This window comes from Limimaricola cinnabarinus LL-001 (assembly GCF_000466965.1).
GTDB classification, from domain to species: domain Bacteria; phylum Pseudomonadota; class Alphaproteobacteria; order Rhodobacterales; family Rhodobacteraceae; genus Limimaricola; species Limimaricola cinnabarinus.
In genome coordinates this window covers 53,952-107,890 of sequence record NZ_BATB01000002.1, presented here as the reverse complement: position 1 = coordinate 107,890, position 53,939 = coordinate 53,952, and the positions used below count along the sequence as shown (strand labels likewise).

Genomic DNA, 53,939 nt, shown 5'->3' with positions numbered 1-53,939 from the left:
GTCGCATAGACCCCGCCAAAGGCATAGACCGCCGCCAGCGCGTCCCGGTAGAGCATCGAGGCGCCGAGAAACGCCGCGAGGCTGGGGCGGCGGGCCACATCGCGCAGCGACCTCCACAGGCGCGCCGCGACCACGCGCGGCGTCACCGGCACGCACGCCACCGGGCCCGCGTCGCGCACCCAGACAAAGAACGGCACGATGAACACCGCGTACCACAGCGCGATCACAGGCCCGACAGCGCGCGTGCCCTCGCGCGTTTCGGGGTCGAGCCCGAAGGCGGGCGGCCTGCCCAAAAGGGTCAGGCCCGCGTCATTCTCGGCCAGAAACAGCAGCATCAGGATCAGCGACACCACCCCGCCCCAATAGCCCAGCGCCGCGCCCGAGCCGGAGATCCGGCCGATCATCGGCCCCGTGGCGAGCGAGGGCAGCAGAGCGTTGTTGACGTTGGTGGCCGATTCGGCGGCGACGAAGCCCGCGAAGAACAGCACCAGCGCCGGGATCAGCATCTCGCCATCGGGTTCGAGGATCCACAACCCGGCGGCGCAGATCACGGCGATCGCCGAGAACGCCGCGATCCATGGCATCCGGCGGCCCGACGCGTCCGCCAGAGCTCCCAGCACCGGCGCGGTGAAGGCGATGAACAGCCCCGCCACCGTCTGCCCCGAGGCCCAGAGCGACTGGGCGCGCGCGTCGGCCAGCGCCTCCGGCAGCCCTTGGGCCGCGAAATGCGCGGTGGCGACGGCGGCGAAATAGGGGCCGAAGATGAAGGTGAGCCCCAGCGTCGCATAGGGCTGCTGCGCCAGATCGAAGATCATCCAGCCCCAGATCCGTCTCATCGTCGCCATGCCGGTCCCCTCGTCCTGTCGTGGCGGATCTGACAGGCAGGCAGGGGCCGGGGCAAGCGCCGATGCGGATGGGGGTCCGTTCGCTCCGCCCATGCTGCCGGGTCGCCGCCGGATCGCTGCGTCGTGACGCGTGGATGCACCGGAACCGCTTGCGGGAGCGGCCATGCACGGCGTAGATTTGAGCCGTGCATCGGTGCGAGACGTGAGTCTCTCCCGCGCATCCTGCCAGGATCACCGCCCTGACCGATCGGTCAGGCAACCTTGATTTGCATCGGGACCATCCGTCCGGCGTGTCGCCGGGCGGTCCTTTCAGCATGTGAGATCGTGATGGGAAAAGGCGACAACAAGCGCGGCAACCGCGAGGCGAAGAAGCCCAAGCAGGAAAAGCCGAAGGTGCTGGCCACCGCCAACTCGGGCGCGGCCAAGCCGCTTTCGCTCGGAGAGAAGAAGGGCCGCTGAGCGGGCCGAAGCGAGCGGGCGGGCAGTGTCCGCCCACCGCCGTTCAGGCGGCCCTGGTTTCGGACGCGGCCCGGGCATCCGCCATCGGGGGCCAGGGCCGCTCGGCCTCGGCACGCACCCAACCGGCGATCCAGTCGGGCATCGGCGGCGAGGCGGGGTCCTGACCCAGCGCTTCCATCAGCCGCGCCGGGTTCACCACGCCGCCTTGTCTGCGGTCGGTGATGGCCAGCCGCACCAACGCATGGCTCGTGCATTCGCCATCCGCCCGGAACATGCCCTGCTCGGTATAGACGTAGCGATCGTCCCAGCAGACCGCGCGCGACCGCATGGTCAGCCGGGCGAACCCCTGCACCCGGCGGCGATAGCGCACCGAGACACCCGCCACGGCCATGCCCCAGCCATTCGCGCGCAGCCCATCGATCACGCCGATCCGCTTCGACAGCGGCATCCGCCCGAGGTCGAACAGCGTCAGCGTGCGACCGTTGTTCAATTCGTTCCACATGTCGAGATCCCACGGCATCACGATGTGGCGGCTCTCATGCGTGCCGGTGACGGGCAGGGGCGCGTCGGCGCGGTGGCGCCAGAACTGCCAGAACATTCGGATGAAGGGATACATGCGCAAACTCCGGGACCGGGGGGCTCGCCGCGCAGGTTGCGTGGGGCTGACGGGCACGTCAACGGGTGACGCGAGGGCCCTTGGTCGCAGCCTTGGCCTTCGGGATTGCCCTCGGGGGCTCGGCTCCTTACCTGTCGTTGCGACCCAAAGCCCCGGACGGACCGCCAATGACCTCGCTCTTTCAGATCCTGATGCTCATCCTCGACATCGCGACCTTCTTCATCTTCGCGCATTTCATCATGAGCTGGCTGGTCAGCTTTCAGGTGCTGAACCTGCGCCAGCCGCTGGTGGCACAGATCTGGGACGGTCTGACCCGGCTGCTGGAGCCACTCTATGCCCCGGTGCGCCGCATCCTGCCGCAGATGGGCGGGCTCGACCTTGCGCCGCTGGTGGTCCTCGTCGGCATCTATGCCATCGAGATCGTGCTCAGGAACAACGCGGCTCTCTTCTACTAAGGGCAATGTCCCGGCCCGGCGTCGGGATCGTGAGTATTTCAAGAACAAAGTAACCCCTGTCGCGCCTCATCGGAGGCTTCCGCCAGACCTGGACGAGGACCGACATGAGCCCGGCGACCCATCTGCGCGACGTGTTCGGTTTCGACGCCTTCCGCCCCGGGCAGGAGGAAATCGTCGATGCGGTCGCGGCGGGGCACGACGTGCTGGCGATCATGCCGACAGGGGGCGGCAAGTCTCTGTGCTACCAGCTGCCGGCGCTGGTGCGTGACGGCGTGACGGTGGTGATCTCACCGCTGATCGCGTTGATGCGCGATCAGGTGCGCGGCCTGCGCGAGGCGGGCGTCGAGGCAGGCGCACTGACCTCGGGCAACACGCCCGAAGAAACCGACGCGGTGCTGGCGGCCCTGCGCGAGGGACGGCTCAAGCTCCTTTACATGGCGCCCGAGCGGCTCGCCTCGGGGGCAACGGTGCCGCTTTTGAAACGCGCGGGCGCCTCTCTCATCGCGGTGGATGAGGCGCATTGCGTCAGCCAATGGGGCCACGACTTCCGTCCCGACTACTTGCGGATCGGCGATCTCAAGCGTCAACTGGACGTGCCGCTCGCGGCCTTCACGGCGACGGCGGATGCCGAAACGCGCGAGGAGATCGTCCAGAAACTCTTCGCGGGCAAGCAACCCGAGACCTTCCTGCGCGGCTTCGATCGGCCCAACATCCACCTCGCCTTCGCGGTCAAGGATAGCCCGCGACGGCAGATCCTCGATTTCGCCGCCGCCCGGCGGGGGCAATCGGGCATCGTCTATTGCGGCACCCGCGCCAAGACCGAAGCTTTGGCAGGCGCGCTGCGCGAGGCGGGGCATTCGGCGCTCCATTACCATGGCGGCATGGAGGCGGGCGACCGGCGCGAGGCCGAGACCCGGTTTCAGCGCGAGGACGGGTTGATCGTCGCGGCGACCGTCGCCTTCGGCATGGGGATCGACAAGCCCGACATCCGCTGGGTCGCCCATGCCGACCTGCCGAAATCCATCGAGGCCTATTATCAGGAAATCGGCCGGGCCGGGCGCGACGGCGCACCCGCCGAAACGCTGACGCTCTATGGACCCGACGACATCCGCTACCGCCGCCAGCAGATCGACGAGGGCCTCGCCCCGCCAGAGCGTCGTGCCGCCGATCACGGGCGGCTCAATGCGCTTCTGGGGCTGGCCGAGGCGTTGGAGTGCCGCCGAACCGTGCTCTTGGGCTATTTCGGCGAGGCGCCCGGCGCGCCCTGCGGCCATTGCGATCTGTGCGACAAGCCGCCGGAGACCTTCGACGCGACCCAGCCGGTGCGCATGGCGCTTTCCGCCGCGCTCAGGACCGATGAGCGGTTCGGCGCGGGTCACCTGATCGACATCGTCATGGGCAATGCCACCGACAAGGTGAAACAACGCGGCCACGAGGACCTGCCGACCTTCGGTGTGGGCAAGGATCATTCCAAGGCACAGTGGCAGGCGATCTTCCGGCAGATCATGGGCCGCGACCTGATGCGCCCCGACCCCGAACGCCACGGCGCACTACGCATGACCGAGGCCGCACGCCCGATCCTGCGGGGTGAGGAGAGCATCACGCTGCGCCGCGACACGATCAAATCCGCACGCTCTGGGCCGAAGGTGCGCGAGATGGTGTCAGAAGAGGACGCTCCGCTGCTCTCGGCGCTCAAGGCCAAGCGGCGCGCTTTGGCCGAGGCGGCGAGCCTGCCCGCCTATATCATCTTCACCGACCGGACCCTGATCGAGATGGCCGAGACCAAACCCGCAACCCTCGACGCCATGGCGCGGATCGGCGGTGTCGGCGCCAAGAAGCTTGAAAGCTACGGACGCGAGTTTCTTGCGGTCGTCACCGGCGCCTCCGAAGACGTCCACCCGGCGCGGCGCAAGCTTGCCACCCGGGGGGCGGGATCGCTTTATGACCGGCTGATGGCCGCGCAAGCCGATCTGCTGCGCGGTGCGGACGGGCATGACAAACCGATGTCCTGCTCGGCCAAGGAGTTGGCACGGGTGGCCAGCGCCCGGCCGCGCGACATGGAGGCGATGGAACGCCTGCTCGGGGCGCGCCACGCCGAACGCTTCGGGGCGGCCTTCCTGCGGATCTTCGAGGATGATTCCGAGACCTCCTGAAGGCGGGAGCTTGGGCGTGGGCTGAGCGGCCAACCCCCCAGAATCGTGGACAGGATGGCGCCGGTCGTGCCACGATCCGCCGAAATCGACCGAAGAGGCGCGCGATGACCGGCACAACCGTGGCCAGCGTGATCTGGCACAGGCTCGACCGCGATGGCACCGATCGATGCCGTCTCGCCCGGCTCGATACGGGCTGGTTGATCATGGGGCACGCGCGCTGGGACGAGGCGGGCGAAGCGGTGGCGCTCGATTACGCCCTGCGCTGCGACACAGGCTGGCATTGCACCTCGGCGGATGTGACCGGGCTGCGCGGCGAGAGGCCGGTGGCCTTTCGCATGACGCGTGAAGGCGCGGGCTTCGCGCTCGAAGGCCGAGCCCCGGTGCCTGCCACGGATCTCGATCTCGGCTTTACTCCGGCCTGGATGGTGGTGCCCCTGAACCGTCTCGACCTGCCCGAGGCTCGGCCCTATCCGGTAGAGACGGCGCGGCTGCGCGCCAGCGATGACGGGCGGCTGGAGCCGCTGGGCCACAGCTTTGCCCGGCTGCGCGATGGCATGGACCATGCGATCCCGGCGCTGGGCCGCGACGCGCGCCTCGCGCTGCACGAGACCGGCTTCGTCACCGAGGACCCGGGGTTGTGGCATGGAGCGGTCACTCTGGGGAGTTGATACGGGGGAACCTCGCTTGGCCGTGTCGGTTGAGACCGACTGTCCGGCCGACGAAGGATGCCTCTCATGCAGTTCAATCTCGACATCAACGGAGAGCGGCATGCGCTCGACGTCGATACCCGCACCACTCTTCTCGACGCGCTCCGCGATCATCTGGGGCTGACAGGCTCCAAGAAGGGCTGCGACCATGGCCAGTGCGGGGCCTGCACGGTTATCGTCAACGGGCGGCGCATCAACTCCTGCTTGACGTTGGCCTGCATGCATGACGGCGACGAGATCACCACTGTCGAGGGCCTCGGCGCCCCCGAGGACCTGTCGCCCTTGCAGCTCGCCTTCGTGGAGCATGACGGCTATCAGTGCGGCTATTGCACCCCCGGACAGATCTGCTCGGCCACCGCGATGCTCGACGAGATCAAGGCGGGCTGGCCCAGCAACGTGACAGGCGATCTGGAAGCGCAGGTCGATGCCTCGATCGAGGAGATTTCCGAGCGGATGAGCGGCAATTTGTGCCGCTGTTCGTGCTACCCCGGCATCGTCGACGCGATCCGGCAGGTGGCCAGAGAGGAGGCCGGGGCATGAGAAGCTTCGACTATGTGCGTGCCGGCGATACGGCACAGGCGGTGCGCGAGGCCGGAAGCGAAGAGACGCGCTTCATCGCGGGCGGCACCAACCTGCTCGATCTGATGAAGCTCGAGGTGATGGCGCCGGGTAAGCTCGTCGACATCACGCGGCTCGATCTCGGCGGCATCGAAGAAACGGCTGATGGCGGGCTCAGGATCGGCGCGCTCGTTACCAATTCCGATCTCGCCGCCGATGCGCGGGTGCGTCGCGGCTGGCCGGTGCTGAGCAGGGCACTGCTCGCCGGTGCCAGCGGCCAACTGCGCAACAAGGCCACCACGGGCGGCAACCTGCTGCAGCGCACGCGCTGCTACTACTTCTATGACCGGGGCGAGCCTTGCAACAAGCGCGAGCCCGGCTCGGGCTGCGCGGCAAAGGACGGCGTGAACCGTATTCTCGCGATCCTCGGCACCTCCGAGCATTGCATCGCCACGCATCCCTCCGACATGGCCGTGGCCATGCGGGCCTTGGACGCACGAGTGGAGATCGAGGGCGCGGAGGGCCGCCGCGAGGTGGCGCTGGGCGAGTTCTATCGCCTGCCGGGCGACACTCCGCAGATCGAGACCGTTCTGAAGCCCGACGATTTGATCACCGCGGTGCTTCTGCCCGCCCCCGCAGGTGGCCGCCAGATCTATCGCAAAGTGCGCGACCGCTCCTCCTATGCCTTCGCGCTGGTTTCCGTGGCCGCCGTGATCGAAGTCGAGGATGGCGTGATTTCCAAGGCGCAGCTGGCCTTCGGCGGTCTTGGCCCGATGCCGTGGCGCGACGCGGACGTCGAAGCCGCCCTCGTGGGTGCGGCACCCTCGGCCGCCCTGTTCGACCGCGCCGCCGATATCCTTCTCGCCGAGGCGAAGGGATATGGTGGCAATGATTTCAAGATCCCGCTGACGCGGCGCACCCTTGCCGCCGTTCTGACGCAGGCGACGGAGGCTTCGGCATGACACTCGAAACTATACGCCACCTCAAACACGACACCCCCGACCACGACCGCCGCCTCGACGGCATGGCCCAAGGGGTTCTCGGCACCGACATGGACCGGCCCGAAGGCCCGCTCAAGGTGTCGGGCCGCGCCACTTATGCCGCGGAAACTGCCCCCGAAGGCATGGCCCACGGCTATCTCGTGCGCGCCGCCACGATCGGCCGGATCACTGGCTCCAATGCCGAGGCGGTCCAGGCGATGCCGGGCGTGCTCCATGTGCTCGAGGATGAGCGGATGATCCGCAACGCCGCCCAAGGCATGGCCGGGAAATCCCCGGTCCAGAAGCAGGGTCAGGCTTGGTATGTGGGCCAGCCCGTGGCCTGCGTCGTGGCCGAGAGCTTCGAGCAGGCGCGCCATGCGGCGCAGGCGATGATGGTCACGATCGAACCCGACGGCACCCATGCCTTCGATGCCGAAAGCCGCGAGGCCCAAGTTGAGACGCCCGAGAAAAAGCAGCTCGTGCAGGGCGATTTCGACGGCGCGATGTCGGGCGCGGCCTTCTCGATCGACAACGACTACCGTACGTCCTCGATGTCGAGCGCCGCGATGGAGCCGCATGCCTCGATCGCCCAGTGGGACGAGGATGGCGCGGTGACGCTGCGCGGCTCCTACCAGCTGTTGCGCTTCAACAAGAACGAGCTTGCCGACGTGCTGGGCGTGGCGCCCGAAAAGGTGCGCATCCTGTCGCCCTATGTCGGCGGCGGCTTCGGCTCCAAGCTGGGCCTCGCCCCCGAGGCGGTGGCCGCGGCGCTCTCGGCGCAGGTGCTGGGGCGGCCCGTGCGCGTGGTGCTGCACCGCCGGCAGGTGTTCGAGACCGTCACCCGCCGCTCGGAGACCAAACAGCGCATCCGGCTGGCCTGCGACGCGCAAGGCAAGCTCACCGCCATCGGTCACGAAAACCTCGTGAGCCAGCTCCCCGAGGAGGTCTTTTCCGAGCCGGTGGCGCAGGGCACGCATTTCCAATATGCCGCGCCGAACCGGCTGGTCGGGCATCATATCGCCCGTATCCGCCGCCCCGCCGCCGGATCGGTGCGCGCGCCGGGCGAGGCGGTGGGCGTCACCGCCTTCGAGATCGCCGTGGACGAGCTGGCCAAGGCCGCCGGGATCGACCCGCTGGAATTCCGACTGCGCAACGTGCCCGAGAAGCACCCCGAGAACGGCAAGCCCTTCTCCTCCTCGACCATGGAGGCGACGCTGCGCGAGGGGGCCAAGCGGTTCGGCTGGGAGCACACGGCCCCGCGTCAGCGCCGCGAAGGCGAATGGTGGATCGGCACCGGCATGGCGGGCTGCGTGCGCGTCAACATGATGATCGAGGCCCATGCCCGTGTCGTGCTGACCGGGCAAGGGGTGCGGGTCGAATGCGACATGACCGACATCGGCACCGGCTCCTACGCGATCCTGACGCAGGTGGCGGCCGAGATGCTGGGCTTTGCGCCCTCGCAGGTCGAAACGGTGCTCGGCGACACCGATCTGCCGCCCGCCTCCGGCTCGGGGGGCAGCTTTGGCGCGGCCTCGACTTCGACGGCGGTCTATCTTGCCTGCATGGAACTGCGCGAGCGGTTGGCGGCGAAGATCGGCGTCAAGGAGACCGAGCTGACGCTCAAGGACGGTCACGCGATCCACGACAACCGTCAGACCAAGCTCTCTGAGCTTTTGGGCGAAGAGGAATGGCGTGCGCTGGGCCATCTGGAGCCGGGCAAGGCGGGTCAGGACGTGCGGCAGGCGACATGGGGCGCCGTCTTCGCCGAGGTCGCGGTGTCGGACGTGACCGGCGAGACGCGGGTGCGGCGCATGGAGGGCACGTTTGCCTGTGGCCGCATTCTCAACCTCAAGACCGCGCGCTCGCAGTGCCATGGTGGCATGATCTGGGGCCTCGGCCTCGCGTTGACCGAGGCGCTGGAGCACGATCCGCGTGATGGTCACATGGTCAACCGCGACCTTGCGGAATACCACCTGCCGGTGAACCTCGATGTGCCGCAGCTCGGCGTGCATTTCCTCGAAGAGCGCGACGACTGGGCCAACCCGCTGCAGGCCAAGGGCATCGGGGAGCTGGCGATCTGCGGATCGGGTTCAGCGGTGATCAACGCCATTGAGAACGCTTGCGGCGTGCGGGTGCGCCAGCTGCCCGCGACGCTCGACCGGGTGATGGAAGGTCTGGCCGCCCACGATTGATCCCGTCCCACCGCGACACGGTGACGTGTCGCGGTGGGGATTGGATGCCCTGCCCGGAGCATATATCTGCTAGGATGACTGGGGCATCGGTCACTTACGGGTTCAAGGAGATCTCGATGAATTTGCTGTCACGAAGCGCCGCGCTGGCCTTGGCCGGGCTGGGGCTTTGGTCGGCCCCGGCCTTGTCGCAGGACATCGCCAATGGCGAGATGCAGTTCGGCCGGCAATGCGTGTCGTGCCATGTGGTGCAGGACCCCGATGGCCGGGTGCTTGCCGGTCGCAACGCCCGCACTGGACCCAACCTGTATGCGCTCGACGGGCGGGTGATCGGGTCGGTCGAGGGCTTCCGCTACGGCGAGGCCATGGAGGAAATGAAGGCGCGTGGCGTCGAATGGACCCAAGAGCGGTTCACGGGATACGTCCAGGACCCGACCGCTTGGCTGCGCGCGGCGTTGGACGACCGGCGGGCACGCGGCAAGATGGCCTACAGGGTGCGTGATCCGCAGAACGCGACCGATATCTTCGCCTATCTGGCGTCGCTGCCTTCCGGTGACGCTGGCGACAAGTGAGCCACGCTTATAGCGTCAGGCCGGTCTCGGCCAGATAGATGGCGAGCCAAGGCGTGTAACGCTCGGGGCACGCGGCGATATCGATGCGCAGCGCCTCGAGCGTGACCCAGTCCGTGTCCTGAACCTCCAGCGGGTCGGGCACGGGCCGGGGTTCGCGCAAAGGTTCCGCCAGATACACCTCGACCAGCTCGTGCTCTATCAACTCCTTGCCCACGGCGGCACGGTATTCGACCTGTCCCATGTGCCGAAGCGGCAGATCGACGAGCCCCAGTTCCTCTCCGAGCCTGCGCTTGGCGCAATCCTCGGCGGCCTCGCCCCAAAGCGGGTGGGTGCAGCAGCTGTTGGTCCACAGCCCGGGCGTATGGTACTTGGCCGCCGCGCGCTGCTGCAGGAGCGTGCGGCCCTGCCACATCACGAAGACGCTCACCGCCGGGTGGCGCAGCCCGCGTCGATGCACCTCGATCTTGTCGACCGGCACCAGCCGATCGCCTTCCCAGGCGGGAATCGCGATCTCGTCGCGGCGATCCTCCATCATGCTCCCCCTTCGGTCCGGCCCCTGGCGCATTCGCAGGCGCGTGGCCCCGCGCGCCATCCGGCGGCGCGGGGCCTGCGCCTCACTTCCGTCTCAGAAGCTCGCGGTGGCCTCGACCGGTACGGCGCCGGCCTCGATCGGGGCGGGGCGCGTCTGCACCACCATCCGGGCGGTGGTGGCGTCGCAGGTCACGGTGACGATCTCGCCCTCGTCACGAAACCGCACGATGCGGCTGTCGGAGGTCTCGGCGAGGATGGCGGGCGTCTGGCCGATCCGTGTCGCCGTCTCGTCGATCCGCGACAGGCAGGCGGAGAAGGCCATGGGCACGGCCTGATCGGCAGGGGCCGCCGTCGGTACCGCCTCGCAGCCCGCCAGAACCGCCAGCCCCGTCAGCACGGTCAAGCCGCGCCATTTCGATCCGACCATGCCTTCGTCTCCCGCTTCATGATACCGGCGGCAGACTGCCCCGCCGGGACGACGAGGTCCAGACCGGTTCGGCATCAGCCTGATCCTCACCGCGTAGAAGCAGTGTGAAACTCGTCTGCACGCTGCGCTTCGTGTAAGGTTTCTTGAGGATCACCGCGTCGGGATAGCTCTCGGCGATGCCGTCTGTCGCGCCGTAACCCGTCGCCAGAAGGAAGGGCACACCGCGCGCCCGCAGCGCATCGGCCACCGGCATCGAGGTTTCGTGCCCGAGATTCACGTCGAGCAGCGCGATGTCGAAATGCCCCGTCTCGATCAGCCGCAGCGCCTCGCCGACGCCACTTGCCGTCGCGACCTCCTCGCAGCCGAGCTCGGACAGGATGTCGGCCCCGTCCATCGCGATGATCATGTTGTCCTCGACGATCAGGCGCGCCCCGAAAGCCGCGCCGGCGGCACTTCGGGCATAGCCGCACCGCCCGGGGTCTGCACCGGGGCCGGGCGCTTGGGCGCGGTCGATACGAAGCGCGCCGGTACCGAGAATGTCGCCTCCGTGCCGGTAAGCGCGAAACGCAGCTCCGCCGTGCCCCCCAGTTCGAACGGGATCGAGCGTTCGATCACCGTTGTGCCGAATCCGCGCCCTCCGGGGGTTTCACCGCCGCGCCGCCGCGCTCGCGCCATTCGATTTTGAGGCCGTCGTCTCCGCGCCGGGTCAGGGTGATGTTCACCGTGCCGTGTTCATGCTTGAGCGCGCCGTATTTCGCGGCGTTGGTCACCAGTTCGTGCACCACCAGAGCCAGCGTCGAAAAGGCCTCTGGCGCCAGCAGTACGTCGTCGCCGGTGATCCGCACCCGGTCGCGGCGCTCGGCCACGAAGGCGGTGACTTCGGTTTCGATCAGCTCCCTGAGCGAGGCCGCCTCCCAGTCCGAGTTGGTGAGCTGGTCATGCGCGCGGGCCAGCGCGTCAATCCGGTCGTCGAGGATGCGGGTGTATTCGCTCACCGAGGTGACGCCCGAGCGGCTTTGCGACACGAGACTCCGGATCAGGTTGAGGATGTTGCGCACCCGGTGGTTCAGCTCGGCGATGAGCAGCTCCTGCCGCTCCTGCGCGCGTTTGCGCTCGGCGATGGAATCATCGGCGATCTTGAGCACCACCTCGAGCAGGGTGATGCGGATTGTCTCGGCGGCGGCGATTTCGCTCTCGGTCCATGGCGCGCTCTGGTGGCGCACCGTCTCGGTCCACGCCTCGAAGCTCTTGCGCGGGGTGAGCCGCAGGCCGTTGGGCCCCGGCTGCGCGGGCTTGGCCGGATCGCCCGCCCATGTGACCTGTTGCACCTGTTCGCGGCGGAACAGCACGATGTAGTCGCGCGGGCCCCGGCTGATCGGCAGCGACAGCAGCCCCGCCGCGCGCTCGACGAAACCATCGGCGGCCAGGTAGCGGTCCATCAGCCGGTCGGTCGCATGGACCCGGCCCGCCGCCACGCCGTGCAGGTGGCGCAAGAGCCCCATGAACTCCTCGCGCGTGGGGGCGGAGCCCAGCGCATGGAAACGGTCGTTGATCCAGATGGTGATGCCGTCGAAGGGGATCACCTCGCCGATGGCGCGGGCGATATGCTCGAAGTTCTCGCCGATGGCGTTGGGGTTGGTCATGTGCTCGACCAGCCCCGTATGCAGCATCCGCGCCTGCAGGCTCTGCTGGCGCTCGGCGTCGGTCTCGACCGCGGCGACCTCGTAGGAGAAGAGCTGCGTGAACAACTCCACCGCCGAGCGTTTCTCGTAATCGACGTAATGCGGCGTGTCGTGGTGGCAGGCGATGAGTCCCCAAAGCCGCCCCTCGCGCAGGATCGAGACCGACATCGACGCGGCCACGCCCATGTTGCGCAGGTATTCCAGATGGATCGGCGACACCGCCCGCGTCACCGACATCGACAGGTCGAGCGGCGCGCCCTCGGGGCCGGACGCGGGCAGGATCGGCTGCGGTTCCGCGTCCACATCCATGATGAGCCGGATCGGGCTGCGGACATAGAGCTCGCGTGCCTGACGCGGGATGTCGCTGGCGGGAAATCGCAGCCCGAGGAACGGCGTCATGCCGGGACGGGCGGCCTCGGCGATGACGGTTCCGCTGTCGTCGCGCTGGAACTGGTAGATCATGACCCGGTCGAACCCGGTCAGTGCCTTCATCGCGCGCGCCGCCTCGCGCGCCATCGCGGGGATCTCGCGGCGGCGCCGCACGCGGGCCATCAGCGGCTGCACGAGCGACATCTCATCGCGCATCGCCTGCTGGGTCTTGGGTTCGAACTCGAACAGGTAGCTCGATCCCGAGGCATGCACCGAGACGTCGAAATAGCGCCCGTCCTCGAACAGATCGACCCCGTAGACCCGCGCTGCGCCCGAATCCTGACTGAGGATCTGGATCCGCCCGCGCAGGTGATGGACCACCTCGCGCGGAAACAGGTCGAGAAACCGCGCGCCGATCGCGGTCTCGGGGTCGAGGCCGAGCATGTCGTCGATATTGGCCGAGACGTGCTGAACCACCCAGTCGCCGCTGATGGCGATCAGGCAGCCATAAGGCTGCACATGGCCCAGAAACTGGATCTGCTCGCGATCGCAATTGCTGAGCTCTACGGTGGCGTCGGTCGCGATGTCGGTCATTCAGGCGGTCCGTTCGCTCACTAGAGGGGCAGCGTCGCGGCATGCAGCATGGCCCGCCGCCAGAAAGAGTTCAAACAACTGTCGCGATTGCGTCAGCGTGGCGTCCGCTTGCGTACCATCGGCCGGCGATGCCCCCGCCGCATCGCAGAACGCGCGCCAACGGTCGGTCAGCGGCGGCAGCGACAGATAGGCCCCCGCGCCCTGCACGCGCGGGTCGGTCGCCGCCTGCCAGCGCCGCCGCAGCACCTGACTGCCGAGCCGGGAGCCGAGCAGGACGTAATCCTGCGCATCCGCATGGGTCAGCGTCAGGGAGGTCAGGCGGGGCGGCGGAGCCGTGCCCAGATGCCGCAGGTCCGCGTCGATCGCCGCGATCATCGTGTCGAGCAGGGGCTGGCCTGTGCGTCCGCCCGGCGCAGGCCGGATCGTGGCAAAGGCGGCGCGATGCGCGCGCAGGAATAGCAACAGACCGGGCGGGGTGGCCAGGTCGATGTCGGAAAAGAAGCGGTCGAGCCGATCGTGGCAGGGCGCGAGATCCGATCTCAACCTCTGGCGCAGGCTCATATGGGGGGTCAAATCGGTGCGTATCCTCGAATCCGGGCGGTCTTTCGATGCCCGGCATCGATGGGCCTTGTCCAAAAAGCCCAATTTTTCGCCCTTTCGCAAGGGGGGCGGGCGAGACGTGCGACGTTACGTCCGCAATCCGCCGGACCGGAAGACCCCCTACCTGAGACATCGCGGGTGTTTCCCGCCCTGCCGAATGGCCTAGCTTCGCCTGATGCTGTTGAAACTCAGAGATATCCGCAAAAGCTTTCCGGGCGCCGACGCGCCGGTGCCGGTGTTGCGCGGCATCGACCTCGATCTCGACGAGGGCGAGAGCATGGCGCTGACCGGTGAGAGCGGGTCGGGCAAATCGACGCTGCTGCATCTCGTGGGCGGGCTGGACCGGCCCGATGCGGGGCGCCTCGATCTGGACGGGGTGGAGGTCACGGCGCTCGACGATTCCGGCCGCGCGGCGCTCAGGCGCGGCACGGTGGGAATGGTGTTCCAGCAGTTCAACCTGATCCCCTCGCTCAATGTCGGCGACAACATCGCGTTTCAGGCGCGTCTCGCGGGGCGGCACGACGCCGCGGCGACAGCCGCGCTGGCCGAGCGTCTCGGTCTCGGCCCGCATCTGGCGAAATACCCCGAGCAGCTTTCGGGCGGCCAGCAGCAGCGCACCGCCATCGCGCGCACCCTTGCGGCGCGGCCGCGCCTCGTGCTGGCCGACGAGCCCACCGGCAATCTCGACGAGGCCACCGCCGAGGCGGTGCTGGACACGATGCTCGAACTGGTCGCCGAAACCGGCGCGGCGCTGTTGATGGTCACGCACTCGACGCATCACGCGGCCCGGATGGGGCGGCGGCTGCATCTGCGCGCGGGGCGCATCGCGTGACCCGCACGGTGCTCTGGGCGCTGCTGTCGCATTGGCGGCGCGCGCTGTTGCAGCTCTTTACCCTGATCGCCGGCCTGGCCTTGGCGACGGGGCTGTGGTCGGGGGTGCAGGCGATCAACGCCGAGGCGCGCGCAAGCTACGACGTCGCCGCCGCGACGCTGGGCGAGGGGCGATACGCGCGGATCGAAGCGGCCTCGGGCGGCGAGATCGCGCTTGCGGACTACGTGGCGCTGCGCCGCGCGGGCTGGCAGGTGAGCCCGGTGGTGCAGGGGCGTCTGGGCGAGGTCCGGCTCGTCGGGATCGAACCGCTGACCGCACCGGGCGGCATCGGGCCGGGGGCCGAGGACGCCGATATCGCGGCGTTTCTGAGCGGCGTAGGGCAGCTCTTCGGCCGCGCCGAGGCGCTTGACGCGCTGCCCGCGCTCGACGCCGAGCGGGTGGTCGCGCCGGACGTGGCGCCGGGCACGGTCCTCACGGACATCTCGGTGGCGCAGCGGCTGCTGGAGCGCGACGGGGTCGATGCGCTTCTGGTCGCGCCGGAGCAGCCTCTGGGCCGCGCCGATCTGGCCGAGATCGCCCCAGACCTCGCGCTGCGCTTGGCGCAGGACGGCTCCGAAATCGGCAGGCTCACCGACAGCTTTCATCTCAACCTCACCGCCTTCGGCCTTCTGTGCTTCGCGGTGGGTATCTTCATCGTGCATGGCGCGGTGGGCCTTGCCTTTGAACAGCGCCGCCCGGTGCTGCGCACGATGCGGGCGCTGGGCGTGCCGCTGGGGCGGCTGGTGGCGCTGATGGTGGCTGAACTGACCGGGATCGCGCTCGTGGCGGGCACGATCGGCGTCGGCTTGGGCTGGCTGCTGGCGGCGAGCCTTCTGCCCGACGTGGCGGCGACGCTGCGCGGCCTCTACGGGGCCGAGGTGGCGGGCGGGCTGACCTTCCGCCCGGTCTGGTGGCTGTCGGGGCTGGGCATCGCGGTGCTGGGCACGGCGCTGGCGGCGGGGGCGGCGCTGTGGCGCATCGCGACGATGCCGCTGCTGGCGGCGGGTGGCAGACGGGCTTGGGCGATGGCGGATGCGCGCAGCGCCCGCTGGCAGGGCGCGCTGGCGCTGGGGCTGATCGGCGTCGCGTCCGCGCTGGCGCTTTGGGGCGACGGGCTGGTCGCGGGCTTCGGCACCTTGGGCGCGGGCCTCGTCGGTGCGGCGCTGGCGCTGCCCTTGCTCTTGGGGGCGGTGCTGGCGGCGGCGGCGCGGCTGGCGCGCGGCGCGTTGGCGCAGTGGTTCTGGGCCGACACGCGCCAGCAGCTTCCGGGCTTGTCACTGGCGCTCATGGCACTGTTGCTGGCGATGGCCGCCAATATCGGCGTCTCGACCATGGTGGGCTCCTTCCGCCAGACCTTCACCGGCTTTCTCGACCAGCGCCTCGCGCCCGAACTCTATATCGAGACAGCGGATGATGCGCAGGCCCGCACGGTCGAGGCATTTCTAGCGCCGCGCGTGCGCTCGGTGCTGCCGCTGGCCTCGGTGGAGATCGAGGTCGCCGGGCTGCCCGCCGAGCTGAACCTCGCGCGGCCCGATCCGACCTATCCCGAGAACTGGCGCTTCCTGCAGTCGGTCGAGACGCCGTGGGTGCGCCTCGCCGCGCGCGAAGGCGTGCTCATCAACGAGCAACTTTCCCGCCGTGCCGGTCTGGGCTTGGGCGATGCGGTGTCGCTCGGCCCCCGAGCCGAGCTGCCGGTGCTGGGCATCTATGGCGACTACGGCAACCCGGTGGGGCAGGTGATCGTCACCGAGGCGCTGTTCGCGGAGCTGCATCCCGAAATCGTGCCGCGCCGCTTTGGTCTGCGGCTCGATCCGGACGAAGTGCCTCGCATCCGCGCCGCTCTCATCGCCGAGGGCGTGGCCGAAGCCGCGATCACCGATCAGGCGGCGCTCAAGCGGTTTTCACTGCAGGTGTTCGAGCGCACCTTCGCGGTGACGGCGGCGCTCAACGTGCTGACGCTGGCGGTGGCGGGCTTCGCGATCCTGATGTCGCTCCTGACGCTGGCGGCGCTCAGGCTGCCGCAGCTGGCTCCGGTCTGGGCACTGGGGCTGACGCGCCGCCGCCTCGCGGCGCTGGAGATGCTGCGCGCGGTGCTTCTGGCGGCGCTGACGACGCTGGTGGCGCTGCCCGTGGGGCTGGCGCTGGCTTGGGTGCTTTTGTCGGTGGTCAACGTCGCGGCTTTCGGCTGGCGGCTGCCGATGGCCCTGTTTCCGGCGGCCTATGCGCAGCTCGGCCTCTTTGCGCTGCTCGCCGCAGCGCTTGCGGCGTTGTGGCCCGCGATCCGGCTGGCGCGCACCCCGCCCGCCGCCCTTCTGGGAGTGTTTGCCAGTGAACGCTAGGATCCTGCTGTTGTTGTCGTGCCTGCCCGGCCTCGCGCAGGCGCAGGGCTTTGCCGGTCTGGGGGGCGAGGCGGACGGGTTCGGCCTGCCCGCGCGGGGGCATGTCCTGACCTTTCCCGCCGATCACGGCGCGCATCCCGATTTTCGCATCGAATGGTGGTATGTCACTGCCAACCTCACCGGCCCCGACGGCACGCCCTACGGGCTGCAATGGACGCTGTTCCGCTCGGCGCTCGCCCCGCGCGAGGCGGCGGGATGGGACAGCCCGCAGATATGGCTCGGCCACGCCGCCGTCACCACGCCCGATGATCACCTGTTCACCCAGCGCCTCGCGCGGGGCGGCATCGGGCAGGCGGGGGTGACGCCCACCCCCTTCGCGGCATGGATCGATGACTGGCGCATGGCGGGGCCGGATTTCGACGCGCTGGAGCTTGCCGCCTCCGGCCCGGCCTTCGCCTACGACATGACCCTCACCGCGCAGGGGCCGCTGGTGCGGCATGGCGAGGACGGGTTCTCGGTCAAGTCGGGCGAGGGGCAGGCGAGCTATTACTATTCGCAGCCCTTCTTCGATGTCGCCGGTCGCCTGACGCTGCCCGAGGGGCCGGTCGAGGTCACGGGCACGGCATGGTTCGACCATGAATGGTCCTCGCAGCCGCTCTCGGACCGGCAGACCGGTTGGGACTGGTTTTCGCTCTCCTTCGAGGACGGTACCAAGCTGATGGGCTTCCAGCTTCGCGAAAACGACGCGGCGGGTTACAGTTACGCCAGCTGGATCGCGGCCGACGGGACGACGACGCCCTATGTCGGCGCGTTCGAGGCCGAGCCGCTGGAGACGGCGCGGACCGACGGGGCGCAGGTGCCGGTGCGCTGGGCGGTGCGGCTGCCCGAGGAGAGCGTCTCGGTCGAGGTCGAGGCGTTGAACGCGGCCGCGTGGAACGCGCTGTCGCCGCCCTATTGGGAAGGGCCGGTGACGGTCTCGGGAAGCCATGAGGGCAAAGGGTATCTGGAGATAACGGGTTATGAGTGACATCACGACGCTTGCGGGGCTGCTGGATCTGGTGCGCGTGCGCATCATGGCGGGGCTGACGGACAAGGACGCGGCGTCGCGGCTGCCGGTGCTGGCCACGCGCGACGCCCAAGGCTGGCCCTCGGCGCGCAGCATGGTGCTGCGCGGCTTCGACGCCGGGGACTGGACGCTCGACGTGCATTCCGACGCCGACGCGGCCAAGGTGCTGCAGCTTACCGACGGGCCGCGCGCCATGCTGCAGTTCTGGGATGCGGAGGCGTCGCTTCAGGTGCGGATGCGCGCGCATGTGATCCGCCTGCCGCATGAGCAGGAAAAGGCGCTGTGGGAGCAGGTCCCGGAAGCCGCGCGCAGCCAATACGGCACGGTGCCGCCGCCCGGCACGCCGATCGCCGCCGCCGATGCATGGCATCCCAATCCACGCCCGGCGCGCTTTGCCGTGCTGCGCGCGCGGATCCTGCGGATCGAGGCGCTGCATATCGGTGACATCCATCGTCGCGCGCGGTTCGAGCGAGAGGAGGGCTGGCAGGGCAGTTGGCTGGTGCCGTGACCGTGGCTTCCACTGGCACGGCGCGCGGCGCCGCGATAGGTCTGCGCGCATGACGCCTCTCATCCCCCTGACCCGCGACCTCGTGCTCATCGGCGGCGGTCACTCCCACGCGCTGGTGCTGAAGCGCTGGGGCATGAATCCACTGCCCGGCGTGCGTGTCACGCTGATCGATCCCGGCCCGCTCACCGCCTATTCGGGGATGCTGCCGGGCCATGTCGCTGGCCATTACGACGCCGACATCCTGCAGATCGACCTCGTGCGGCTGGCGCGCTTTGCCGGTGCGCGGCTGATCCTCGGGCGGGCGGAGGCGATCGACCTTGCGCTGCGCGAGGTAATCGTGGGCGCGCGGCGCATCGGCTTCGACGCGGCCTCGCTCGATGTCGGCGTGACCAGCCGGATGCCGCAGGTCGAGGGTTTTGCCGAACACGGCGTCCCGGCCAAGCCGCTGGGCCTGCTCGCCCGCGCCTGGGGGGAATTCCGCGCGGGCGAAGGCCCGGCGCGCGTCGCGGTGATCGGCGGCGGCGTGGCGGGGGCCGAGCTGGCGATGGCGGCGGCGCATGGGCTGCGCCACCGCGCCGCGACCGTGACGGTGATCGACAAGGACAGGCTGTTGGCCGGGGCCTCGGACAGCGCCCGCCGGATCGTCCGGACCCGGATGAGCGCGCTCGGGGTCACGGCGATCGAAGCGGCCGGGGTGGCGCGGATCGAGGCCGACCGCGTGCTGCTCGACGACGGGCGCGAGGTGGCTTCGGACTTCACCATCGGCGCGGCGGGGGCGCGGCCGCAGGTCTGGCTCGCCGATACCGGGCTGGCGACCACGGATGGCTTCGTCGATGTCGCGCCGACGCTGGAAACCAGCGCGCGGCACGTCTTCGCGGTGGGCGATTGCGCCCACATGACCGAGACGCCCCGCTCCAAGGCCGGGGTCTTCGCGGTACGGCAGGCGCCGGTGCTCTTCGACAATCTGCGCGCGGCGCTGTCGGGTGGCGCGATGCGCGACTATTGCCCGCAGGAGGATTACCTCAAGCTCGTCTCGCTGGGCGGCAAATCGGCCATGGCCGAGAAATGGGGCCGCGCGGTGGCCCATCCGCTTTTGTGGCGCTGGAAGGACCGAATCGACCGGCGCTTCATGGGCAAGCTCTCGGATCTGCCCGAGATGGCGACGCCCAAGCTGCCCGAGCCGTTGGCCGAGGGCGTGGTCGAAGCGCTGGGGGACAAGCCGATGTGCGGCGGTTGCGGCGCCAAGGTCGGGCGCGGCGCGCTGGGCGAGGCGCTGGCGGGGCTGCCCACGCGCACCCGTGCCGACGTGCTGCCACTGCCCGGCGACGACGCCGGCCTCATCGTCACCGGCGGCCTGCGGCAGGTGATCTCGACCGACCATCTGCGCAGCTTCGTCGAGGACCCCGACCTGATGACCCGCATCGCGGCGATCCACGCGCTTGGCGATATCTGGGCCATGGGCGCCAAGCCGCAGGCCGCGACGGTGAGCCTGATCCTGCCGCGCATGAGCGCCGAGATGCAGCGCCGGACCATGGTCGAGATCATGGGCGCGGCGCGCGAGGTGATGGACGCGGCGGGTGCGCATATCCTTGGCGGTCACAGCTCGCTCGGCTCCGAACTGACGGTGGGCTTCACCGTGACGGGGATCTGCGAGGATGATCCCGTGACGCTCGGCGGGGCCAGGCCCGGCGCGGTGCTGATCCTCACCAAGCCGATCGGCTCGGGCACGATCATGGCCGCCGAGATGGCGCGCGCGGCGCCGGGCCGGGCCGTGGCGGAGGCTTGGGACGCGATGCGGCAGGACCAGGGACGCGCCTCTGCGATCCTGAAGGGCGCGCAAGCGATGACCGACGTGACCGGCTTCGGCCTCGCGGGGCATCTGTCAGGCATCTGCGAGGCGTCGGGCTGCGGCGCCGAGTTGCGTGTGGCCGACGTGCCCTTGATGCCGGGCGCGCTGGACCTGGCCGAGGCGGGCACGCGCTCGACACTGTTTGCCGACAACCTGTCTGGGGCAGGTGCGGTGATCACGGGCGCGGGCGGGCCGCGCACCGATCTGATGTTCGACCCGCAGACGGCGGGTGGGCTGCTCGCCGCTGTTGCCGAACAGGACGCCGAGCGGCTGCTGGCGGAGTTGCGGGCCGCGGGCTACCCGGCGGCGGTGGTCGGGCGGATGGTCAAGGGGGCGGGGCTGCGCCTCATTTAAAGCGATGCGCCGGGCCGCGGCCCCGGAATCAGTATTTTCGGAGAAAAGTAGCCAAGGCCCGTGCCCCGATGGGCGGGTGTCTTGCGCCTGCCGGGCTTGCGGCCTAAGCCCTCGCGCCATGTTCACCGTCGCCGCCCTGTATCACTTCGCCCCGCTCGCGGATGCCGACACGCATCGTGCGGCGCTGTTCGATTTCTGCGCCGAGCGCGGGATTCGCGGCACGCTGATCCTCGCCCACGAGGGGGTCAACGGCACCGTCGCCGCCGAAGACCGCGACGCGATCCTCGATCTCATCGCGCATCTGCGCGGCTGGCCTGGATTCGCCGGGCTGGAATGGAAGGAGAGCACCGCCGAGGCCGCGCCCTTCCGCCGTCTCAAGGTCCGGCTCAAGCGCGAGATCGTCACCATGGGCCAACCCGGCGTCGATCCGTTGGGGCAGGTCGGCACCCATGTCGATCCCGCCGAGTGGAACGCACTGATCTCAGCCCCCGATGTCGCGGTGATCGACACCCGCAACGGCTATGAGGTCGCAGTGGGCAGCTTCGAGGGCGCTGTGGATCCCGGCACCGCGAGCTTTCGTGAGTTTCCCGACTGGTGGGAGGCCAACCGAGAGGCGCTGGCGGGCAAGCGCATCGCCATGTTCTGCACGGGCGGCATCCGCTGCGAGAAATCGACCTCGTTTCTCAAGGCGCAAGGGGTGGAGGATGTCTTTCACCTCAAGGGCGGCATCCTGAAATACCTCGAAGAAGTGCCCGCCGAGCAGAGCCTGTGGCGCGGCGAATGCTTCGTCTTCGACGAGCGGGTCGCGGTGGGGCATGGGTTGGAGCCCGGCTCCCACGTGCTGTGCCGCGCCTGTCGGATGCCGGTCTCGCCGCGGGCGATGCAGGACCCGGCCTATGTGGAGGGCATCTCCTGCCCCGGCTGCATCGACGAGCGGAGCGACGCCGATCGCGCGCGATATGCCGAGCGGCAGCGCCAATTGCACCGCTGATCCCCCTACACCTCCACCCGCCGCGACGTTAAGCAGGCGGTATGGATGATGTCGTCATGTATCTGCGCGGCCTCGTGCCGGGGCGCCGCGCCGTCTTCGCCTTGGTCATCGGTGCGCTGTCGGGCTGGCTCGCCAGCGTCGCGGGCATGCCGCTGCCTTGGATGCTGGGGCCGATGATTGGCAACACGCTGGCGGCGGTACTCGCGCTTCCGGTGCGCGGACCGGACCGGCTTCGCCCGCTGGTGATCCCGGTGATCGGGGTGATGCTCGGCTCGGCGATGCGGCCCGAGATGTTCTCCGCCGCGTCGCGCTACGCCGCGAGCTTCGCGCTTTTGCTGCCGTTCCTCGCCGTGACGGCGCTGGTTTCCTACGCGGTCTATCGCCGGATCGGGCGCTACGACCCGGTCACCGCATTCTTCTCGGCGATGCCGGGCGGGCTCAACGACATGCTGATCCTCGGCGGCGCGGCGGGCGGCAACGAAAAGCGCATCGCGCTGGCCCATGCCGCGCGGGTGCTGCTCGTCATCCTCTTCGTGGTGCTGTTCTATGGCTACGCGCTCGATGTCAGCTCGGGCGAGGTGGCGCGCGGCACCGCGGCCTCGGCGCTGTCGCTGCTCGACTGGACGCTTCTGGGAGCCGCGGCGGTAGCGGGCGTACCGCTGGGCGGCGCGCTGCGCCTGCCCGCGCCGCAGATCACCGGACCGATGCTGCTCAGCGGCGCGCTGCATCTCGCCGGGCTCGTCACCGTGGCGCCGCCGGGGTTTCTGATCGTCGTGGCACAGCTGGTGATCGGCACGGTGATCGGCTGCCGCTTCATCGGGGTCAGCGCCCGGCAGATCGGACGCGACCTGTCGCTCGGCGCGTTGTCGTCGGTGGCGATGATCGCGGTGGCGGTGGCCTTCGCCACAGGTCTTACCGCGATCACCGGCCTGCCGCTATCGCTCAGCTTTCTGGGGTATTCACCCGGCGGGCTCACCGAGATGAGCCTGCTGGCTTTGGCGATGGGGCAGGACGTGGCCTATGTTTCGGTCCTGCATCTGGTGCGGATCATGCTGGTGATCTTTGCCGCGCAACCGGTGTTCCGGCTGACGCGGCCCAGATCGGAAAGAGATCAGACCGGGACGAAATCGCCGCGATCGGAATCGTAGCATTCGAGCCCGCCTGCGCCGATGTCGGTCCAGAGCCCGTGCAGCGTCAGCTTGCCCTCCTCGACCGCCTCCTTCACGTAGGGAAAGCTCATCAGGTTCTCGAGCGAGACCAGCACCGCCTGCTTTTCCAGCGCCGCGACGCGCTCGGCTTCGGTGCCCTCGGGCAGCCGCGCATAGCCGGGGCGCAGTAGGTCCATCCAGCGGCCGACGAAGCTCGACTTCTCCTCGAGCGCCGGGGCGTGGCCCTCGCACATGTCGAAGCAGCCGCGCACGCCGCCGCAGCTCGAATGGCCGATCACGATGAGATGCGGCACCTTGAGCGCGGTCACCGCGTATTCGATCGCCGCCGAGGTGCCGTGCTGATTGCCGTCGGGGGCATAGGGCGGCACGAGGTTGGCGATGTTGCGGTGAATGAAGAATTCGCCCGGATCGGCGCCGAAGATCGAGGTGACATGCACCCGGCTGTCGCAGCACGAGATCACCATGGCGCGCGGATGCTGGCCATCATCGGCAAGCTTGCGGTACCAGGCGCTGTTCTCCGCGTAGGAGGTGGCCTTCCAGCCGTGATAGCGCTTTACGAGATAGTCGGGGAGGGGTCTGGCGATGGTCATGTGGCTCTCCATGCGTCGTCCCGCCGCAGATAAGCGGAATTGTGAGAAGATTCGAGACATATCTCGGTGCGAGCGCAACGGTTTCGGAACCTATCGAGGCGAAAGATGCGGTCATGACCTTTGCTGACACATGCCCCGATCCGCAGGCCATCGTGCCGATGATGCCGCTTCCCGAGCCGCCCGCCGAGGCGTTGCTGCGGGCCCGCCTGCTCACCATGCTGGGCGCGGCGCATCGGCGCGGCGTGCCTCCCTCGGCCGAGCTTTCGGCCCGGCTGACCCGGCTCGAGGCACATCTGTCGGCCTGCGCCTTCGGGCGGCTGCGCGCCGATGCGCGCGGTCTGCGCCGATTGGCCACGCGGCTCGGCTTGTCGGAGATGGCGCGGGTCGCGGCCAGCGTCGAGGATTGCGCCAAGCGTGGCGACGCGGCGGCGCTCGGGGCGACGGTGGCGCGGCTGGGGCGTTGCGGCGCCGGGGCGCTGGGCGCGCTTCGCCGCTCGGGCTGACGCGCGATCCGGGTTGCGGCGGCGGCGGCGGCGGCTAGTCTCGCCCCGATGCGTGCGGAGATCGCCCGCCCCGACGCCCGCCCCGAGGAGCCACAGCCATGCCGACACCCGATTTCGCCGCCCCCGGCACCGATGCCCTAACCTTGCGCCTCGTGACGCCAGACGGCCTCGACGCCGCGCTCGGCGATCTGCCGCAGGTCGCGCAGGCCTGGGCGCGGGCGCAGGGGTTCAGGGCCGGGCCGGGTGCGGTGCTGGCGCTGCCCGACGCCTCCGGCGGGCTTTGGGGCGCGCTGGTGGGCCTGGGCGACGACAAGGCTCGCGCGCGCGGACGTTTCATCGCCGCCTCCGCCGCATCGAAGCTGCCGGAGGGCACCTATGCGCTCGACCCAGCCACTGATCCTGACCTCGCGCACGAGACCGCGCTGGGCTGGCTTCTGGAGAGCTACCGCTTCGACCGCTATGCCAGCCAGAGCACGGCCAAGCGCGGCTGGTGGCGCCGAAGGGCGTCGATGCCGAACGGCTGCGCATCATCGCGGCGGGCGAGGCGCTGACCCGCGACCTGATCAACACGCCGGCCTCCGACATGGGGCCCACCGATCTCGAAGCCGCCGCCGCCGATCTGGCCGAACGTTTTGGCGCGCGCATGACCGTGACGAAGGGAGATGAGCTTCTGGCGGGCAACCTGCCGCTGATCCATACGGTCGGCCGCGCCGCCGCTGCCGACCGCGCGCCGCGTCTCGTCGATCTGCGCTGGGGCGATCAGGGCCCGAGCTGACGCTGGTGGGCAAGGGGGTGTGCTTCGACACCGGCGGGCTCAACCTCAAGCCCGGCGCCTCCATGGGGCTGATGAAGAAGGACATGGGCGGCGCGGCGACGGTGCTGGGGCTGGCGCAGATGATCATGGCGCTGGGGCTGAAGATCCGGCTGCGCGTGCTGATCCCGGCGGTCGAGAACTCGGTTTCGGCCACTGCGTTCCGTCCCGGCGACATCCTCGCCTCCCGCAAGGGGCTCACGGTCGAGAACAACAACACCGACGCCGAAGGCCGGCTGGTGCTGGCCGACGCGCTGGCGCTGGGGGCCGAGGAAAGCCCCGATCTGATGATCTCCATGGCGACGCTCACCGGCGCGGCGCGGGTGGCGGTGGGCCCCGACCTCTCGCCGTTCTACACGGATGCCGATGCCGACGCGGCAGCGATCGGGCGGGCGGCGGCGCGGGTGGCCGACCCGGTCTGGCGCATGCCGTTCCACGCCCCCTACGAGCCGATGATCGAGCCAGGCATCGCCGATCTCGACAACGCGCCATCAGGCGGCATGGCAGGGTCGATCACGGCGGCACTGTTCCTGCGCCGCTTTGCCGAGGGCACGCGCTACGTGCATTTCGACATCTATGGCTGGAACGCCAAACCCGCCCCGGCGCGGCCCAAGGGCGGCGTCGGCATGGGCGCGCGGGCGCTGCTGGAGGCGATGCCCGAGCTGCTGGATCTGGAGTGAGTGCCATGGATCGCCGCCTGACCCCGGCCAATGGCCGCGTCGCCGCGCTGGAGCTGGCGGGCAAGATCACGGCCGAGCGTTACGTGTCGGGCGAAGGCGCGCGGGTGACGCGGTCGGTACTCGACCTGCTGGCTGCGCCGGACGAGGCGCGCGACCGGCAGCTTCTCATGGGCGAGGGCGTCGATTTGTTCGAGCGGCGCGATGGCCGGGCCTTCATCCGCGCCGCGCGCGACGGCTATTGCGGCTATGTCAATGAGGCGGGCCTCGGTGCGCCGCGTGCCGCGACCCACATCGTCGCCACCCCGGCCACCCATCTCTATGCCGAGGAGAGCATCAAGTCGCGCGACCTCGCGCATCTGAGCTTCGGCAGCCGGATCACCGTGCTGCACGAGCTGAAGGCCCTGTTCGAGACGCCCGAGGGTTTCATTCCCAAGAAGCATCTGCGCGAGATCGACCGCCCCTTCTCGGACCCGGTGACGGTGGCGCAGATGTTCTTCGGCACGCCCTATCTGTGGGGGGGCAATTCGCGGCTCGGCATCGATTGCTCCGGGCTGGTGCAGGCGGCGCTGCTGGCCTGCGGCGTGGCCTGTCCGGGCGACAGCGACCTGCAGCAGGGCCTAGGTCGCGATGCCGCGAACGAGCCGCCGCAACGCGGTGACCTGTGGTTCTGGAAGGGGCATGTGGCGATGCTCGTGGACCCCGACACCATCATCCACGCCAACGGGCACGCCATGGCCGTGACCTACGAGGATGCGAAAAAGGCGGTGCTCAGAATCGAGGCGCAGGGCGGCGGGCCGGTGACGCATCGCCGCAGGCTGTGACGCTCACTCGATCACCCTGAAGCGGCGCGCGTCAAAGACCTTGAGCACCTGCGCGAGGTCGTCGCCGCGCCGCAGCACCTGCCCTTCGGGGCCGAATACCGCAAACTGCCCCTGCCGCTGCCGCAGCTTGGGGCGTTTCTCGATGCGATAGAGCGGCGTCTCGGCGGTGCGGCGAAACACCGAGAACACGGCCATGTCGCGCAAGGAGGAGATCGCGTAGTCGCGCCATTCGCCAGCGGCGACCATGCGCCCATAGACCGACAGGATCGGCCCCAACTCTGTGCGATGGAAGGCGACCTGCTCGGGCAGGCGGCCCGGAAACGGCGTGGGGGGCTGAAGCGTCATGTCTTCAGAGTTACGCGCGCGGGGCGGCATTTCAAGGCTCGGGGGCTTTGCCGACGCCCGCGCCACGCGAATGCCGCGAAAACGTCGCCGCATTGGCCGCGCCCGACCGCATCCGCGCCGCGACTCGCTGTCACAATGGGTTCAGCGGCAGGCAACCCGCCTCATCGCGGTGATAAAAGCCCCCACCTGATCCACGACGGGGCGGGGCCTGTTCGCGAACTTCTACGGCCCGGGCGCGGCATGACCGCGTCCGGGCCGGATTCCGTTCGGAATGCCGGTCTGGCCCTATTCGGCCCCCTCCCGGCCCGATGGGATCAGCCGCAATAGATCCGCGCGATCCTCTCCGAAGCGTCGATCTCGAAATTGATCCGATCCTCGCGGAAATCCATCGTCACCAGATCATCGGGGCGGATCACCCGCACCTGTCCAAGGATCAGCTCGCGCTCCAGTGCCGTGACCGGCGCGCCGAGGAGCCGCTGCCGCTCGGCCGCGCCGCAGCGGCCCGGATCGGCGGGGCTGGACGCCGGCGGGGGCGTGGGGCCGGGGGGCTGCGCCAAGGGCGCGCAGGCGGCCAGAAGAAGGGGCAGGATGAGGTATCGCATGATCCGGACCCTGACCCGTCGCGCGCGACGGCACAAGAGGCTGCGCCATTGATCTCCGTGCCGGTTTCCGCGACCCTGCCCGCCAAAGCGCGCCGGAGTGCGGCGCGCCCCAAAACGGAGATCATCCCATGCGCACACGTGCCGCCGTCGCCGTTCAGGCCGGAAAGCCGCTCGAGATCATGGAGGTCAACCTCGAAGGCCCGAAGGCGGGCGAGGTCCTCCTCGAGATCAAGGCCACCGGCATCTGCCACACCGACGAATTCACCCTGTCGGGCGCCGATCCTGAAGGGCTGTTCCCCGCGATCTTGGGCCATGAGGGCGCGGGCGTGGTGGTCGAGGTCGGCGCGGGCGTCACCTCGCTCAAGCCCGGCGATCACGTGATCCCGCTCTACACCCCCGAATGCCGCCAGTGCCCCTCCTGCCTGAGCCAGAAGACCAATCTGTGCACCTCGATTCGGGGCACCCAAGGCCAAGGGCTGATGCCCGACGGCACTTCGCGCTTCTCGACGCTCGATGGCGACCCGATCCTGCATTACATGGGCTGCTCAACCTTCGCCAACCACACGGTCCTGCCCGAGATCGCGCTCGCCAAGGTGCGCGAGGACGCGCCCTTCGACAAGATCTGCTACATCGGCTGCGGCGTCACCACCGGCGTCGGTGCGGTGATCAACACCGCGCAGGTCGAGATCGGCTCCACGGCGGTGGTGTTCGGGCTGGGCGGCATCGGCCTCAACGTGCTCCAGGGGCTCAGGCTTGCGGGTGCCGACATGATCATCGGCGTCGACATCAACAATGACCGCAAGGAATGGGGCGAGCGCTTCGGCATGACCCATTTCGTGAACCCCAAGGAGATCGACGGTGACATCGTCTCGCATCTGGTGAACATGACCAAGCGGCGCGGCGACCTGATCGGCGGCGCGGATTACACCTTCGATTGCACCGGCAATGTCACGGTGATGCGCCAGGCGCTCGAATCGTCGCATCGCGGCTGGGGTGTCTCGGTGGTGATCGGCGTCGCGCCCGCGGGGGCCGAGATCTCGACCCGGCCGTTCCAGCTTGTCACCGGGCGCACCTGGAAGGGCACGGCCTTTGGCGGCGCGCGCGGGCGGACCGACGTGCCCAAGATCGTGGACTGGTACATGGAGGGAAAGATCGAGATCGACCCGATGATCACGCATCAGCTCAAGCTCGACGAGATCAACAAGGGCTTCGACCTCATGCATGCGGGCGAAAGCATCCGTTCGGTGGTGGTCTACTGATCCTTGCCCCCGGGGTCCGGCTTGACGCCGGGCTCCGGGGGCGCGACAGGCGGGGAAACCCGTCGCAGGAGGCCCCGACATGCCCGAGACCCGCCCGCTCTACGCCGTGCTGATCGACGCCGACAACATCCCGGCCCGCTTTGCCAAACCGATCCTCAAGGAGATCACCAGTTTCGGCGAGCCCGCCCTGCGCCGGGTCTATGGCGACTGGTCGGCCGAGCGGCTGCGCGGCTGGGCCGACAACGTGCGCGCCCTCGGCCTCGTGGCGCATCAGGAAACCGCCAACACCAAGGGCAAGAACGCCTCCGACATCGGTCTTGTCATCGATGCGATGGACATCCTGCATACGGGCCGCTTCGACGGCTTCGTGCTGGTCTCGTCCGACAGCGATTTCACCGCGCTGGCCAACCGCATCCGCGAGCAGGGGCTCGACGTGATCGGCATCGGCGAGGCCAAGGCGCCGGAAAGCCTGCGCAACGTCTGCAACCGCTTCGTGATGATCGAGAACATCATGGACGAGCCCGTGTCCACCCCCAAGCCGGACCAACCGCAGGTCGAGGGCGAGGCACCGGCCGCGCCCACGGGCAAGAAGCCCCCGCTTGAGGCGGTGCCGCTGATCCTGCGCGCGATGGACAAGATCGAGCAGGATGACGACGAATGGTACCCCTTGGGGCCGCTCGGTCAGTACATCACCGCCGACAACCCCGATTTCGACGTGCGCAGCTATGGCAAGCGCAAGCTGTCGGACCTCGTGCTCGATCTCAAGCGCTTCGAGACCCGCAAGCAGGGCAACCAGCTTCAGGTGCGGCGCAAGGATTAGGTGCCGTAGCGGGCGAGGAACGTGGCTACCGCGCCATCGGCCACGCGGTCGCATTCCTCGGGGGTGAAGCTTTCGGTGACGCTGAGGATCGCGCGGTAGAACAGGTCGGCGCGGCATAGCTCGTGGAACTGGTCGGCGGCCAGCGCGAGATCCTCGATCTGCAGCTCGCCGCGTTCCATCGCCTGCCCGAAATATTCCATCATCTGGGCGCGGCCCATCTCGGGGCCGCTCTTGTAGAAAGCGCGGCCGACATCGGGAAACCGGGCGCTTTCGGCGACGAAGACCCGGAACATCCGCAGCCCGAAATCCGAGGTGTAGAAGGCGATCTTGCGTCGCGCCGCGCGGCCCAGCACCTCGGCGGGCGGGCCGGAGCTGCGGATCTCGGCCATGGCGTTGTCGGCGTGCCGCCTGCATTCGCTGCGCACCACTTCGAGAAACAGCAGGCGCTTGTCGGGAAAATAGCTGTAGAGCGTGGCCTTGGACACACCCGCTGCACGGGCGATGTCATCGACGCTGGCGCCTTCGAATCCCTCCATGAGAAACACTTCGCGGGCTCCGTCCAGAACCTGGTCGTACTTGCGACCCTTGCGGATCTCCTGCGGTTCGGCGGTCATCTCGTCTCCTGTGGATCGTCGACAGCATAGGCATCTCGCCGAAGGACGGCCAGCCATGTCGTCGCGCCGGGTTGCGTCGCATTGGAAGGGCTATAGATTGGAATCATTCTAAAGAAAGTGCGGTCATGATTCCCGGATTCTCCTCGCGTCGCCGGTTCAACGATCTCAGCGAACAGGAGGTCCTCGCGCTGGCGATCTCCTCGGAGGAGGACGACGCGCGGATCTACCGGCTTTATGCCGAGCGGCTGCGCGAAGGCTATCCGGCCTCGGCGGCGGTGTTCGACGGCATGGCCGAGGAGGAGGACGACCACCGGCGCCAGCTCATCGCGCTGCACCGCGACCGTTTCGGCGAGGTGATCCCGCTTTTGCGCCGCGAGCACGTGGCGGGGTTCCACGCCCGCCGCCCGGTCTGGCTGATCGAAAATCTCGGGCTCGAGACGATCCGCGCGCAGGCGGCGGAAATGGAGCGCGAGGCCGGGGCCTTTTATGCCCGCGCCGCCGCCCATGCGCGCGACGCGGCGACCCGCGCGCTTCTGGGCGACCTCGCCGCCGCCGAGGCCGGGCACCGGGACACGGCACAGGCCCTCGCGGAGGAATATCTGCACGACGAGGCGCGCGACGACGAGGATCACGCTGCGCGGCGGCAATTCGTGCTGACCTATGTGCAGCCGGGGCTGGCGGGGCTGATGGATGGCTCGGTCTCGACGCTGGCGCCGATCTTCGCCACCGCCTTCGCGACGCAGGACACGCATACGACCTTCCTCGTCGGTCTCGCAGCCAGTGTCGGGGCGGGCATCTCCATGGGTTTCACCGAGGCCGCCTCGGATGACGGGCAGCTGTCGGGCCGCGGCTCGCCGATCAAGCGCGGCATCGCCACAGGGATGATGACCACCGTGGGCGGCCTTGGCCACGCGCTACCCTACCTGATCCCGCATTTCTGGGCGGCGACGATCACCGCCATCATCGTGGTCTTCATCGAGCTATGGGCCATCGCCTGGATTCAGAGCCGTTATATGGACACGCCGTTCCTGCGCGCGGCCTTCCAGGTGGTGCTGGGCGGCGCGCTGGTCTTCGCCGCCGGGGTGCTGATCGGCGGCGGCTGAGGCATCACCCTGACCCCTTCACTTTTAGAATACGGGCTTTTTGCGGTCTCCTTGGGGCGCCGCGCCCGACTTGCACCCACCGCCGCCATTGGCGACAGTGCGGGGCAGCAGGCGGGAGGCCACGATGACCACGAGCGAGATCCGTTACCAGCCCCTGCCATTGCCGGACCGGGGCGACATGACGGACGCCGCGATGCAGGCCGCCGCGCTGGCGCATCATGACGCGATGGCGACGCGCCACACGGTGCGCGACTTCTCCGACCGGTCGGTGCCGCGCGCGGTGATCGAGACCGCCATCGCCACCGCTGGGCGCGCACCCTCGGGAGCCAACCAGCAGCCATGGCACTTCGTCGCCATTTCTGACACGCCCATGAAGACCAAGATTCGCGCCGCTGCCGAGGAGGAGGAGCGCGCCTTCTACGAGGGCGGCGCGCCGGATGAGTGGATCGCAGCGTTGGAGCCGATCGGCACCGGCGCGTCCAAGCCGCATCTCGAGATCGCGCCGTGGCTCATCGTCGTCTTCGCGCAACGCTGGGGCACGCGCGAGGACGGCGCGCGCTACAAGCACTACTACGTGCCCGAAAGCGTCGGCCTCGCCACCGGCTTCCTGATCGGGGCGCTGCATCTGTCGGGGCTGTCGGTGCTCACCCACACGCCGAGCCCGATGAAGTTCCTCACCGGGCTCTGCGACCGTCCGGTGGCCGAGAAACCGGTGATGATCCTTGCCGTCGGTCACCCCGCCAAAGACGCCACCGTCCCGGCGGCGGCATTGAACAAGAAACCGCTCGAAGAGATCCTCACCGTGATCTCGGCGGATACGGAGACGACATGAAGACAATCAGCGAAAACACCTGTTTCGGCGGCGTGCAAGGGGTCTATTCGCATGCCAGCGAGGCCACCGGCACCGAGATGACCTTCGGGCTGTTCCTGCCCGTGGAAGCGCAGGAGGGGCCGGTGCCGGTGCTGTGGTTCCTGTCGGGTCTCACCTGCACCCATGAGAACGCGATGACCAAGTCGGGCGCGCAGCGCTGGGCCGCCGAGCAGGGCATCGCGCTGGTGTTTCCAGACACCTCGCCGCGCGGGCCGGGCGTGGCCGATGATGACGGCTTCGACATGGGGCAGGGCGCGGGGTTCTACCTTAACGCGACCGAGGATCCTTGGGCGAAGCATTACCAGATGTGGGACTACGTGGCCGAGGAACTGCCCGCCCTGCTCGAAGGGCAGTTCGCCATCGACGAGGCGCGCCAGGCGATCACCGGTCATTCCATGGGCGGGCACGGCGCGCTGACCATGGCGATGCGGCTGCCGGGACGATACCGAAGTGTCTCGGCCTTCGCGCCGATTTGCCATCCGACGCAGAGCGAATGGGGCCGCCGCCAGTTCGAGGCCTATCTCGGCACAGACGAGGCCACTTGGGCACGCCACGACGCGACGCTCTTGATGACCAAGACCGGCTTCGACGGGCCGCTCCTGATCGACACCGGCACCGCCGACCAGTTCGGCGACAAGCTCGGTACCGAGCATTTCGCCCGCGCCATGGCCGAGCGGCGTCAACCCGGCACGCTGCGCCTTCAGAAGGGCTATGACCACAGCTATTTCTTCGTGTCCTCCTTCATCGAGGACCATGTCGATTTCCACGCCGCAGCGCTCTGGTCATGATCTATGTGGATGCCGATGCCTGCCCCGTTAAGGCCGAATGCGAGACGGTGGGCACCCGCCACAAGGTGAAGGTCGCCATCGTCTCGAATGGAGGACTTCGCCCCTCGCAGAACCCCTATGTGGAGACCATCATCGTCCCCGAGGGGCCAGACGTGGCCGACATGTGGATCGCCGACCGGGCCAGGACGGGCGACGTGGTGATCACCAACGACATCCCGCTCGCCGCGAAATGCGTCGAGGCGGGGGCGCAGGTGCTCAAGCACAATGGCGAGCCTCTGACGCAGGCCAATATCGGCAACGTGCTCGCCACCCGCGACCTGATGGCCGATCTGCGCGCCGCCGATCCGTTCCGTCAGGGCGGCGGCAAGGGCTTCACCAAATCCGACCGCTCGCGCTTTCTCGACGCGCTGGAGCGGGCGCTGCGCAAGGCCAAGACCGAAGGAGCGGGATCATGAGCGTGGATGCAGTGGTGTTCGACATCGGCAACGTGCTGATCGAGTGGAATCCCGAAGGGTTCTATGACGCCGAGATCGGGGCGGAGCGGCGCGCCGCGCTCTTTGCCGCTGTGGAACTGCACGCGATGAACGAGCGGGTCGACATGGGCGAGGCGTTCCACGGGCAGGTCATGGCGCTGGCCGAGGCGCATCCCGACTGGGCCGCCGAGATCGCGCTGTGGCATGATCGCTGGATCGAGATGGCGAGCCCCGAGATACCGCGTTCGGGGCGGCTCCTGCGGGCGTTGAAGGCGCGCGGCGTGCCGGTCTTCGCGCTGTCGAACTTCGGGGTCGAGACCTTCGAGATCGCGCGCGTGCATTATCCCGTATTCGCCGAGTTCGACGCGCTGTTCGTGTCGGGGCACCTGCGCATGGCCAAGCCCGACGCGCCGATCTACGAGCGGCTGGAGCGCGAGACCGGCGTGGCGCCGGAGCGGCTCCTGTTCACCGACGACCGTGCCGACAACATCGCCGCCGCCCGCGCGCGTGGCTGGCAGACGCATCACTTCACCGGCCCCGATGGGCTGGCCGAGAGGCTGGTGGCCGAGGGGCTGCTCAATGAGGCGGAGGCCGCGTGACCGAGATCATTCCCTTCGAGGCCGAGGCGAAGCTCGACTGGATCGCCATGGCCCGTGCGATCGAGGCCGGGCACGATCTGCCGCCCGCGCAAGTGACGGACACGTTTCTCTACCGGGGCGAGGACACGCTTTTGAACCGCTCCGCCTGGATCGAGGGCTTGGGCATCGCGGTGAAGGTCGTGACGGTCTTTCCGGGCAATGACGGCCCCAGCATCAACGGCGCGGTGAACCTCCTGTCGGATACGGACGGGACGCTAGAGGCCGTGGTGGATTTCCATCTCGTCACCAAGTGGAAGACCGCCGCCGACAGCCTGCTCGGCGCGATGAAGCTCGCGCGCCCCGACAGCCACGAGATCCTGATCGTCGGCGCGGGCAACGTCGCGGCATCGCTGCGCGAGGCTTACGGAGCGGCCTTTCCAGAGGCCCGCTTCACCGTCTGGAACCGCTCCCGGGCGGGGGCGGAGCGGCTGAAGGTCCAGCACCCGGATATCGTGATCGCCGAGGATCTGGAGCAGGCGGTGGGCCGCGCCGACATCGTCACCTGCGCGACCATGGCGAAAGCGCCGGTGGTGCGGGGCGACTGGCTGCGCCCCGGCACCCATCTCGACCTGATCGGCGCCTTCACGCCCCATATGCGCGAGGCGGACGACCGGGCGCTGCAACGCGCGCGGATCTTTGTCGATGCGCGCGCCACGACGCTCGACCATATCGGCGAGTTGAAGATCCCGCTGGAGACGGGCGCGATCGCGCGCGAGGACGTGGTGGCGGAGTTCTCGGAGCCGGATCTGTTCCGGCGCGAAAGCGCGGACGAGATCACCCTGTTCAAGAATGGCGGCGGCGCGCATCTCGACTTGATGGTGGCGCGGCACATTCTCGAGCGTTGGCGCGCGGCCTGACGGCCTCGCATCGGGGGCTAGTCCGCCAGCCCCACCTCTTCGAGAAGCGTCCGGCCCGCCCGGTCCTCGACCTCGATCACCCACAGGTCGGGGTCGAAGCGCTTTTGCTTCTCGATGCTTGCGTCGACCTCCGGCTCCGGCCCCTCGGCCAGAACGATCCAGACCCGTGCACCGGTCATCAGGTCGAGGCTGCGCTGGAACAGCCGCGCCTGCCCGTCGAGCGTGTTCGACTTCACCAGCACCGCCCCCGCCGTCTCGTCACCTTTCGAGGTGACGAAGGCGGGGATGTCGGCGAGCCTGAGCCGCGTCAGATAGGCCGAAACCCAGATGCCCGCGGCGAGACGGCTCAAGAATTGCCGTCCTTGAAGTCGAGGCCCATCTCGGAATAGCGCTCTTTCTCCTCGAGCCAGTTCGGCCGAACCTTCACTTGCAGGAACAGGTGCACCTTGCGGCCAAGGAACTCCGACAGCTCCTCGCGCGCGGCCTTGGAGACCGACTTTACCGTCTCGCCCGCCTTGCCCAGCACGATGCCCTTGTGGCCGTCGCGGGCGACATAAATGATCTGGTCGACGCGGGCCGAGCCATCGTCGCGCTCCTGCCAGCTCTCGGTCTCGACCGTGAGCTCGTAGGGCAGCTCCTGATGCAGCCGGAGCGTCAGCTTCTCACGCGTCATCTCGGCGGCGATCATCCGCAGCGGCAGGTCGGCGAGTTGATCCTCGGGATAGAGCCAGAGGCTTCGCGGCATCTGTTCGGCGAGCCATTCCTTGAGATCGGCGCAGCCATGGCCACGCTCGGCCGAGATCATGAATGTCTTCACGAAAGGATGCGCGGCGTTGAGATCTTGCGTGAGTTGCAGGAGCACCTCGGACTTCACCTTGTCGATCTTGTTGATGGCGAGCGCCACCGGCGTGCGTCCGACGCGGTCGCCGAGGTTCTCGAGGATCGACTTCACCCCGTCGGTGATGCCGCGATGCGCCTCGATCAACAGCACCACGACATCGGCGTCGGCGACACCGCCCCATGCCGCCGCGACCATGGCGCGGTCGAGCCTGCGGCGCGGCCGGAACAAGCCCGGTGTGTCGACGAACACGATCTGCGTGCGCCCCTCCATCGCGACGCCGCGGATGCGGGCGCGGGTGGTCTGCACCTTGTGGGTGACGATCGACACCTTGGCACCGACCATGCGGTTCAGCAGCGTCGATTTGCCCGCGTTCGGCTCGCCGATGAGGGCGACATAGCCCGCACCGGTGGGGCCCTTGTCGACGTCCTGATCGCCGCCGATGGGCGCGCCGGGAAGGCCGTCCTCGTGCAGCGCGTCAGCCTGCGGCTCACCCTGAGCGGCCGCCGGGGTCTCGTCGCCTTTCGGCGTCTCGTCGTGCTCGCTCATTCGCTCACCTGTTTCAATAGCGCGGCCGCGGCCGCCTGTTCCGCCTGCCGTTTCGATCCGGCCGTGGCGTTGTGCGACGCGCCCGAGGCCAGCGTCACCTCGATCGTGAAGACCGGCGCATGGTCCGGTCCCTCGCGGCTTGTCTCGGCATAGACGGGCGGCGGCTCTCCGCGCGCCTGCGCCCATTCCTGAAGCGCGGTCTTGGGGTCGCGCGCATCGGTTTCGACTTGGTTGATCCGTTCGCCCCAAAGCCCGCGCACCACGCCGCGCGCCGCCTCGAAGCCCGCGTCGAGATAGACGGCGGCGATCACCGCCTCCATCGCGTCGGCGAGCAGCGCCTCCTTGCGGCGGCCGCCCGATTTCATCTCGGACCGGCCGAGCCGCAGCACCGCACCGATCTCGATCTCGCGCGCCACTTCGGCGCAGGTCTCGCGGCGCACCAGCGCGTTGAAGCGCGGCGCGATCTGGCCCTCGGTGGCACCGCGATCCGCGTCGAGCAGCGCCTCGGCCATCACGAGCCCCAGCACCCGGTCACCCAGGAATTCGAGCCGCTGGTTGTCATCGCGCATCGGCCCGGAGATCGAGCCATGGGTGACGGCGCGCGACAAAAGCTCGGGCCGCGAAAACTCGTGTCCCAGCCGGCCCGCAAAGGCACGCAGTTCGGCCGAAAGCTTCACTCGACTGCCTTGAAGAAGCGGTCCGAGCGCCAGGTCCAGAAGGCCAGCATCGAGCGCCCTGCCGAGGAGAACATGATCCGGTCGGCCCGGCCCACGAGATCCTCGAAGGGCACGAAGCCCACGCCGCGCGCGTTTTGCGGCACCCGGCTGTCGGTGGAGTTGTCGCGGTTGTCGCCCATGAAGAACAGATGCCCCTCGGGAACGGTATAGACGCCGGTATTGTCGGACGACTGATTGCCGATGTCGAGGATGTCATGGCTCACGCCGTTCGGCAGCGTCACGGTATAGCGGGTCTTTTCGCAGATGGCCCCCATGCCGACGGCGCCGTTGCGGCAGCGCGGCATCAGCCCTTGCGGCCCCTGACGCTCCATCACCTCGGTGAAGGTGCCCGCCGGTTCCTGCCCGACCGCCTCATCGTTGAGGAAGAGCCGCCCTTCGCGCACCTGGATCCGGTCGCCCGGCAGGCCGATGGCGCGCTTGATGAAATCCTCGCCGGTCACGGGGTGGCGGAACACCACCACATCGCCGCGCTCGGGGTATTCCCCCCAGAGACGGTCATTGTCGCCCTTGGCCCAGCCACAGACATCCTCGGCCGAAATGTCGACACCCAGAGAGGCCAGACGGACCGAGGGGCACGACGCATAGGAGTAGCCGTAAGCCATCTTGTTGACGAAGAGGAAGTCGCCGATCAGCAGCGTGTCCTTCATCGAGCCCGAGGGAATCCAGAAAGGCTGGAAGAACAGGGTGCGGAAGATGCCCGCGATCAGCAGCGCCCAGAACACCGTCTTGACGGTTTCCCAGACGCTGTGGACGAAGCCCTGCTTCTCGGTGTCGGATCTGCTGGCCATGCGGAAGGGTCCCTTGGGGTTTCGGGGCTACATGCGGGGGGCGGGGGAATTAGTCAAGGAAACCGCCAAGCACGCCGTCTAGCCCGCACAACGGCGCAGCGCCAGAGCCTGACAACGGGCATGGCGATTCCCTAGAGCCCTTGCGACTTCGGACCATGTCGCAAGAAGCGATCAGCGCGCGGCGAGAGGGCGCGCCTCGATCACCACGAAGGCCTGCGCCCAAGGGTGATCGTCGGTCAGTGTGACATGGATGATCGCCTCGTGGTCCGCGGGCGTCATCGCGTCGAGTCTCGCGCGCGCCCAGCCCGTGACCTCCATCACCGGCTGGCCGGTCGCGAGGTTGCTCACCGCCATGTCCTTCCAGGCGATGCCCATGCGCAGCCCGGTGCCCAGCGCCTTGGAGCATGCCTCCTTGGCGGCCCACCGTTTGGCGTAGGTGCCAGCCACGTCGCGGCGGCGCTCGGCCTTGGCCTGCTCCACCGGGGTGAAGACGCGGTTGCGGAACCGGTCGCCATGGCGTTCGAGCACGCCGGCGATGCGGTCGATATTCGCGAGATCGGTGCCAATGCCAAGGATCATGGCCCCTCGCTAGCCGATGCCGCCCATACGGGCAATGAGGGGTCCTCACGAAATGCGCCGCCCCCGAAGGACGGCGCAAATGGAACCGAAAAGGATCTGCGGATCAGGCGGCGTGGCGGCTCTTTTCCGCCCGTGCTCGGTGATCGCCTTTTCCACGTCGGCACGCTGGCTCGACAGGAAACTCCACTCGGGCTTGCCGGTCGTGGCCGAGATGGCATCGTCATAGAGCTTCAGGAGCTGCTCTTCGCCACTGATGATCTCGTCATAGACCGCTTCGTCATTGCCGGTCAGCGAATCCTTCAAGGACAGCCAGCCACGATGGGCGGCAGCAGCGGTCGAGCCGTTCTCGCTCACGTCCACGCCCTCGGCGCCAAGCTGGCGATGGATCACGGTGTGAAACTGCTCGCGCTCGGCGATGCGGCGGTCGAAGAAGCCGACGAATCCACGCTCGTCAGCGACATCCTCGCGCGAATGCTTGTAACCGTCGCGGCTGTCGATGACGCGGGTGTGGAGCTTCTTCAGGGTGTCGAGATGGTCGCTCATGTCTGTCTCCGATATGGTGGGCGCCCCCTCGGGGGCCTCTTGCAGTACCAACGTGCGACCAGAATGAACGGTCCATGATTCGGGCAGAATTTTTCGAAGAATTGCCAATGAAAAAAGGCGCCCGGGTATGCCGGACGCCTCCTCGAAGAATGTTTAGGATGCGCGATCAGTTGGTGGCGTTCTCCACGTCGTCAGCCGCATCTTCGGCGGTGTCGGTCACCGTTTCGGCGGCGTCCGTGGCCGTGTCGGTCACGGTGTCGGCCGCATCGGTGACCGTATCGGTCGTGCCAGTCGCCTCCGTGCCGTCAGTCATGCCCGACATGTCGATGCCATTCTCGGCAGCCTGCTCCTGGCTGATTTCGCAGATGGTATCGTCGTTGCCCTTGGCTTGACGGGCGAGCACGTTGGCATCGACGTCACAGACATTGGCTGCCACGCCGATCGGCGCCTGCACGGTGTTGCCATCGACCGAAAGGTTCACAAGGCCGTTCTGCTGGCCGTTGTTGCCCTGTGCATTGTTGCTGCCGTTCGACTTGATGCCGTTCTGGGCGGCGGTCTTCTGGTCGATCTCGCAGGCGGTTTCGTCGGATCCGACGAACTGGGCCGCGAGCACGTTCACGTCGAGGTCGCAGACATTGGCTGCGACATCGACGGGAACTTGCACGGTGTTGTCGTCAACCGCGACGTTGACGAGACCTTCCTGCCCTTGGGCAAAGGCGCCCGATGCGGCGACGGTGAGGGCGGCGGCGGCGACGAGGCTCTTGGACTTCATGAACATGTGCGTTCCTTTCCTCCGGTGTCATGACCGCCGGGGCAGGGGGTGTGAGTGGTCCCCGGCGGTCTTGAAGGTCAAAACTGCGGCGGCGGGATCATGTTCCTGCCGCAAATTCGGGCAGGGCGGGAACACCGCAGGCATCGGCGGGAAGGTGCTGCCGTCTCGGCAATGTTTTGCAGAAAGCCGATTTTCATCCCCCGCACGTGCATATCGTGATCAACCAAGAAGGGAACCTGATCAGGACATCACCCGTCGAGCGGCCTCCATCCTCCGACGCATCTCCGCGATGGCGGGCGACAGCCCGCGGAAGATCGCCTCTCCGATCAGGAAATGGCCGATGTTCAGCTCGCGGATCTCCGGCAGACCGGCGATGGGGCCGACGGTGTCATAGGTAAGCCCGTGCCCGGCATGCACCTCGAGGCCCAGCGCATGGGCGTGCGTGGCCATTTCGGCGATCTTCGCAAGCTCCGCGTCGCGAGTGGCAGTGTCGCCGGCCGCATGGGCGTCGCAATAGGCGCCGGTGTGCAACTCCACCACCTGTGCGCCGATGCGGGCGGCGGCGTCGATCTGGGGTCGGTCGGCGGCGATGAAGATCGACACTCGGCAGCCCGCATCGCGCAGCGGCGCGATGAAATGCGCCAGCCGATTCTCGTCGCGCGCGACCTCTAGCCCTCCTTCGGTGGTGCGCTCCTCGCGCTTTTCGGGGACAATGCAGACGGCATGCGGGCGGTGGCGCAGCGCAATGGCCTGCATTTCGTCGGTGGCGGCCATCTCGAAGTTGAGTGGCAGCTTCAGCGTCGCCATCAGTGCCTCGATGTCGGCGTCCGAGATGTGGCGGCGGTCTTCGCGCAGATGCGCGGTGATGCCGTCGGCTCCGGCTTCCTCGGCGAGCTTTGCGGCCCGGACGGGCGAGGGGGTGTCGCCGCCGCGCGCGTTGCGCACCGTGGCCACGTGATCGATGTTCACGCCGAGTCTGAGGTCCGTCATGCCAATGGTCTCCTTCGGGCCGAAGCCTATCCCGGTCCCGTGCCGTCGTCAGCCGGGCTTTCAGGGTTTTTTCCCAAGGCCTGCAGCTTGGTGCGCAGCTTGCGGCGGCGGCGGTTCTGGTAGGCAGCGATCACGGGGACGAAAAGCCAATAGCAGGCGAAGGCCGAGATCAGCCCGGGCAGGATGCCCCCCACGAGATAGGGCAGGAATACCTGATGGTAGAATAGCCCCAGCCCGTGCCAGTCGGCGCGATCAGGGCCGAACAGCGCGCCGAAATTGTGCCATAGATCCTCGCCCGCGGCGGCGAATTTGCCCATGAGCGAGGTCTCGATCCCGCGTCCGGGCGGGTGGCCCATGATGAAATAGCCGGTCTGAAGCGCCACCACGCCGATCGGCACATAGGTGAGCGGATTGCCGAAGAAGGTGCCCAAGAGCGAGGCGAGCATGTTGCCGCGGCCGATCTTGGCGAAGATCACGGCGATCACGAAATGCAGCCCGTAGAATGGCGTCCAGCTTGCCAGCACACCCGCGAAGATGCCGCGACCGATCTTTTCGGGCGTGTCGGGAAGGCGCTGCAGCCGGTGCCTCACATAGCCGAACGCCCGGCGCCAACCGCCACGCGGATAGACCGTCTCGGCCACCGCGCGGCCCACCGACCGCCTGTCGCGCCGCTTGAAGACCACCGCGGCCCCGATCAGGCCCCGGCCGTCACCGTCGTCGTCGCGGAGGCGACGGCACGGCTCGGGTCGCGGTGGCGTTCGATCGAGGAGACGTGGCTCTCGGCCTCAAGCGCGGTCATCACCCGGTGCAAATGCTCGGCGTCGCGCAGGTCCACGTCGACGAGGATGCGGTAGAAGTCGGGCTTGCGGTCGAGAAAGGTCATGTCGGAGATGTTGGCCGATTGCTCGCCGATCAACGTGCAGAGCCGCCCCAGCACGCCCGCGTCGTTGGTAACCGTCAGATCGAGGCTCACCGTATTGACCGGGGCATGCGTGCCGTCCTGCCAACGCAGATCGACCCAGCGTTCGGGCTGTTCCTCGTAATGCGCCAGCGCCGGGCAATCGATGGCGTGGATCACCACGCCCTGACCGCGAAAGGCGATGCCGACGATCCGTTCGCCGGGGACAGGCTGGCAACAGGGCGCGCGGCGAAAGCTCTGTCCCGCCGCAAGGCCCGCCACGGCCCGCTCCTTCGAGATCTCGTGCGCGTCGCCGCGTGCGGCCAGTTCGGGATAGAGCGCCTGCACCACCTCGCGGGTGGTGAGGTCGGCCGAACCGAGCCGGGCCAGAAGCTCGGTGGCGCTCTCGAGCCCCAGCGTCTTGGCCGCCGTGCGCAGCGCCTTGTCGGTGGCCCGCCTGCCGACGTTCTCGAAGGCGACGCGCACCAGTTCGGAGCCGAGCTTCACAAAACGCTCGCGGTCCTCCTCGCGAAGGCTCCGGCGGATCGTGGCCTTGGCGCGGCCCGTCACCGCGATCTCGATCCAACTCGCTTGCGGGCGCTGGCCGTCGGCTGTGATGATCTCGACCGACTGGCCGTTCTTGAGCCGGGTCCAGAGCGGCACGCGCAGCCCGTCCACCTTGGCGCCGACGCAGGCGGAGCCGATGCGGGTGTGGATCGCGAAGGCGAAATCGATCGGCGTGGCACCGCGGGGAAGCTTGATCACCTCGCCCTTGGGCGTGAAGCAGAACACCTGATCCTGATACATCTCGAGCTTCACGGCCTCGAGGAAATCCTCGTCGTCATGCCCGGTTTCCAGCCGCTCGGTCAGCTGGGCGATCCAGCGCGCCGGATCGACGGCAAAGCGGTTCTCGACCCGCAGGCCGTCGCGGTAGGACCAATGCGCGGCGACGCCGGTTTCGGCGACCTCGTGCATCTCGCGGGTGCGGATCTGCACCTCGACCCGCTTGCCGTCGCGGCCAGAGACGGTGGTGTGGATCGAACGGTAGCCGTTGGATTTCGGCTGGCTGATGTAATCCTTGAAGCGGCCCGGCACGGCGCGCCAGCGCTGGTGGATCACGCCAAGGACGCGGTAGGCGTCGGCCTCGTTGTCGGTGACGACGCGAAAGCCGTAGATGTCCGACAGCCGGGAGAAGCCCTGATCCTTCTCCTGCATCTTGCGCCAGATCGAATAGGGCTTCTTGGCGCGGCCGAACAGATCGGCCTTGATGCCCGCGCGATCGAGCTCGGTGCGCATGTCGGCGGTGATGCGCTCGACGACGTCGCCCGCCTCCTTCTGGAGCATGATGAAGCGGCGGATGATCGAGTTGCGCGCCTCGGGGTTGAGCACCTGGAACGACAGGTCCTCGAGCTCCTCGCGCATCCACTGCATGCCCATGCGGCCCGCCAGCGGCGCATAGATCTCCATCGTCTCGCGCGCCTTCTGGGCCTGCTTCTCGGGCCGCATGGAGCGGATCGTGCGCATGTTGTGGAGCCGATCGGCAAGCTTGACCAGCGTCACCCGCAGGTCGCGGGAGGTCGCCATGAACAGCTTGCGGAAGTTCTCGGCCTGCTTGGTGCGGGTCGAGGAGAGCTGCAGGTTGGTCAGCTTGGTGACGCCGTCGACCAGCTCGGCGATTTCGCGGCCAAAGCGCTTGGAAACCACCGCGAAGGAGGCGCGGGTGTCCTCGATCGTGTCGTGCAGAAGGGCGGTGACGATCGTGGCGTCGTCCATCTGCTGCTTGGCGAGAATCATCGCCACGGCGACGGGATGCATGAAATAGGGTTCGCCCGACTTGCGGAACTGCCCGGCATGCATCTCTTCGCCGAAGGCATAGGCGTCGCGGATCATCGCGTCGCGGGTGGCCGGGTTGTAGCTGCGGACCAGAGCGATCAGCTCGTCTGCGGATGTCATCTGGGTCGTCCTACCCCCGGCCTTGTGCGGGCTGCGATCAGCCCTCTTTCTGGACCTGCATCAACTCGCGCAGCAGGCGTTCCTCGCTCATGTCGTCCTGGGCCGGCTTGTCGGCCTCCTGGCTCATCAGCAGCGACATCGAATCGGCCTCGGGCTCGTCGACCTCGATCTGGGTCTGGTGCGCCTCGATCATCCGCTCGCGCAGATCGTCGGCCTGCTGCGTTTCGTCGGCAATTTCGCGCAGCGCCACGACGGGGTTCTTGTCGTTGTCGCGCGCGACGGTGAGCGGCGCGCCGGAGGTGATCTCGCGGGCGCGATGCGCGGCGAGCATCACCAGCTCGAACCGGTTCGGAACCTTGTCAACGCAATCTTCGACTGTCACGCGGGCCATCGGACGACTCCCATCTGAGGTTGGGCAAAGGACCGCCGCACGCGGAATCGCGCGGCACGGCCTCGAAAGCGCACGCATACAGCGCACGCGCCCGGAACACAAGGCGCAGCGGACCCATCATGCTGGCCCGTCAGTCGAGCGGCTCCACCCCATCCAGCGCCGCTGTGGGCAGCGCGTCGCGCATCTGCGTCACGTCGAAGCCGGTGACCGGATGGCGCCAGTCCGGCGCGACCTCGGCCAAGGGCGCCAGCACGAAGCCGCGATCCTGCAGCCGCGGATGCGGCAGGATCAGGCGATCCGGCGTCTCGCGAGCCTGCGCTTCAGGGGTCAGGTCGCGCCAGAGCGACCACGCGGCGAGGTCCGGCAGCACCAGATCGTCGAGCGCCAGAAGGTCGAGATCGAGGCTGCGTGGTCCCCAGCGGGTCTGCCTCTCGCGGCCGAAGGCCGCTTCCACGCGGTGCAGTTCGGCAAGCAGGTCGTCAGCATCGCGCTCGGTCTCCAGCACCATGACGGCGTTGACGAAGTCAGGGCCGATGCCCGCCGGAAAAGCGGGGCTGCGCCAAAGCCTGCTCTCTCGCACGGCAGAACCCAGCGCTGCGACCTGTGCCATCGCCGCGCGCAGGCTCTGGGCCGGCGATCCCTGAGGTGCCGCCGCATTGGCCCCCAGCGCGATCAGGGCCCGCCGCTTGATCGGCTGCACGTATGGACTGTTCCGTTGCGGCATACAAAGTGTTTCCTGCGCTTGATTTCCCCGGACAAAGAGAGGCAGGGAGGGGATTGGCATGTTCGATCATCCGGACCCGATCAGGCTCGGCGGTATTTCAATAGGGGTTTTTTTGACAATGTTCTATCGGGACGAACGCCTTGCGCTGTTCATCGACGGCGCCAACCTGCACGCCACCGGCAAGGCCTTGGGGTTCGACATCGACTACAAGCTTCTGCGGCAGGAGTTCATGCGCCGGGGCCGGTTGGTCCGGGCGTATTACTACACCGCCCTGCTCGACGGCGACGAATATTCGCCGATCCGGCCCTTGGTGGACTGGCTCCAATACAACGGCTTCACCATGCGCACCAAGCCCGCGCGCGAATTCACCGATGCGCAGGGGCGGCGCAAGATCAAGGGCAACATGGAGGTGGAGCTGACGGTCGATGCGCTCGATATCGCCGGGCGGATCGATCACGCGGTGCTGTTCTCGGGCGACGGCGATTTCCGGTCCCTGGCCGAGGCACTGCAACGGCGCGCGGTTCGGGTGTCGGTGGTGTCCTCGGTTCGGTCCTCGCCGTCGATGATCTCCGACGAGCTGCGCAGGCAGGCCGACAACTTCATCGATCTGGAGGAGCTGCGCGATGTCGTTGGACGCCCCTCCCGCCAGCATGGGCCCGCCCAAGGCGGTGCGGATCAGGAGGACTGAGCGCGGCGTCGGGGCGGGTGCTGGACCTCGGCGTCCGGAATGCTTAGCTGTGCGGCATCCCAAGCGACGTCCATGCGACCGGCCAAGCGTGCCCCGGAGGCCCCCCGATGACCGAGACCACCCTGCCGCCCCTGACCCTGCATCTCGCCGCGCCGCGCGGCTTTTGCGCGGGCGTCGACCGCGCCATCAAGATCGTCGAGATGGCGCTCGAGAAATGGGGTGCCCCGGTCTATGTGCGCCACGAGATCGTGCACAACCGCTATGTCGTCGACGATCTGCGCGCCAAGGGCGCGATCTTTGTCGAGGAGCTGGACGAGGCGCCCGACGACCGCCCGGTGATCTTTTCCGCCCATGGCGTCGCCAAGTCCGTTCCCGCCGAGGCCACGCGGCGCGAGATGATCCAGGTCGATGCGACCTGCCCGCTGGTGACCAAGGTGCACAACGAGGCGGCGCGTCATTCCGCCGAAGGTCTCCAGATGATCATGATCGGTCATGCGGGCCATCCCGAGACAGTGGGCACGATGGGGCAGCTGCCCGAGGGCGAGGTGCTTCTGGTCGAGACCGAGGCCGACGTTGCCACGGTCGCGGTGCGCGATCCCCAACGCCTCGCCTATGTCACGCAGACGACGCTGTCGGTCGACGACACGGCGGGCATCGTCGCGGCCCTCAAGGCGCGGTTTCCCGCGATCAAGGGGCCGGGCAAGGAAGACATCTGCTATGCGACCACCAACCGGCAGGAGGCAGTGAAGGCGATGGCGCCCGATTGCGATGCCCTGCTGGTCGTCGGCGCGCCGAACTCATCGAACTCCAAGCGCCTCGTCGAGGTCGCCTCGAAGGCGGGCTGCGCCTATGCCCAACTCGTCCAGCGTGCCGCCGACATCGACTGGCGCGCGCTCGAGGGCATCGGGTCGCTGGGGCTGACTGCCGGGGCGAGTGCGCCGGAGGTGCTGGTCGAGGAGGTCATCGAAGCCTTCCGGGCGCGCTACGACGTAACGGTGAAGCTGGTCGAGACGGCGCAGGAGAACGTGGAGTTCAAGGTGCCGCGCATCCTGCGCGAAACTGCCTGAGAGGCCCGCGCGCGGCGCTTGCCCCGAGGCTGGAGCCCCCTGTTCGCGTGATGACCTGCCGCGCGCCGCGGCGATCGGCGCGTCTCGTATCTCACTCTTCGATGCTTGGGCGACGTCGGCCCGAGGCGACGAGGTTGGTTCATTGAGCATCTGGCCCAGCAGGCATCGCACCCGGGCCTTGGAGGTCGGGCGGGTCCGAAGAGCCCGCCCGCGCCGTGTCACTGCTGCTCGGTCTGGGTGCCGGTCTTCGGCTTGGCCTTGCCGAGATCGGGCTTCTGGCCCAGTGGCTCGGGCTTTTCCATGACCGAGAAGGTGCCGCGCCCGTCGAGCGAGGGACCGGAAGTCCAGCGGCCCTGCGGGGTCGGCTCGTCGAGCGAGGTGTTGAGGAAATAGTAGCTGTGCTCGGTCGCCTCGTGCTCCTGTGGGGTGGAGTTCGGGATCGGCAGAGCCGCCTCCCAGCCGCCCAGCTCCTCGATCACCGCGAGCCACTGTTGTTGGTGCATCGTGTCGCGCGCGATGAGAAAGGACAGCATGTCCTTCATGCCTGCGTCGTCGGTCATGTTGTAGAGCCGCGACGCCAGCACCCGGCCGCCCGATTCGGCGGTGGCGTTGGCCATCATGTCGGCGGCGAGGTTGCCGGTCGCATAGACGTGGCTCATGTCGAAGGGCACGCCGTTGGCGTTGACGGGCATCGCCGAGAGGCCCGAGGACAGGATGTGGCGCGGGTTCATGCCGCCCAAGATCGCATGGACGACCGGGTCCTTCGCCGCCTCGTCCTGTACCTCGACGGGCGCGCCTTCAAGGTTGAGCGCCACGGCGTGGCCCAGAAACTCGATGTGGCTCAGTTCCTCGGTCGCGGTCATCATCAGCATGTCACGGTACTTGCTGTCCCCGCGCGCGCCCATCGCCTGAAAGAAGTACTGCATCGCGACGCGGATCTCGCCCTCGATGCCGCCGATCGCCTGCTGCAGATGCTTGGCGAAGGCCGGCGAGGGCTTGTCGACGCGGACCTGATACTGAAGTTTGGATGAGTGATGGAACATGGAAAAGGCTCCGAATTCGGTGAAGTCACGCCCGAAGAACCCCCAAAGCCGGTGCATCGGTTCCCAAGGGTACGTTGCCGCACGGCGGAGCTTCGCCTAAAGGGAACGCCCCGACCCCTTTGACCGGAGCCCCTCCATGGCCAAGATCTTCGCCTTCACCGACGGCGCCTGTTCGGGCAATCCCGGCCCCGGCGGCTGGGGCGCGCTTTTGCAGGCCAAGGATGGCGAGACCGTCACCAAGGAGCGCGAGCTCAAGGGCGGTGAGGTGATGACCACCAACAACCGCATGGAGCTGATGGCCGCGATCGCCGCGCTCGAGGCGCTGGGCAAGCCCTCGAAGCTTACCGTCGTGACCGACAGCGCCTATGTGAAGGGGGGCATCACCGAATGGATGGCGGGATGGAAGCGCAAGGGGTGGCGGACCTCGACCGGCAAACCGGTCAAGAACGAGGATCTGTGGCGCCGCCTCGACGAGGCAGCGGCGCGGCATACGGTGGTCTGGACATGGGTCAAGGGTCACGCCGGGCATCCCGAGAACGAGCGCGCCGACGAATTGGCCCGCGCCGGCATGGCGCCGTTCAAGCCGGGCCGCGCCCGCGCGTGATCCGCGCATGATCGAGTGGCGCGAGGAGGGTGCGCTCCTGCGGGTGCGCCGCCATGGCGAGGGCTCGGCCATCATAGAGGTCTTCACCCGCAGTCACGGCCTGCATGCGGGTGTGGTGCGGGGCGGCGGCTCGCGCCGTATCGCGCCGCTCTTGCAGCCCGGCGCGCAGCTCGACCTGACATGGAAGGCGCGGCTGGGCGAGCATCTGGGCAACTTCACCTTCGAACCGCTACGCTCGCGCGCAGCGCAAGTGATGGAGGACCGGCTGGCGCTGGCGGGTCTCAACGCCGTGGCGGCGCTCCTCGTCACCGTGCTGCCCGAGCGCGACCCGCACCCGCCCCTTTACGATCGCACCATGGCGCTGCTCGATCTGCTGGGCGAAACCGAAATCTGGCCGCTGGCCTATCTGCGCTGGGAGCTGGCGCTTCTGGAGGAGATGGGTTTCGCGCTCGATCTGACCTCCTGCGCGGTGACGGGCGCGACCGAGGGCCTCGATCTCGTCAGCCCGAAGTCGGGCCGCGCGGTGAGCCGCGAGGGCGCGGGGGAATGGGCGTCGAAGCTCCTGCCGCTGCCGCCGGTGCTGCGCGGCGAGGGGGAGGCCGAGGCCGCCGACATCGTCGCCGCGCTCAGGACCACCGGCTGGTTCATCGAGCACCGGCTCGTGCCCGGCTCCGGCGACCGCCCCCTGCCGCCGGCGCGGGCGCGGCTGATCGAGGCGATCCAGAGGATCGGCTGAGGCCCCTTGCCGGGGCCCCGCTTTCCAGCCACCACTGCGGCGACCGAATAATCTGTGAGCCGCATGTATCCCTTTGCCGATTTGATGCCGCCGCAGCTCGTGCTGCTGTCCGTTCTCGTGGGCTTCGGGGCGGGTATCGTAAAGGGGATGGTCGGCTTTGCCATGCCGATGATCATGATCTCGGCGATGTCGCTGTTCCTGCCGCCAGAGCTGGCGCTGGCGGCGCTGATCGCACCGACGCTGGTGACCAACGGCATGCAGGCGCTGCGACAGGGCGGCGCGGCGGCGCTCTCCACCGTGAGGCGGTTTCGCGTCTACCTGATCGTCGGCGGGCTGATGCTGGCGCTCAGCGCGCAGCTGGTGCGGGTGCTCTCGACCGAGGCGCTCTTTTTGTTGATCGGCGCGCCGGTCTCGGCCTTCGCCATCCTGCAGCTCTCGGGCTGGAAGCCGAAGGTGCCGGAGAAGACCAATGTGATCGAGGCGCTGATCGGCGGCTTTTCGGGCTTCGTCGGCGGGGTCTCGGGTGTCTGGGGGCCGCCGACGGTGGCCTATCTCACCGCGATCGACACGCCCAAGGGCGATTCGATCCGGGTGCAGGGAGTGATCTACGGCCTCGGCGCGCTGGCGCTGTCGGGCGCGCATCTGCAATCGGGCGTGCTCAACGCCGCGACGCTGCCGTTCTCGCTCTTCATGATCGTCCCGGCGGTGGCAGGCATGATGCTCGGCGGGCTGGCGCATGACCGGATCGACCAGCAGGCGTTCCGCCGCGTGACGCTGGCGGTGCTGCTGGTCGCCGGGCTCAACCTCGTGCGGCGCGCGGTGTTCTAGGTCTTGCTGCGCGGCCGTCAGACGACGAAGACGCGGGAGGGATGCAGCTCCGGCCCCATGACCCGGCCCACCGCCACGGCGTGGCCCTCATGCGCGGCCCATGCCTCCTCGCCGTAATCGAGGCCCGAGGCGATCACCGGGGCGGGGTTGCCGTTGCGCAGCCGCGTGGCCGATTCGGCCGAGCAGGTGACGCGCGGCAGATCGGCCAGGCCATCCTCGAGCGGCCGCAGGAACCGGTCGAGCGTCTCGGATTTGGCTTCGGCCTCGATCTGATCGAGCGTCACCCCTTCGGCGGCGGTGAACGGCCCCGACCACACCCGGCGCAGCTCGCGCACATGGCCCAGACAGCCGAGCTTCTTGCCCAGATCGCGGGCGATGGAGCGCACGTAGCCGCCCTTGCCGCAGACCATCTCGAGCACGGCGTGGTCGGCGTCGGGGCGGTCCATCAGGATCAGGCTCTCGACCCAGAGCGGGCGGGCGGCCAGTTCCAACTCTTCGCCCGCGCGCGCGCGCGCATAGGCGCGCTGGCCATCGACCTTGACCGCCGAGAAGGCGGGCGGGACCTGCTCGATGTCGCCGACAAAGCCGTGCAGCGCCTCCTTGATTTCGGCATCCGTGGGGCGGGCCTCCGCGCGGGCGATGACCTCGCCCTCGGCGTCGTCGGTGTTGGTCGCGGCCCCGAAGGTCACGGTGAACTCGTAGGCCTTCAGCGCGTCGGTGATGAAGGGCACCGTCTTGGTCGCCTCGCCCAGCGCCACGGCAAGCACGCCGGTGGCGTCGGGGTCGAGCGTGCCGGCGTGGCCCGCCTTCTTGGCGTCGAAGGCCCATTTGACCTTGTTGACCACGGCCGTGGAGGTCAGGCCCGCGGGCTTGTCCACCACGAGCCAGCCCGAGATGTCGCGTCCCTTGCGCTTGCGTGCCATGTCGCCCCCGTTGATCCCGTAAGGTCGCGGGGCCTAGCCGCCGGGGCGCGCCTCGTCAACGGGCGACAGCACGCCGACGATCGGCCCCATGGCAAAGCCGAAGTCCGAGCGATTCAGCTCCGGCGCATGCAAGCGGCTGACATTGCCGTCGAAATAGAGCGCTTGCGGCAAGCCGAGGTGGTCGCGGAAGAACGAGCCGAACTCGTGAAATGTCACCGGCTGATTGGCAATGACGAAAACCGCGCGGTCACCCGCATCGGTCGTGCCGACGCCGTTGCGGATGTTGCGCGAGGTGCTGTCGGGCAAAAAACGCGGGTGCAATTCGCCGTCGATCACCAGCATCGGGCCGGACTGCGTGGCATAGCGGCACTCGGGCGCCTCGCGCTCGTAGCGCAGCGTCTCGATCGCGCGCGCGCTGTCCTCGCCGATGCAGAACACGCCGTTGGGCAGCATGCCGAAATTGCCGGGGCCGGCATTGGTGACGAGGCGCATCACCTCGTCGCCGTTTTCGAGATATTGCCCCACGGGGCGGCGGTCGGGATGGTACATGCCCGCATTCATCGCGAAGACCAGCTCGCTCCGTCCGCCTCGCGGTCGATCGCCTGAAAGCTGCCATAGAGCCCGCCCTGTGCATCGGTCAGGAACAGCCGCAGGTCGTCGCCGGCGGGGTCGACCTCGCAGGCGGTGTAGGACAGCCCTTCGTAATCGATATCCTCGCAGGTCGCGGCCTGGGACGACGCGGGCAGGGCGTAGGCCGCGCCGAGGCCGAGCGCGGCCAAAGCGAGGTGCCTGATCATCCCGCGTCCCCCTCCGCGCCGTCCGGCCCGGCATCGTCCGGGGCGATGTCGTCGGCTTCGACGTCGCGGCGGACCTTTTCGTCCGACAGCAGACGGCGTGTTTCGTCCATCCGGTCGAAGGTGCGGTCGATCTCGAACTTGAGGTCCGGCGCGTGCTTGAGCTTCATGTTGCGGGCCAGCAGGAAGCGGATCTCGGGCTTGGCGCGGCGCAGCGCGGCCAGCATCGTCTCTTCGTCGCCACCGCCCAAGGGCAGCACGAAGCAGGTGGCGCGTTTGAGATCGGGCGTGGCCCGGACCTCGCCCACGGTGATCGACATGCCCGACAGTTCGGGCTCGTGCAGGTCGCCACGGGTCAGCAGCTCGGACAGGCTGCGGCGGATCAGTTCGCCCACCCGCAGCTGACGCTGCGACGGGCCACGGGGCTCGGAGGAACGGGTTTTGCTCATGCGGCTTCATCTAGTCTCCGGGGCCGGTCTTGCCAAGCGGGCGCGGCTCGCGCGAGGAAGGGGCAGCATTCGAAAGGACTAGGGCATGACCGAGACAGCACCGGGGATCGTGATCATGGGGGCGGCGGGCCGGATGGGGCAGATGCTCGTGCGGGCCGTCTGCGACAGCGGTCGCGCGCGGCTCGCCGGTGCGGTGGTGCGGGCGGGCCACGAGTGGGTCGGTCAGGATGTCGGCCATGCGATGGGCGGCCCCGCCATGGGCGTCGCGGTGAGCGACGACCCGCTCGAGGCGATGGCGCGCGCGCAGGCGGTGATCGACTTCACCACGCCCGAGACGACGCTGGAGACCGCGCATCTCGCGGCGCAGGCGCGGGCTGTGCATGTCATCGGCACCACCGGCTTCGACGCGGCCCAGATCGAGCGGCTGATCCCTGCCTCGCGTCATTCGGTGCAGGTGCGCGCGGGCAACATGAGCCTCGGGGTGAACCTGCTCACCGGGCTGACCAAGATGGTCGCCGCCGCCCTCGACGACGGCTGGGACATCGAGGTGGTCGAGGCGCATCACAACCGCAAGGCCGACGCCCCCTCGGGCACCGCGCTGATGCTGGGCGAGGCCGCAGCCGAGGGGCGCGGCGTGACGCTGCCCGAGATCGCGGACCGGGGCCGCGACGGCATCACCGGGCCGCGCATCCGGGGCCATATCGGCTTTTCGGCGATTCGCGGCGGCGACATCGTGGGCGAACACGACGTGATCTTCGCGGGAAAGGGCGAACGGATCGTGATCCGCCACATGGCGACCGACCGGATGATCTTCGCGCGCGGCGCGCTTCAGGCCGCGCTGTGGGGGCAGGGGCGGTCGCCCGGCGCCTACGACATGGTCGACGTGCTGGGCCTCGCGCGCTGAGACCCTAGAAGTCGATGGCGAGGCCCTGTTTTTCCCAATCGCCGTAGCGCACCGGCTCGGGACCGTCGCGGCCGCCAAGCTCGGTCGGCAATTTCGCGGCCTCGTCCAGCGCCGCTCGCCGGGCGCGCGCCTCATCGAGGGCGCGCTTCGCGGCCTCGGGCATGTCGGGGGACATCTGGGGGGTCTTGTCGGCCATGGCGTCTCTCCTGAGGCGGCGCTTGTGCGGCGGATGCTCGGGATATACGTGCTGATCCGTCTCCAACAACCCCCGGACCCGCCATGACACAGGACCGCGCCACGGCCCCAGACGACGGCATCGCCGCGCGCCGCGCCGCGCTGCACCTCATCGAGCAGGCGACGGGGGGCCAGCGGCTCATGTCCGAAACCATCGCGGCGGGCGCGCTCGAACGCCTGTCGCCGCCCGACCGGGCCCGCGCCCAGCGCCTCGCGACGCAGGTCCTGCGGCAACTGCCGACGGCGGACCGGGCGCTCAAGCCGTTTCTCACCAAGCAGCCGCCGCTCGCGGTGCGCAATGCCCTGCGGCTCGGCGCGGTCGAGATCATGGAGGGGGCGGCGGCGCATGGTGTGGTCAACGCCATGGTGCAGATCATGTCCAAGGGCAAACGCACCCAGAGCTACAAGGGCCTCGTCAACGCGGTGCTGCGCAAGCTCGCCGAAGAGCCACCCGAGGCCTGGGCCAGAATGCCGGTCCCCAAGCTGCCAAACTGGCTGCGCGGCCCGATGGTCGAGGCTTGGGGCCGCAAGTCGGTCGAGGCGATGGAGGCGGTGCAGGCCATGATACCGCCGCTCGATCTCACGCCCAAGGGCGACGGGGCGGCGCTGGCCGAGGCGCTGGGCGGCGATCTGCTGCCCACGGGGTCGGTGCGGCTGCGCGAGGCGGGGCAGGTCTCGGCGTTGCCCGGCTATGACACGGGCGAGTGGTGGGTGCAGGACGCCGCCGCCGCCATCGCCGCACGGGTGCTCGATGCGCGCCCCGGCGAGCGGGTGCTCGACCTGTGCGCCGCGCCGGGTGGCAAGACGATGCAACTCGCGGCCGCGGGCGCGCAGGTCACGGCGCTCGACCTATCGGAGACGCGGCTCGGGCGGCTGCGCGAGAACCTCGCGCGCACCGGGCTTGGGGCTGAGGTCGTGCAAGCCGACGCGCTGGAGTTCGACGCCTCGGAGGCGGAGGGCGGTTTCGACGCGATCCTGCTCGACGCGCCCTGTTCGGCCACCGGCACGATCCGCCGCCACCCCGACCTGCCATACGCCAAGGACGGCTCGGAGTTCGGCGCGCTGATCGAGCTTCAGGCCGAGATGATCGACCACGCGCTGACGCTCCTGAAGCCCGGCGGTCGGCTGGTGTTCTGCACCTGCTCGCTCCTGCCCGACGAGGGCGAGGTGCAAGTCGAGGAGGCGCTGGCCCGGCACGAGGGGCTGACCAACGATCTGAAGGCGCTGGCCCGGCCCGGCATCGAGCCC

The 53,939-nt window shown here is 68.5% G+C and carries 60 protein-coding genes and 2 pseudogenes (2 of these 62 cut by a window edge); 33 read left to right on the top strand and 29 right to left on the bottom strand.

The window, feature by feature from the left end:
* Positions 1 to 845, bottom strand: partial view of an MFS transporter gene (locus tag MBELCI_RS01570; RefSeq protein WP_021692380.1) — the 5' portion only. Its footprint begins 517 nt before the window's first position; 845 of the gene's 1,362 nt are visible here — the first part of the coding sequence; its start codon is at positions 843 to 845; its stop codon lies off the left edge, out of view.
* Positions 846 to 1,172: 327 nt separating this feature from the next.
* On the opposite strand from MBELCI_RS01570, the gene MBELCI_RS22225 reads away from it, so the two are divergent.
* Entirely contained in the window at positions 1,173 to 1,304 is a 132-nt protein-coding gene (locus tag MBELCI_RS22225; RefSeq protein ID WP_021692379.1) for a hypothetical protein, read from the top strand.
* A 43-nt stretch (positions 1,305 to 1,347) separates the two neighbouring features.
* On the opposite strand, the gene MBELCI_RS01565 is transcribed toward MBELCI_RS22225, so the two are convergent.
* A complete protein-coding gene (locus MBELCI_RS01565) occupies positions 1,348 to 1,920 on the bottom strand; it encodes an acyl-CoA thioesterase (RefSeq protein WP_021692378.1) in 573 nt (190 codons plus the stop codon).
* Positions 1,921 to 2,087: 167 nt separating this feature from the next.
* On the opposite strand from MBELCI_RS01565, the gene MBELCI_RS01560 reads away from it, so the two are divergent.
* The 7 genes from MBELCI_RS01560 (at position 2,088) to MBELCI_RS01530 (ending at position 9,534) form a co-directional block, all read left to right on the top strand.
* On the top strand, positions 2,088 to 2,375 hold the full coding sequence (locus MBELCI_RS01560; RefSeq protein ID WP_021692377.1) for a YggT family protein: 288 nt from the start codon (positions 2,088 to 2,090) through the stop codon (positions 2,373 to 2,375).
* A 104-nt stretch (positions 2,376 to 2,479) separates the two neighbouring features.
* A complete protein-coding gene (recQ, locus tag MBELCI_RS01555) occupies positions 2,480 to 4,528 on the top strand; it encodes a DNA helicase RecQ (RefSeq protein ID WP_021692376.1) in 2,049 nt (682 codons plus the stop codon).
* A gap of 104 nt (positions 4,529 to 4,632) precedes the next feature.
* Complete coding sequence (locus MBELCI_RS01550) at positions 4,633 to 5,196, top strand: putative glycolipid-binding domain-containing protein (RefSeq protein ID WP_021692375.1); 564 nt, start codon at positions 4,633 to 4,635, stop codon at positions 5,194 to 5,196.
* Between the two features lie 66 nt (positions 5,197 to 5,262).
* Positions 5,263 to 5,775 carry a 2Fe-2S iron-sulfur cluster-binding protein gene (locus tag MBELCI_RS01545; RefSeq protein WP_021692374.1) on the top strand — a complete coding sequence of 171 codons (513 nt, stop codon included), beginning with the start codon at positions 5,263 to 5,265 and terminating at the stop codon, positions 5,773 to 5,775.
* A complete protein-coding gene (locus tag MBELCI_RS01540) occupies positions 5,772 to 6,755 on the top strand; it encodes an FAD binding domain-containing protein (protein ID WP_021692373.1) in 984 nt (327 codons plus the stop codon). Before MBELCI_RS01545 ends, MBELCI_RS01540 begins: the two co-directional genes overlap by 4 nt.
* Entirely contained in the window at positions 6,752 to 8,965 is a 2,214-nt protein-coding gene (locus MBELCI_RS01535) for a xanthine dehydrogenase family protein molybdopterin-binding subunit (RefSeq protein WP_021692372.1), read from the top strand. The genes MBELCI_RS01540 and MBELCI_RS01535 overlap by 4 nt, the downstream gene beginning before the upstream one ends.
* A 116-nt stretch (positions 8,966 to 9,081) precedes the next feature.
* Entirely contained in the window at positions 9,082 to 9,534 is a 453-nt protein-coding gene (locus tag MBELCI_RS01530; protein WP_021692371.1) for a c-type cytochrome, read from the top strand.
* Positions 9,535 to 9,541: 7 nt separating this feature from the next.
* On the opposite strand, the gene idi is transcribed toward MBELCI_RS01530, so the two are convergent.
* The 6 genes from idi to MBELCI_RS19115 all read right to left on the bottom strand — a co-directional run bounded on the left by idi (position 9,542) and on the right by MBELCI_RS19115 (position 13,710).
* Positions 9,542 to 10,066: an isopentenyl-diphosphate delta-isomerase gene (idi, locus tag MBELCI_RS01525; RefSeq protein WP_021692370.1), complete on the bottom strand. Its 525-nt coding sequence runs from the start codon at positions 10,064 to 10,066 to the stop codon at positions 9,542 to 9,544.
* Between the two features lie 93 nt (positions 10,067 to 10,159).
* Positions 10,160 to 10,492: a hypothetical protein gene (locus MBELCI_RS01520; RefSeq protein WP_021692369.1), complete on the bottom strand. Its 333-nt coding sequence runs from the start codon at positions 10,490 to 10,492 to the stop codon at positions 10,160 to 10,162.
* Between the two features lie 16 nt (positions 10,493 to 10,508).
* Positions 10,509 to 10,898, bottom strand: coding sequence for a response regulator (locus MBELCI_RS21440; protein WP_021692368.1), 390 nt, complete (start codon positions 10,896 to 10,898; stop codon positions 10,509 to 10,511).
* A gap of 14 nt (positions 10,899 to 10,912) precedes the next feature.
* The gene (locus MBELCI_RS21435) at positions 10,913 to 11,107 is read right to left on the bottom strand and encodes a hypothetical protein (RefSeq protein ID WP_021692367.1); all 195 of its coding nucleotides are present in this window, start codon (positions 11,105 to 11,107) and stop codon (positions 10,913 to 10,915) included.
* Positions 11,104 to 13,137: an HWE histidine kinase domain-containing protein gene (locus MBELCI_RS01515; protein WP_021692366.1), complete on the bottom strand. Its 2,034-nt coding sequence runs from the start codon at positions 13,135 to 13,137 to the stop codon at positions 11,104 to 11,106. Before MBELCI_RS01515 ends, MBELCI_RS21435 begins: the two co-directional genes overlap by 4 nt.
* Entirely contained in the window at positions 13,138 to 13,710 is a 573-nt protein-coding gene (locus MBELCI_RS19115) for a heme oxygenase-like domain-containing protein (RefSeq protein ID WP_145973708.1), read from the bottom strand.
* 202 nt (positions 13,711 to 13,912) lie between these two features.
* Here MBELCI_RS19115 and MBELCI_RS01505 point away from each other — a divergent pair, with 202 nt between their 5' ends.
* From MBELCI_RS01505 to MBELCI_RS01475, 7 genes are all read left to right on the top strand, one after another.
* The gene (locus tag MBELCI_RS01505; protein WP_021692364.1) at positions 13,913 to 14,569 is read left to right on the top strand and encodes an ABC transporter ATP-binding protein; all 657 of its coding nucleotides are present in this window, start codon (positions 13,913 to 13,915) and stop codon (positions 14,567 to 14,569) included.
* Entirely contained in the window at positions 14,566 to 16,947 is a 2,382-nt protein-coding gene (locus MBELCI_RS01500; RefSeq protein ID WP_021692363.1) for an ABC transporter permease, read from the top strand. Before MBELCI_RS01505 ends, MBELCI_RS01500 begins: the two co-directional genes overlap by 4 nt.
* Positions 16,937 to 17,974: a lipocalin-like domain-containing protein gene (locus MBELCI_RS01495; RefSeq protein WP_045319556.1), complete on the top strand. Its 1,038-nt coding sequence runs from the start codon at positions 16,937 to 16,939 to the stop codon at positions 17,972 to 17,974. The genes MBELCI_RS01500 and MBELCI_RS01495 overlap by 11 nt, the downstream gene beginning before the upstream one ends.
* Positions 17,967 to 18,521: a pyridoxamine 5'-phosphate oxidase family protein gene (locus tag MBELCI_RS01490; RefSeq protein WP_021692361.1), complete on the top strand. Its 555-nt coding sequence runs from the start codon at positions 17,967 to 17,969 to the stop codon at positions 18,519 to 18,521. The genes MBELCI_RS01495 and MBELCI_RS01490 overlap by 8 nt, the downstream gene beginning before the upstream one ends.
* A 49-nt stretch (positions 18,522 to 18,570) precedes the next feature.
* Entirely contained in the window at positions 18,571 to 20,724 is a 2,154-nt protein-coding gene (selD, locus tag MBELCI_RS01485; RefSeq protein WP_021692360.1) for a selenide, water dikinase SelD, read from the top strand.
* A 118-nt stretch (positions 20,725 to 20,842) separates the two neighbouring features.
* Complete coding sequence (gene trhO / locus MBELCI_RS01480; RefSeq protein WP_021692359.1) at positions 20,843 to 21,715, top strand: oxygen-dependent tRNA uridine(34) hydroxylase TrhO; 873 nt, start codon at positions 20,843 to 20,845, stop codon at positions 21,713 to 21,715.
* A 41-nt stretch (positions 21,716 to 21,756) separates the two neighbouring features.
* Positions 21,757 to 22,863, top strand: coding sequence for an AbrB family transcriptional regulator (locus tag MBELCI_RS01475; protein ID WP_021692358.1), 1,107 nt, complete (start codon positions 21,757 to 21,759; stop codon positions 22,861 to 22,863).
* On the opposite strand, the gene MBELCI_RS01470 is transcribed toward MBELCI_RS01475, so the two are convergent.
* Positions 22,827 to 23,474 (bottom strand): carbonic anhydrase, encoded by a 648-nt coding sequence (locus tag MBELCI_RS01470; protein ID WP_045319554.1) that lies wholly within the window; start codon positions 23,472 to 23,474, stop codon positions 22,827 to 22,829. The two genes, MBELCI_RS01475 and MBELCI_RS01470, sit on opposite strands and share 37 nt — an antisense overlap.
* A gap of 113 nt (positions 23,475 to 23,587) precedes the next feature.
* Here MBELCI_RS01470 and MBELCI_RS01465 point away from each other — a divergent pair, with 113 nt between their 5' ends.
* The 3 genes and pseudogenes from MBELCI_RS01465 (at position 23,588) to MBELCI_RS01455 (ending at position 26,289) form a co-directional block, all read left to right on the top strand.
* A complete protein-coding gene (locus MBELCI_RS01465) occupies positions 23,588 to 23,977 on the top strand; it encodes a hypothetical protein (protein ID WP_021692356.1) in 390 nt (129 codons plus the stop codon).
* 98 nt (positions 23,978 to 24,075) lie between these two features.
* Positions 24,076 to 25,468, top strand: a pseudogene (locus MBELCI_RS01460) (leucyl aminopeptidase family protein).
* A 5-nt stretch (positions 25,469 to 25,473) separates the two neighbouring features.
* Positions 25,474 to 26,289 carry a C40 family peptidase gene (locus MBELCI_RS01455; RefSeq protein ID WP_021692354.1) on the top strand — a complete coding sequence of 272 codons (816 nt, stop codon included), beginning with the start codon at positions 25,474 to 25,476 and terminating at the stop codon, positions 26,287 to 26,289.
* A 3-nt stretch (positions 26,290 to 26,292) separates the two neighbouring features.
* On the opposite strand, the gene MBELCI_RS01450 is transcribed toward MBELCI_RS01455, so the two are convergent.
* Together MBELCI_RS01450 and MBELCI_RS01445 are read right to left on the bottom strand one after the other, a co-directional pair.
* Positions 26,293 to 26,634, bottom strand: coding sequence for a DUF2794 domain-containing protein (locus tag MBELCI_RS01450; protein WP_021692353.1), 342 nt, complete (start codon positions 26,632 to 26,634; stop codon positions 26,293 to 26,295).
* A 314-nt stretch (positions 26,635 to 26,948) separates the two neighbouring features.
* Positions 26,949 to 27,236, bottom strand: a complete 288-nt coding sequence (locus tag MBELCI_RS01445; RefSeq protein WP_021692352.1) for an I78 family peptidase inhibitor — start codon at positions 27,234 to 27,236, stop codon at positions 26,949 to 26,951.
* Positions 27,237 to 27,364: 128 nt separating this feature from the next.
* Between MBELCI_RS01445 and MBELCI_RS01440 the strand changes: the two genes are divergently transcribed.
* Both MBELCI_RS01440 and MBELCI_RS01435 read left to right on the top strand, forming a co-directional pair.
* Positions 27,365 to 28,495, top strand: coding sequence for an S-(hydroxymethyl)glutathione dehydrogenase/class III alcohol dehydrogenase (locus MBELCI_RS01440; RefSeq protein WP_021692351.1), 1,131 nt, complete (start codon positions 27,365 to 27,367; stop codon positions 28,493 to 28,495).
* A gap of 79 nt (positions 28,496 to 28,574) precedes the next feature.
* Positions 28,575 to 29,315: an NYN domain-containing protein gene (locus MBELCI_RS01435; RefSeq protein ID WP_021692350.1), complete on the top strand. Its 741-nt coding sequence runs from the start codon at positions 28,575 to 28,577 to the stop codon at positions 29,313 to 29,315.
* Here MBELCI_RS01435 and MBELCI_RS01430 read toward each other — a convergent pair.
* The gene (locus MBELCI_RS01430) at positions 29,312 to 29,929 is read right to left on the bottom strand and encodes a TetR/AcrR family transcriptional regulator (RefSeq protein WP_021692349.1); all 618 of its coding nucleotides are present in this window, start codon (positions 29,927 to 29,929) and stop codon (positions 29,312 to 29,314) included. The genes MBELCI_RS01435 and MBELCI_RS01430 overlap by 4 nt on opposite strands.
* 125 nt (positions 29,930 to 30,054) lie before the next feature.
* Between MBELCI_RS01430 and mbfA the strand changes: the two genes are divergently transcribed.
* From mbfA to MBELCI_RS01400, 6 genes are all read left to right on the top strand, one after another.
* Positions 30,055 to 31,032 carry an iron exporter MbfA gene (gene mbfA / locus MBELCI_RS01425; protein ID WP_021692348.1) on the top strand — a complete coding sequence of 326 codons (978 nt, stop codon included), beginning with the start codon at positions 30,055 to 30,057 and terminating at the stop codon, positions 31,030 to 31,032.
* Positions 31,033 to 31,156: 124 nt separating this feature from the next.
* On the top strand, positions 31,157 to 31,864 hold the full coding sequence (locus tag MBELCI_RS01420) for a nitroreductase family protein (protein WP_021692347.1): 708 nt from the start codon (positions 31,157 to 31,159) through the stop codon (positions 31,862 to 31,864).
* Entirely contained in the window at positions 31,861 to 32,691 is an 831-nt protein-coding gene (fghA, locus tag MBELCI_RS01415) for an S-formylglutathione hydrolase (protein ID WP_021692346.1), read from the top strand. Before MBELCI_RS01420 ends, fghA begins: the two co-directional genes overlap by 4 nt.
* On the top strand, positions 32,688 to 33,146 hold the full coding sequence (locus MBELCI_RS01410; RefSeq protein WP_200861239.1) for a YaiI/YqxD family protein: 459 nt from the start codon (positions 32,688 to 32,690) through the stop codon (positions 33,144 to 33,146). The genes fghA and MBELCI_RS01410 overlap by 4 nt, the downstream gene beginning before the upstream one ends.
* The gene (locus MBELCI_RS01405) at positions 33,143 to 33,763 is read left to right on the top strand and encodes an HAD family hydrolase (RefSeq protein WP_021692344.1); all 621 of its coding nucleotides are present in this window, start codon (positions 33,143 to 33,145) and stop codon (positions 33,761 to 33,763) included. The genes MBELCI_RS01410 and MBELCI_RS01405 overlap by 4 nt, the downstream gene beginning before the upstream one ends.
* A complete protein-coding gene (locus MBELCI_RS01400; RefSeq protein ID WP_021692343.1) occupies positions 33,760 to 34,659 on the top strand; it encodes an ornithine cyclodeaminase family protein in 900 nt (299 codons plus the stop codon). Before MBELCI_RS01405 ends, MBELCI_RS01400 begins: the two co-directional genes overlap by 4 nt.
* A 17-nt stretch (positions 34,660 to 34,676) precedes the next feature.
* On the opposite strand, the gene MBELCI_RS01395 is transcribed toward MBELCI_RS01400, so the two are convergent.
* The 12 genes from MBELCI_RS01395 to folK form a co-directional block, all read right to left on the bottom strand.
* Complete coding sequence (locus tag MBELCI_RS01395) at positions 34,677 to 35,009, bottom strand: DUF1491 family protein (RefSeq protein WP_021692342.1); 333 nt, start codon at positions 35,007 to 35,009, stop codon at positions 34,677 to 34,679.
* Positions 35,006 to 36,046, bottom strand: coding sequence for a GTPase Era (gene era, locus MBELCI_RS01390; RefSeq protein ID WP_021692341.1), 1,041 nt, complete (start codon positions 36,044 to 36,046; stop codon positions 35,006 to 35,008). Before era ends, MBELCI_RS01395 begins: the two co-directional genes overlap by 4 nt.
* A complete protein-coding gene (gene rnc, locus MBELCI_RS01385; protein ID WP_021692340.1) occupies positions 36,043 to 36,723 on the bottom strand; it encodes a ribonuclease III in 681 nt (226 codons plus the stop codon). Before rnc ends, era begins: the two co-directional genes overlap by 4 nt.
* Positions 36,720 to 37,571 (bottom strand): signal peptidase I, encoded by an 852-nt coding sequence (gene lepB / locus MBELCI_RS01380; RefSeq protein WP_021692339.1) that lies wholly within the window; start codon positions 37,569 to 37,571, stop codon positions 36,720 to 36,722. The genes rnc and lepB overlap by 4 nt, the downstream gene beginning before the upstream one ends.
* Before the next feature lie 171 nt (positions 37,572 to 37,742).
* On the bottom strand, positions 37,743 to 38,150 hold the full coding sequence (acpS, locus tag MBELCI_RS01375; protein WP_021692338.1) for a holo-ACP synthase: 408 nt from the start codon (positions 38,148 to 38,150) through the stop codon (positions 37,743 to 37,745).
* A gap of 45 nt (positions 38,151 to 38,195) precedes the next feature.
* A complete protein-coding gene (locus MBELCI_RS19110; protein ID WP_021692337.1) occupies positions 38,196 to 38,693 on the bottom strand; it encodes a DUF2383 domain-containing protein in 498 nt (165 codons plus the stop codon).
* Between the two features lie 166 nt (positions 38,694 to 38,859).
* Positions 38,860 to 39,471, bottom strand: coding sequence for a hypothetical protein (locus MBELCI_RS01365; protein WP_021692336.1), 612 nt, complete (start codon positions 39,469 to 39,471; stop codon positions 38,860 to 38,862).
* A gap of 234 nt (positions 39,472 to 39,705) precedes the next feature.
* Positions 39,706 to 40,455, bottom strand: coding sequence for a pyridoxine 5'-phosphate synthase (locus MBELCI_RS01360; protein WP_021692335.1), 750 nt, complete (start codon positions 40,453 to 40,455; stop codon positions 39,706 to 39,708).
* A 26-nt stretch (positions 40,456 to 40,481) separates the two neighbouring features.
* Complete coding sequence (locus MBELCI_RS01355) at positions 40,482 to 41,138, bottom strand: DUF2062 domain-containing protein (RefSeq protein ID WP_045319552.1); 657 nt, start codon at positions 41,136 to 41,138, stop codon at positions 40,482 to 40,484.
* Positions 41,139 to 41,149: 11 nt separating this feature from the next.
* Positions 41,150 to 43,306: a RelA/SpoT family protein gene (locus MBELCI_RS01350; protein ID WP_021692333.1), complete on the bottom strand. Its 2,157-nt coding sequence runs from the start codon at positions 43,304 to 43,306 to the stop codon at positions 41,150 to 41,152.
* A gap of 37 nt (positions 43,307 to 43,343) precedes the next feature.
* The gene (gene rpoZ, locus MBELCI_RS01345) at positions 43,344 to 43,697 is read right to left on the bottom strand and encodes a DNA-directed RNA polymerase subunit omega (protein ID WP_021692332.1); all 354 of its coding nucleotides are present in this window, start codon (positions 43,695 to 43,697) and stop codon (positions 43,344 to 43,346) included.
* 130 nt (positions 43,698 to 43,827) lie between these two features.
* A complete protein-coding gene (folK, locus tag MBELCI_RS01340) occupies positions 43,828 to 44,421 on the bottom strand; it encodes a 2-amino-4-hydroxy-6-hydroxymethyldihydropteridine diphosphokinase (protein WP_045319551.1) in 594 nt (197 codons plus the stop codon).
* 118 nt (positions 44,422 to 44,539) lie between these two features.
* Here folK and MBELCI_RS01335 point away from each other — a divergent pair, with 118 nt between their 5' ends.
* Both MBELCI_RS01335 and ispH read left to right on the top strand, forming a co-directional pair.
* Positions 44,540 to 45,109, top strand: a complete 570-nt coding sequence (locus MBELCI_RS01335; RefSeq protein ID WP_045319550.1) for a LabA-like NYN domain-containing protein — start codon at positions 44,540 to 44,542, stop codon at positions 45,107 to 45,109.
* 107 nt (positions 45,110 to 45,216) lie between these two features.
* On the top strand, positions 45,217 to 46,176 hold the full coding sequence (gene ispH, locus MBELCI_RS01330) for a 4-hydroxy-3-methylbut-2-enyl diphosphate reductase (protein ID WP_021692329.1): 960 nt from the start codon (positions 45,217 to 45,219) through the stop codon (positions 46,174 to 46,176).
* A 218-nt stretch (positions 46,177 to 46,394) separates the two neighbouring features.
* On the opposite strand, the gene MBELCI_RS01325 is transcribed toward ispH, so the two are convergent.
* Positions 46,395 to 47,219 (bottom strand): manganese catalase family protein, encoded by an 825-nt coding sequence (locus MBELCI_RS01325; RefSeq protein ID WP_045319574.1) that lies wholly within the window; start codon positions 47,217 to 47,219, stop codon positions 46,395 to 46,397.
* 136 nt (positions 47,220 to 47,355) lie between these two features.
* Between MBELCI_RS01325 and rnhA the strand changes: the two genes are divergently transcribed.
* The 3 genes from rnhA (at position 47,356) to MBELCI_RS01310 (ending at position 49,387) form a co-directional block, all read left to right on the top strand.
* Positions 47,356 to 47,823 (top strand): ribonuclease HI, encoded by a 468-nt coding sequence (gene rnhA, locus MBELCI_RS01320; protein ID WP_021692327.1) that lies wholly within the window; start codon positions 47,356 to 47,358, stop codon positions 47,821 to 47,823.
* A gap of 7 nt (positions 47,824 to 47,830) precedes the next feature.
* Positions 47,831 to 48,559 (top strand): DNA repair protein RecO, encoded by a 729-nt coding sequence (recO, locus tag MBELCI_RS01315; protein ID WP_200861238.1) that lies wholly within the window; start codon positions 47,831 to 47,833, stop codon positions 48,557 to 48,559.
* Between the two features lie 63 nt (positions 48,560 to 48,622).
* The gene (locus MBELCI_RS01310) at positions 48,623 to 49,387 is read left to right on the top strand and encodes a sulfite exporter TauE/SafE family protein (RefSeq protein ID WP_045319549.1); all 765 of its coding nucleotides are present in this window, start codon (positions 48,623 to 48,625) and stop codon (positions 49,385 to 49,387) included.
* Between the two features lie 17 nt (positions 49,388 to 49,404).
* Here MBELCI_RS01310 and truB read toward each other — a convergent pair whose 3' ends face one another.
* The 3 genes and pseudogenes from truB to rbfA all read right to left on the bottom strand — a co-directional run bounded on the left by truB (position 49,405) and on the right by rbfA (position 51,553).
* A complete protein-coding gene (gene truB, locus MBELCI_RS01305) occupies positions 49,405 to 50,310 on the bottom strand; it encodes a tRNA pseudouridine(55) synthase TruB (protein WP_021692324.1) in 906 nt (301 codons plus the stop codon).
* Between the two features lie 33 nt (positions 50,311 to 50,343).
* Positions 50,344 to 51,107 (bottom strand): annotated as a pseudogene (locus MBELCI_RS01300) (phosphodiester glycosidase family protein).
* On the bottom strand, positions 51,104 to 51,553 hold the full coding sequence (gene rbfA, locus MBELCI_RS01295; protein WP_021692322.1) for a 30S ribosome-binding factor RbfA: 450 nt from the start codon (positions 51,551 to 51,553) through the stop codon (positions 51,104 to 51,106). Before rbfA ends, MBELCI_RS01300 begins: the two are co-directional and overlap by 4 nt.
* An 85-nt stretch (positions 51,554 to 51,638) precedes the next feature.
* On the opposite strand from rbfA, the gene dapB reads away from it, so the two are divergent.
* Positions 51,639 to 52,457, top strand: a complete 819-nt coding sequence (gene dapB, locus MBELCI_RS01290) for a 4-hydroxy-tetrahydrodipicolinate reductase (RefSeq protein WP_021692321.1) — start codon at positions 51,639 to 51,641, stop codon at positions 52,455 to 52,457.
* Positions 52,458 to 52,461: 4 nt separating this feature from the next.
* Here dapB and MBELCI_RS01285 read toward each other — a convergent pair whose 3' ends face one another.
* Entirely contained in the window at positions 52,462 to 52,653 is a 192-nt protein-coding gene (locus MBELCI_RS01285; protein WP_021692320.1) for a DUF1674 domain-containing protein, read from the bottom strand.
* A gap of 83 nt (positions 52,654 to 52,736) precedes the next feature.
* Here MBELCI_RS01285 and MBELCI_RS01280 point away from each other — a divergent pair, with 83 nt between their 5' ends.
* Positions 52,737 to 53,939, top strand: partial view of an RsmB/NOP family class I SAM-dependent RNA methyltransferase gene (locus tag MBELCI_RS01280; RefSeq protein WP_021692319.1) — the 5' portion only. 111 nt of this gene lie beyond the right edge of the window; 1,203 of the gene's 1,314 nt are visible here — the first part of the coding sequence; the start codon lies at positions 52,737 to 52,739; its stop codon lies off the right edge, out of view.

Bases quoted from the DNA above. Each gene is read 5' to 3' on its own strand.
- MBELCI_RS01410 (WP_200861239.1), top strand. From the start codon at position 32,688: ATGATCTATGTGGATGCCGATGCCTGCCCCGTTAAGGCCGAATGCGAG.
- MBELCI_RS01405 (WP_021692344.1), top strand. From the start codon at position 33,143: ATGAGCGTGGATGCAGTGGTGTTCGACATCGGCAACGTGCTGATCGAG.
- MBELCI_RS01325 (WP_045319574.1), bottom strand. From the start codon at position 47,219: ATGTTCCATCACTCATCCAAACTTCAGTATCAGGTCCGCGTCGACAAG.
- MBELCI_RS01465 (WP_021692356.1), top strand. From the start codon at position 23,588: ATGACCTTTGCTGACACATGCCCCGATCCGCAGGCCATCGTGCCGATG.
- MBELCI_RS01530 (WP_021692371.1), top strand. From the start codon at position 9,082: ATGAATTTGCTGTCACGAAGCGCCGCGCTGGCCTTGGCCGGGCTGGGG.
- MBELCI_RS01560 (WP_021692377.1), top strand. From the start codon at position 2,088: ATGACCTCGCTCTTTCAGATCCTGATGCTCATCCTCGACATCGCGACC.
- MBELCI_RS01565 (WP_021692378.1), bottom strand. From the start codon at position 1,920: ATGTATCCCTTCATCCGAATGTTCTGGCAGTTCTGGCGCCACCGCGCC.
- rpoZ (WP_021692332.1), bottom strand. From the start codon at position 43,697: ATGGCCCGCGTGACAGTCGAAGATTGCGTTGACAAGGTTCCGAACCGG.
- MBELCI_RS01350 (WP_021692333.1), bottom strand. From the start codon at position 43,306: ATGACATCCGCAGACGAGCTGATCGCTCTGGTCCGCAGCTACAACCCG.
- MBELCI_RS19110 (WP_021692337.1), bottom strand. From the start codon at position 38,693: ATGAGCGACCATCTCGACACCCTGAAGAAGCTCCACACCCGCGTCATC.
- recO (WP_200861238.1), top strand. From the start codon at position 47,831: ATGATCGAGTGGCGCGAGGAGGGTGCGCTCCTGCGGGTGCGCCGCCAT.
- rbfA (WP_021692322.1), bottom strand. From the start codon at position 51,553: ATGAGCAAAACCCGTTCCTCCGAGCCCCGTGGCCCGTCGCAGCGTCAG.
- era (WP_021692341.1), bottom strand. From the start codon at position 36,046: ATGAGCGAGCACGACGAGACGCCGAAAGGCGACGAGACCCCGGCGGCC.
- recQ (WP_021692376.1), top strand. From the start codon at position 2,480: ATGAGCCCGGCGACCCATCTGCGCGACGTGTTCGGTTTCGACGCCTTC.
- fghA (WP_021692346.1), top strand. From the start codon at position 31,861: ATGAAGACAATCAGCGAAAACACCTGTTTCGGCGGCGTGCAAGGGGTC.
- MBELCI_RS01505 (WP_021692364.1), top strand. From the start codon at position 13,913: ATGCTGTTGAAACTCAGAGATATCCGCAAAAGCTTTCCGGGCGCCGAC.
- MBELCI_RS01490 (WP_021692361.1), top strand. From the start codon at position 17,967: ATGAGTGACATCACGACGCTTGCGGGGCTGCTGGATCTGGTGCGCGTG.
- MBELCI_RS01520 (WP_021692369.1), bottom strand. From the start codon at position 10,492: ATGGTCGGATCGAAATGGCGCGGCTTGACCGTGCTGACGGGGCTGGCG.
- MBELCI_RS01420 (WP_021692347.1), top strand. From the start codon at position 31,157: ATGACCACGAGCGAGATCCGTTACCAGCCCCTGCCATTGCCGGACCGG.
- MBELCI_RS01455 (WP_021692354.1), top strand. From the start codon at position 25,474: ATGGATCGCCGCCTGACCCCGGCCAATGGCCGCGTCGCCGCGCTGGAG.
- MBELCI_RS01360 (WP_021692335.1), bottom strand. From the start codon at position 40,455: ATGACGGACCTCAGACTCGGCGTGAACATCGATCACGTGGCCACGGTG.
- MBELCI_RS01515 (WP_021692366.1), bottom strand. From the start codon at position 13,137: ATGACCGACATCGCGACCGACGCCACCGTAGAGCTCAGCAATTGCGAT.
- MBELCI_RS01440 (WP_021692351.1), top strand. From the start codon at position 27,365: ATGCGCACACGTGCCGCCGTCGCCGTTCAGGCCGGAAAGCCGCTCGAG.
- MBELCI_RS01475 (WP_021692358.1), top strand. From the start codon at position 21,757: ATGGATGATGTCGTCATGTATCTGCGCGGCCTCGTGCCGGGGCGCCGC.
- MBELCI_RS21440 (WP_021692368.1), bottom strand. From the start codon at position 10,898: ATGATCATCGCGATGGACGGGGCCGACATCCTGTCCGAGCTCGGCTGC.
- MBELCI_RS01365 (WP_021692336.1), bottom strand. From the start codon at position 39,471: ATGTTCATGAAGTCCAAGAGCCTCGTCGCCGCCGCCGCCCTCACCGTC.
- MBELCI_RS01545 (WP_021692374.1), top strand. From the start codon at position 5,263: ATGCAGTTCAATCTCGACATCAACGGAGAGCGGCATGCGCTCGACGTC.
- MBELCI_RS01435 (WP_021692350.1), top strand. From the start codon at position 28,575: ATGCCCGAGACCCGCCCGCTCTACGCCGTGCTGATCGACGCCGACAAC.
- trhO (WP_021692359.1), top strand. From the start codon at position 20,843: ATGTTCACCGTCGCCGCCCTGTATCACTTCGCCCCGCTCGCGGATGCC.
- truB (WP_021692324.1), bottom strand. From the start codon at position 50,310: ATGGCACGCAAGCGCAAGGGACGCGACATCTCGGGCTGGCTCGTGGTG.
- folK (WP_045319551.1), bottom strand. From the start codon at position 44,421: ATGCCGCAACGGAACAGTCCATACGTGCAGCCGATCAAGCGGCGGGCC.
- selD (WP_021692360.1), top strand. From the start codon at position 18,571: ATGACGCCTCTCATCCCCCTGACCCGCGACCTCGTGCTCATCGGCGGC.
- MBELCI_RS01550 (WP_021692375.1), top strand. From the start codon at position 4,633: ATGACCGGCACAACCGTGGCCAGCGTGATCTGGCACAGGCTCGACCGC.
- MBELCI_RS01445 (WP_021692352.1), bottom strand. From the start codon at position 27,236: ATGCGATACCTCATCCTGCCCCTTCTTCTGGCCGCCTGCGCGCCCTTG.
- MBELCI_RS01450 (WP_021692353.1), bottom strand. From the start codon at position 26,634: ATGACGCTTCAGCCCCCCACGCCGTTTCCGGGCCGCCTGCCCGAGCAG.
- MBELCI_RS01535 (WP_021692372.1), top strand. From the start codon at position 6,752: ATGACACTCGAAACTATACGCCACCTCAAACACGACACCCCCGACCAC.
- idi (WP_021692370.1), bottom strand. From the start codon at position 10,066: ATGGAGGATCGCCGCGACGAGATCGCGATTCCCGCCTGGGAAGGCGAT.
- lepB (WP_021692339.1), bottom strand. From the start codon at position 37,571: ATGGCCAGCAGATCCGACACCGAGAAGCAGGGCTTCGTCCACAGCGTC.
- acpS (WP_021692338.1), bottom strand. From the start codon at position 38,150: ATGATCCTTGGCATTGGCACCGATCTCGCGAATATCGACCGCATCGCC.
- mbfA (WP_021692348.1), top strand. From the start codon at position 30,055: ATGATTCCCGGATTCTCCTCGCGTCGCCGGTTCAACGATCTCAGCGAA.
- MBELCI_RS22225 (WP_021692379.1), top strand. From the start codon at position 1,173: ATGGGAAAAGGCGACAACAAGCGCGGCAACCGCGAGGCGAAGAAGCCC.
- MBELCI_RS01335 (WP_045319550.1), top strand. From the start codon at position 44,540: ATGTTCTATCGGGACGAACGCCTTGCGCTGTTCATCGACGGCGCCAAC.
- MBELCI_RS01430 (WP_021692349.1), bottom strand. From the start codon at position 29,929: ATGACCGCCGAACCGCAGGAGATCCGCAAGGGTCGCAAGTACGACCAG.
- MBELCI_RS01540 (WP_021692373.1), top strand. From the start codon at position 5,772: ATGAGAAGCTTCGACTATGTGCGTGCCGGCGATACGGCACAGGCGGTG.
- MBELCI_RS01470 (WP_045319554.1), bottom strand. From the start codon at position 23,474: ATGACCATCGCCAGACCCCTCCCCGACTATCTCGTAAAGCGCTATCAC.
- ispH (WP_021692329.1), top strand. From the start codon at position 45,217: ATGACCGAGACCACCCTGCCGCCCCTGACCCTGCATCTCGCCGCGCCG.
- rnhA (WP_021692327.1), top strand. From the start codon at position 47,356: ATGGCCAAGATCTTCGCCTTCACCGACGGCGCCTGTTCGGGCAATCCC.
- MBELCI_RS01310 (WP_045319549.1), top strand. From the start codon at position 48,623: ATGTATCCCTTTGCCGATTTGATGCCGCCGCAGCTCGTGCTGCTGTCC.
- MBELCI_RS01285 (WP_021692320.1), bottom strand. From the start codon at position 52,653: ATGGCCGACAAGACCCCCCAGATGTCCCCCGACATGCCCGAGGCCGCG.
- dapB (WP_021692321.1), top strand. From the start codon at position 51,639: ATGACCGAGACAGCACCGGGGATCGTGATCATGGGGGCGGCGGGCCGG.